The organism is Streptomyces sp. NPDC002619, from assembly GCF_042889305.1.
Taxonomy (GTDB): domain Bacteria; phylum Actinomycetota; class Actinomycetes; order Streptomycetales; family Streptomycetaceae; genus Streptomyces.
The window spans coordinates 1-52,550 of sequence record NZ_JBIAQV010000044.1; the positions used below are offsets into that span (position 1 = coordinate 1).

Here is a 52,550-nt window from a genome sequence, read left to right on the forward strand (position 1 = left end):
CAGCCCCAACGAATACGAACACCGACACCACACCGCTAAACTCACGCTCGCCGCGTGATCAATAACCGCGTGCCCACCTTCACGGGGGAAGGCCCTCGTACCTGTGGGGCACCGGGCCCAGCTCACCCGCCATGCCAGCGCGGCCCAGCACATGCCCCGCTCCGCGGGGCTATCGCCAGCGCATGTCGAGGACCGACGGCCACCCGCTCGGGTAAACGCGCCGGCATGGGGGCGCTGGTTGCTTGTCCAGGCGGTATGAGTCATGGGAGTGAATCGTGGCCTCTCACAATGAGCTCTTTCAGCGTGGCCACTGATCGGGTGACGGCATCGGTGCCCGCAACGCGCAACGCTCCCGCGCCGTTGCGGGAGGAGTGCGAAGTCTCAACCCACTGGCGCCGGAGCCTCGTTGGGCCCTATCGAGCCGCACTCGACCTGCCGCACGCCCTGGTCGAGTGGGTCAACTCGCCTGCTGCCTCATCACCCACCGCCAACTCGGCTCATTGCGTCAGGGCCTGTCTGGAGTTGTGATCACATGGCGGGGAAAAGGGTTGGAGGGATGATGATCGTTCTGATAGTTTTCAGTCGACCGTGACACCGCCCGAGGAGGTGAGACCCATGAACGCTGTATCCATGTGGGTGCTCCCCCTTGCCGTCACGGCTGGCGATTGACGTAGGTCTCGCCGGGAGCGCCTCGACAACAAGGCACTCCCGAAAGGCAACACCTATGCACTCTCTGCAGTTCACCGCCGAGTCGTCGTCGAACGGCATGCTCGAACGCGACTTCACCATGGGCGGCATCCCCGGCATCCTCTGGTCGCCGGCCTCCAATGCGGCCGATCGCGCGCCCCTGATCCTGATGGCCCACGGCGGCGGCAACCACAAGAAGCACCCGGCGATGTCCGGCCGCGCCCAGCGCCTCGTGACCGGCTGCGGCTTCCACGTCGCCGTCATCGACGCGCCCGGTCACGGCGACCGGCCGCGCACGGTGCACGACGAGGCGGAAATCGCCGCGCTGTTCCGGGCGAGGGCGGCGGGCGAGCCGGAAGGCCCGATCGTCGTGCGCTACAACGACCACTTGGCGGAGCTCGCCGTGCCCGAGTACCAGGCGACCCTGGATGCCCTCCAGGAACTCCCGGAGATCGGCACCGACGGGCTGGTCGGCTTCTGGGGCATCAACATGGGCACCGCGATCGGCGTACCGTTCGTGGCGATCGAACCCAGGATCACCGCCGCGGTCTTCGGTCAGCACTGGCCCGATGTCCTGGCCGAGAAGGCGAAGCAGATCACCATCCCGATCGAGTTCGACATGCAGTGGGACGACGAGCACATCTCGCGCGAGGAGGGTCTCGCGCTGTTCGACGCCTTCGCCTCGAAGGAGAAGTCGTTGCACGTGAACTCGGGCAAGCACAAGGAGCTGCCTCGGTTCGAGGTTGACAGCGCGGTCCGGTTCTTCGCCCGGCACCTCGGCGGAGCGGTCACCGCGTCGGCCTGACCTGAGCGGTCGTGGCGTCCGGCTTGCGAGCCGGGCGCCGCGACCGCGGCCCCGGGTTGAGGCTGCGTATCCAGATGATGGATCCGCGTAGTTGGAGCCCCGCCATGTAGCTCGCAGGCGTCTTGTCGTAGCGCGTGGCCAGGCCCCGCCATGCCCGGATCTTGTTGATGCAGCGTTCCACCGTGTTGCGCTCCTTGTACTGCTCAGCGTCATGGGCCACTGGTCGACCGCCGTCCCTGCCGCGCTTCTTGCGGTTCGCGGCCTGATCCGCCTTCTCCGGGATGACCGCCTTGATCCCGCGTCTGCGCAGGTAGGCGCGGTTCGCCCGCGAGGAGTACGCCTTATCGGCAGCTACCGCGTCCGGTCGGGTGCGAGGACGGCCCACGGGTCCGCGTACCTTGACCTCCTCCAACACCGCGACGAACCGCGGGCTGTCGGCGGCCTGCCCGGGCGTGAGCACGAACGCCAGCGCCGGTCTGCCGCGAGGTGGACCTTGCTGGTCAGCCCACCGCGTGAGCGACCCAGCGCCGCTGCCTTGAGCCGGGCCCGGCGGCGCCGACGCAGCCGTCGGCGCTGGGCCCGCTCGGACTCCCTGACCAGCGAGTCGACGGTCGCCGGGGCGATTTGCCCGGTTTCCGCGGCCCCTTTTCCTGCGGTGCGGCCTCTTCCAGCGCCGCTAGGACCTCCGGTTCCACCACCATCCCGGCCGCGTCGTGATGGGCGCGGACCGCGGAGTCCACGCTGACCAGGGACATGTGGGCCTGGCCGCGCCGCGCGGCCCGGGCGATCATCCCCTCCATCATCGCGGCGAACATGCCGACGTTGCGCCACTGGGTAAAGCGGTCGTAGACCGTCTGCCAGGCCCCGAACTCTTCGGGCATCTCTCGCCATTGGCCGCCAGTGCGGAACCGCCAGATAACGCCCTCGAACTGGGCGCGCAGGTGCTGCAGGAAAGGGCCGTACCGTCCGATCGGCAGGAACGGCTCTATCAGTTCCCACTCATCATCGCTCAGTTCACGTCGCGTCACCGGAGGGTTCTACCAGCTCGGCGTGACCGTCGGGTCCGAAACAGACCGTATTGATCACGACTCCGGACAGGCCCTAGCGGTCCTCGTTACATGGAGGCGGACGTTGTCCGACACCAACACGATCGGGCCACCGAGCTGGATACGGGCCCCGGACGATCAGGTCGCGGAGGTCCCGCCAGCCGAAGCCGTTCGCTTCGTCCTTGCGGCCCCGGTATTCACGGATCGCGTAGATCAACCTTGAGCGCTCACCCGGCTTGTAGCAGGTCATCCCAGTCATCGACACCCTCCCGGAGCCCCGGTCCCGCACCCGCACGACCGGGGTCCGGCCGATCCGGCCCCAGGTCCTGGCGCGCGGCGGACTCATCGACTGCCCGGCTTCATCGCTGAGTAGGCCCGGGACGACGGGGCCACCACACCGTCGGTGGTGATGAAGGTGAAGGCGATCGCCGCCGACACGACCAGGATGCCGACCGTCCACCAGATCGCGGTGAAGTAGCCGTGCACGGCAGCGGCGTTGATGAAGCCCTGCTTGCCGAGCGTGCGGGCCTCCGCGGTGTGCGCGGCTCCCCAGGCGGTGGTGGCGCTGGCGGCGATGGTGTTGAGCAGCGCGGTGCCGATGGCGCCACCGACCTGCGGCGAGGTGTTGACCATGGCGGAGGCGACACCCGCGTCACTCGGCTGCACACCGTACGTGGCCAGGCTCATGGCCGGCGTGAACGCCGTACCCATGCCGTGGCCGAGCAGGATCTGCGCCGGCAGGACGAGGCCCGCGTAGGAGCTGTCGACCTTGAGCTGGGTCAGTATCAGCATTCCGAGCGCCGCCACCAGGTAGCCCGAGGTCATCAGCAGGCGCGGACGGACGCGGGTGATCAGACGCGCACCGATCTGCGTCGAACCGGTGATCATGCCCGCGATCATCGGAAGGAAGGCGAAGCCGCTCTTCAGGGCGGAGAAGCCCTGGACGACCTGCAGGTAGTAGGTCAGGAAGAGGAACGGGCCGTACATCGAGATGATGGCCAGGCCGAGCGAGAGGTAGACGCCGCGCGGTTGCGGTCGGTCACCACGCGCAGCGGCAGCAGCGGGGCCTTCACGCGGGACTCGACGAACAGGAACGACACAGGCGCGACTCATGAAGTCAGAGAAGACGAAGGGGACTTACAGTCCATAACGGATGAATGGTCGGCTAATGAATCACCGGTCGGCCGGCCACGTTGTGCGGCCGCCGGCGGAGGCTCAGTCCCGCCCCCGAAGGTCTTCGAGCGTCACGGACGATCCGGGCAGCGCCGAACGTGCCGGCGCCTCCAGGCCGTCGACGAACAACTGCAGGTGCCGATGGACGAAACGGTCCATGTCGCAGTGCGTCCCCGGCAGCGGCCGGGTGAGCTGGCTGACGGCCACCATCAGATCGCCGACGTCGATGTCGTCGCGCAGCCGTCCGGACCGCCGGGCGGCGTCCATCAGATTCGCGACGGCGCCATGCAGGCGGAGGCGGCCCTCCTCCAGCCGCGGATCGCCCTGCGCGAAGGTCGCGGAGAACATGGGAGACAGCGCCCCCACCCGCTCCTCGGCGGCTTCGTGCACAAAGGTGCGCAGCGCCTCGAAGGGGTCGGATTCCTCGGCGAGCATCCGTTCGGCGCGGTACGCGATCCGGCTCATCACCGAGTGCGCCACCTGGCTCACGAGATCGTGGCGGTCGGCGAAGTGCCGGTAGACCGTCGCGTTGCCGACGCCCGCACGGCGGGCGACCTCGTCGAGGGGTGCGTCGGGGCCGTACTCCAGGAGGACTCCGCGGGCGGCGACCATGATGCGTTCACGGTTACGCGTCGCGTCCGCGCGCTGCTTGTCGGCGGCCTGGGCCATGACAGTTCCTCCACTCACACGGTGCCGGCGTGGTGCCGGGTATTGTGCCTGACGGTCCGACGGTGCCGCGCGATCTGAGGGCCATCCAGGGCCGCCCGTGGTGCTCCGCCACCCAGTAGCGGAAGTACCCGCGCTCCTCGGCCAGCCGGGCGAGCGCCGTCGAATGCTGGAGCGCGGCTGTGAGCGGGGCTCCGCTGGAGACCGGGCTGTGGTCGAGGACGGAGATTCGCGGGGTCTGGGTATCAGTCATGGGTGCGCTCCAACTGCCTGGCGGTGGGCTGCGGCGATGCCGCGTTGCACCGCGGCCCGGCAGCCCTCACGGGCGAGGAGCATGCTCGTCGCCGCGCCGACGCCGATCCCGTCGCCGGCTTCGGGCGGCGTGCGGCCGCCGCCGGCGACCAGTGCGACCTTTCCCTCGAATCGCCGGGACACCGGACCGGCTACCGCGTTGGGACCGTGCCGTTCGGGCACCGCTTACCTTCAATGGGTCGAGAACCTGGCGTTGGTCAGGACGGGGTGAGCTCGTGGTTGAGCGGGGTCCCGTCGGGCGCGTAGAAATCGGCGCGGTCCGCGCGGGGCGCGCACGTGGCGACGAACACCAGCGGCTCGTCGTGCTCGTTGCTGATCTCATGCACCGTCCCGGGTTTGATCACGACGAAGTCGCCGGGACGCACCTCGCGCGCGTCGTCGTTCAGCCGCATCCGCCCGACGCCGCGCATGATGACGTAGATCTCCTCGATGATCTTGTGCAGATGCGCGGTCGTCGAATCGCCCCGAGCGATCGACACCTCGGCCACGGTCAGTTTAAAGGGCGTTGGGTAGTAGAGCGCAGTCTCGGCTGGCTTATGCTGCGCCGACGCCTGGCCCGCGATTACGAGACCCTTCCCGCCAGCTCCGAAGCCATGATTCACATCGCCTCGATCGACAACCTCGCCAGGTGCATAACGGACGAGACCGCACCCACCTGGCGAGGCAGCTACTAGGGCATACGGGGCGATCTGCCTAGATCAGATGCCCTCCAAGGGTGACCAGGTGATCACGGTGCCCGACGCTGATGTGCTGTTCACCGGCGACCTGGCCGAGACCGGACAGTTCGCGGTCTTCCCCTGGTTCCCGCCGCACGACACCGACGTGAGCCGTCTGGGCTGGATCGAGGTCATGGCCCGGCCGGCGGCGCCCAAACCGCGGACCGTGGTCCCTGGCCACGGCGGCATCGGCGGAACGCAGGTGCTCGAGGACGTGCTCGGCTACCTGCGGGAGCTGCGCGATGAGACCTGGGCGCACCGTGACTCGGCGATGAGCCAGGAGACGATCGTCGAGGAGGTCCGAGCGGTGCTGATCGAGCGGCACCCCGAGTGGGCAGGCCGGGAGTGGATCGACTCCGCCGTCGCGTGCCTGTATAGCGAGCACGCGGCGTCAGGGATTCGGCGGGATCAGTATGCCGGTCAGGCAGGAGGCGATCACTCACCCGGCTGTTGGTCGAGCACGCGTCGGAGCAGCTTTTCGAAGGTGGTCAGCTGGGTGGGAGTGGCCGTGCTGATCGCGGTGAGGAGCCGGGCGGTGCCCTCGTTGAGCTGGTTGACGGTATCGACGCCCGCGGTGGTGAGTGAGATGCGCTTGGCGCGAAGGTCGTCGGGGTCGGGTTCGACAGCGATGAGGTCGCGTTCGCGCAGTCGCTGCACCACGCCCGTGAGGTTGGACGGGTCGCAGCCCATGCTCTGGGCCAGTTCACGGATGGAACCGGGCTGGGTGGCGGTTCCGAGAAGGATGGCCTGGGTCCGGGTGAGGCCGAGTTCGCCGGCCCGTGAGTCCATCTCGTGTGCGTAGGTTGCGACGAGCAGCCGCATCAGTTGCTGGACGGCCGCTAGCTGGGCGCCGGTGTCCCGTGGCTGCCTGGTTTCCATGGGTTGGCCGTCCTCACATCCCCTTGCTGGTCGAACGACCATGGTAACCGGGTGCCGGAAGGCGCAGAAGGGCGGTTCCACCCCTGCGGGGTTACATGAAGGAATCATGTATATCCAGGCCATTTTGCGTGAGGTCTTCATGTATGTAGCCTGCAGTCTCGCAGGCCCGCGGCACATCGCGTCGCCATCTGAACGAGGAGTACCTGTCATGCGCGTCATTTCTCTTCCCAGTTTCGGGTCACCCGACGTCCTTCGCGTCGAGGAGCGGCCCGTCCCCGAGCTGTCCCCGGGCGAGGTGCTCGTCGAGGTCAAGGCCGCCGGCATCAACCTCATGGACAGCTACATGCGTCGCGGCGTGATGAAGGGTGTCGAACTGCCGGCACGTCTGGGGGCCGACGGTGCCGGGGTGGTCACCGCCGTCGGCGCGGACGCCACAGCCAAGATCGGCGACCGGGTCGCCTGGCAGTATGTGATGGGCAGCTACGCCGACATGGTGGCGGTTCCGCACGAGCGCCTCGTCCCGATTCCCGACAACGTGACCTTCGAGGCCGCCGCGGGCGGGCTGATGCAGGGGCTGACGGCACACCACCTGTCCCACGACGCCGTTCCCGTTCCCAGTGGCACGGTGGCGCTGGTGCATTCCGCCGCCAGCGGCGTCGGCCGCATGCTGACGCAGCTGATCACCGCCCGCGGTGCGCGCGTCATCGCCACGGTCTCCCGCGCCCACAAGGCGCGCTCGGCTACCGAGGCGGGCGCCTGGAAGGTGCTGGTCCGTGACGAGACCGAGGACCTGGGTGCTGCCATCCGTGAGCTCACCAACGGTGAGGGCGTGGACTTCGTGTTCGACGGCACGGGCCAGAGCCTGTTCGACGTCAGCATCTCGTCGCTGCGCTTCAAGGGCGTCTTCGTCCACTACGGCCGCGCGGGGGGACCCATTCCGCCGCTGGACCTGTGGGTGCAGCCTGACGGGGTTCACCTGGTCCACGCCCGGGGCGACGCCCCTCACGAGTCGACCGACCAGTGGCGGCAGCGCGCATCCCAGGTGATGCAGTGGATCGGCGACGGCACACTCGATGTCCTGATCGACCGGACGTATTCCCTGGAGGACGCCGCCCAGGCGCACCGCGACCTCGAGTCCCAGGAGACCGTGGGCAAGCTGCTGCTCATTCCGTGACATGACGGCCGATGGCCGGGCTCCCCAGCCACCGTGTGCCGGCATGCTCGGGTGGGGCGGGGGCTGGGGCGCCACATACGACGACAGCCATGCGTACCTGCTGGACGTCACGAGCGGCGCCACGCTGCTGTCGATCCCCTTCGGTCACTCGGTCGACGCGCTGGCCATGGTGTTGGGGGAGTTGCGCGAGGTATCGGGTCACATCGAGAACCTGCGTCCGAAGGTCACCCACGTGACGAGCGGGGCGGTCGCGGCCAAGAGCGCCGAGGACCAGATCGCCGTGACCGGTGTGCTCGAGTCGGGAGCCGTGGCCGCGATGCACTTCCGTGGCGGCGAGTCCCGCGCCGCGGGTTCCACTGGGAGATCAACGAGACGGACGACGATCTCGTCGTCAAGGCCGACCAGGCTCAGTGGTGGTCGGGGCGGCTGTGGCTGTACGGCGCCCGGGGCAGCGACGGTGCCTTGACCGAACTTCCCGTTCCCGCCCGCTACCAGCGGTCGCTGACGCAATGGACCGGGCGATCCGCGGAGCCCGCCTACAACGTTGCCCACGAGTACGCGCTTCTGCGCGACCAGATCACCGGGAGGCTTGCACCCGACACGGACGGCGTTCCCGACTTTCGGCACGCCGTTCGGCGGCACGGCATGCTGGAGCAGATCCGAGAGGCGACACGGGCCGGCCAGAAGGTAGCGCTCGCGGAGCAGGGCTCGTAGGAGCGTGTCCTTACGTGGTGAGGTTGCGGAAGCGTTTGTAGCAGCAGAGCAGCCGCCAGTCCGAGGAAGGCCAGGTAGTTTCCCGGGTGCTGCTCGTAGCGGTGGTTGAGTCTGCGGTAGCCCGTCAGCCAGGAGACTGTATTGCGCCCGGCCGCGCGCCCACGCCGGGATCTGGCCGACAGTGTTGGTGCCGCAGCCGCCGACGCAGGTCCGCGACACGATCCGGTACTCGGTCACCTCGGGACGAGGAGGGGGTGGTGGAACATCGAAGACCTGGTGGCGGCGTTCGTCGAAGATTGGGGCGTCCGCCAGGGAGCCGCCACATCCGCAGCAGGTGTCCGGGTCGCTGATGAGCGTCTTGTCCGGGTCCTCGACCCGCTTGAGCGTCGTGCCGAGGGTGCCGTGCTGTTTGCCCGGACCACGCCCCGGATGCCTTTGCGCGGACCGCTTCGGTGCGGGCTTGGCGAACGGAACGTCCGAGGACGGCGGCTTCGAGGAGCGCGAGGAGTCCTTGCCCAGTTGCCGCTCCCCAACTGCGCAACCGGGCCGACCAGTTCCTCTACCCGCACCGCCTGCTGCGCCACCAGCGCCGCGATCGTGGCGTCCTTCGCCGGTAGCAGGAGCAGCAGCTCCTCTCGCGTCGGCTCGCTCAAGGACTCCGCACACACACCTTGTCGATCACGAGCCAGCGAGATCCAACAGCCCGTCACCTCTGCTGAACAGCTACCTCAGGACTGCCGCAGTCCGTGCGTCCCGCAACTCTCGTGTCGCCGTCCACCTGTGGCGGACGGGTGTATTCCTTGATCCCCCGACTGTGATGTTCATCAACCCAGATGCATGAAGACCTCAAGCACTTTGCTTGAATACCTCATGTATGTAGGGTGCGGTAGTCGGGCTTTCCACAGGCTGTTGGGCTGCTCAGCAACGTGAGCATCCGACATGTAAGCGACGGCGAGCCACTCCCGATCACGATTGACCATCATGAGGAGAACCACGTGCATCCGCTGACTTTGGTAGGTCGGCCATGGCGATGATCGACGTCGTCGATCGTTATCTCGGGTCCGACCCGGGTGGTGAGCGCGTTAGGACGGCGGCGAACGGGGCGATCGCTGTTCTGGCGGCGATCGGGGCCTCCGCGCTGCTCGATGCCAACTTCCACATGTTCGAAGTGGCCGCATCGGTCCCAGGGGCTGGGGTCATCAATCATTTGGCCCCGCTGCTTGTGTTGATACTTGGCGCGTCGGTTGCGCTGACGGCGTCTTTTGTCGTGGGTGAGCGAACCGTGCGTGCGCGTGCGGTGACGTCGCTGATCGCCTGTCTCGGCATGTGGGCGGGCCTGTCCCTGGCGATAGTCGTACATCCCCATCGGTTCGTTGGTCTGGTTCTGCTGGTCGTCGTTCCGGCCGTTGGCGCCTGGTTCCGACGCTACGGGGCACGTGCGTTCGCGACCGGGTTCCCGATCCACGTCGGCTATCTGGTCGGCTTCCTCGCCGGCGGTCAGATCAGCCGCGACCAGCTCGGGTGGCCCGGGGCCATCATCGGTGTGGCCGGCACGGCGACCTTCATCGTCGGTTTGGCGTTGTTGCCGGGCTACGCTCATGCGACGGCGCGAATGCAGCGTTCCTACCGCGCCCGTGCCCGTCGTGTTCTTACTGTGACCGGCGCGTTGATGGACGCTCCCGTGCACACCCCCGCCGATCATCGGCTCGCGCGACGGCTGCGGCGACTGGTCGTGCGTCTCAATGAGACCGCGCTGGTGCTCGACACTCAGTTGGCCACCGCGCCGACCGACGACAACGACACGGCGGCCAAGGACCGACGCCGCTCACTGTTCGAACACGAGCGCGCCGTGGTCACCCTGGCGCGGCTCGCGCAACGACATGCTCACCGCCAACTGAGTGGTGAGGCACGGGCTGACGCCCGAGCGGTCGTCACCGCCGCGCGTGAGTTCGATCTCGCCGCTCTCGAAAAGGTCGCCTTCCGTTTCCAGCGCTACCAGCCAGCCGACTCCGTGCCGCGCTCCGGGAGCCGCGAAGACGGCGGTATCGGCGCAGTCAGTGCGGTCGGGGGTGCCGGAGAGATCGCCGAGCGCTACCACGAGGCGGCCCGCGCGCTGGTGTCCGCCATCAGCAGCACCGACGCGGACCCTCATGTGCAGCAGGAACCTCGTCCCGCGGTGCACCTGATCGGCGGTTGGCTGCCGGGTTCGGGGATCGTGAACGCGATGGCATCGTCCAAACAGGGCACAGCACGGGTGGACCGGATCTCGCTGACCGTGAGCACCCGCGTCTCGCTGCAGCTGGCCATCGCGCTCAGTTTGGCGATCCTTTTCGGCGATTTGCTCAGTCCGTCGCATCTGCTGTGGGCCGTCGTCTCGGTATACGTGACGTTCCTCGGTTCCGCCAGTGACCGCGAACAGTTGCGCAAGTCCGTGTTTCGCGTCCTCGGCACGTTGGTCGGCGTGGTAGCCGGTGACGGGCTTGCCCGACTGACCGGGACGCAGCCGGTGGCATCGATAGCCGTGGTCGTCCTGGCGGCGTTCTTGATGTCGTACTTCGGCAGGATCAACTACGCCCTCGTCGTCGGCGCGGCCACCCTGGGTGTCGCGCAGTTCTACTCACAGGCCGGCGAACTGACTTCCTCGCTGCTGGCCACGCGTGTTGAGGAGACCGCTCTGGGGGCGGCGTGCGCGATCGTCGTCGGGCTGGCCGTTCTGCCGCTGCGCACGACACACGCGGCCCAGGTCGGGCTGGCCGGCTATCTGCGTGCGCTGGCGCAGGTACTCGACGGTCTTCTCGCGCCCGACAGCCCGACCACCGGGCACAGCGCGCGGACCGACACCCGCGCCCTCGACGCCAGTTTCCACGCCGCGACCGCGACGATCCGCCCGCTGGTCAGGACGCTCCTCGGCACCGCCAACCGCCGATGCCCGGAGACGCTGCGACTGGTGGATCTGTCGCACGAACTCGGTCGCACCATCGTGCACGACAGTTCGGTGCTGGCGCACCGCGGAAACGACCTGACGGAACTCGCCGGAATCACCCACCGGGCGGCATCGGCCGCCCGGGCTGTGGCGGACAACTTGGACGGTCAAGAGGTCAGCCCGCCCGCCCCTTCCGCCGCCGCTGCGCTGGAACCGGCGCGTTTCGAACGGCAGACGCCGGTCACCGGTAGCCTGCGCTCTGAGCTCGAGGACATCGAGGGTGTGCTCACCGAGCTGGCTCTGATGCGCGGGCTGGCGATCCCGGACGTCGCGGTGGCCGCACACGGGCATGTCCGCCCTCGACCCGGATGGGTCGCCGGCCCGTCCCATCCCGCCGGGAGAGCCGACGCACCAGCCGGCCGGCGAGCCACCGCCACGCCGAGCCTTTCCCCAAACCACGCCACGGCCACCGTCAGCGGCACGCTGCGCTGCCCGCTGCACCCCGACGGCTGCGAGGCGTGGATCACCGTGGTGGCCGACCGGGACAAGCGCTGGACGCAGGCCAGGGCGGAGAACGGCCTCTACCAGATCACCGGGCTGCCCCCGGGCGGATACACCCTGATCGCTTCCGCCTCACAGCACGCCCCGCATGCCGAATTCCTGCTCGTGGACCGGGTCGGCCGAGAAATCAGCCATGACATCGCACTCGAACCCGCCCGCTGATCGACGCGTCGGTAGCGACGGTCGTCGCCCGAGCGTGCCGCCTGGGACCAGACCGTGGCTACCGGATGCCGACGCACCATGACGCACGTGCGCACCGGCCTGGAACGAGGCCTGGCCATGGTGCGCAGCCACACCGAATCAGGCGCCGGATCACCAGTGTTCGGCGTTGCCCAGTCAGGATATACATGAAGACTTCAAGTATTTTGTCGGTAGTGAACACATCGAACAGCGACGTTCGCAACAGATGGAGGTGTATCCGATGAAGATTTCCATTGTCGACACGTCGCCGGTCCTTGCCGGCTCGACGGCCGCCGAGGCGTACAAGCTCACTTTGGACTTGGCCGCGCAGGCTGATCAGCTCGGCTATTCGCGGTACTGGATGGCCGAACTGCACGGGGTGCCGTCCAACGCCAGCACCTCACCGGAGATCGCCATCGCGGCCATCGCGTCACGGACGAGCAACCTGCGGGTGGGCTCTGGTGCCATGCTGTTCAACCAGCGCAGCCCGTACCGGGTCGCCGAGACGTTCGTCCAGTTGAACGCCATGTTCCCGGGGCGGATCGACCTCGGTCTCGGCCGGGCCACGGCCGGTCCGCTGCTCGACTTCGCGCTGCAAAGTTCCCGTCAGGCGGTCGCCACGCCCGAGCCCTACGACGACAAGGTCGTCGAACTACTGCACTGGTTCGACGGCTTCGAAGACGGTCACCCGTTCGCGCAGGTGCCGTTCTTCGACGGCGTCGCCGGTCGGCCGGAGACATGGATCCTCGGCTCCAGCCCCGCCAGTGCGGTCGTCGCCGCTCGCCTGGGCCTGCGGTACGCGTTCGCGGCAAACCTGAACCCCGGCGCGGCGCACACCGCCATGGCGACCTATCGCAAGGAGTTCCAGCCGTCGCCGTTCAGCACGGGGTTGCAGAGCCCGTATTCGATCCTGGGCGTGAGCGTCGTGTGCGGCGAAACCGAGGAAGACGCGCTGCGCGCCGATGCGGGCGGAGAGGTCGTCCGCCGGCTCGCGGCGACAGGCAGGCTGGCGCCCAACGGGGTGCCCACCACCGCTGATGCCCTTGATCAGCTCGGCGGCCTGCCGCAGCCCTACCACTACACCCCGGGCCGGTGGCCGATGAACATCGCCGCCGCGCCCGACCGTTTGCGCGACATTCTCCAGTCCATGGCAGCCGAGGTGGAAGCCGACGAAGTGATCATCCAAGACCTCATCGCCCAGCCGGAAGATCGGCTGACGTCGTACCGCCTGCTGGCGGAATCCTTCGAACTGCGGGGCAACCGCCAGGAGTCGATCAGCACCACCACGGGAGGTACCGCTCATGTCTGACGGACGTCTTCGCCTGTCCATCCTCGACCACACGCCGGTGTCGTCCGGTTCCCCTCTTGGTGACGCGTTCTGGCACTCCACGAAGCTGGCCCAGTTCGCCGAACGGACCGGCTACGAGCGCTACTGGGTGGCCGAGCACCACAGCATGCCGTGGCTGGCCAGCTCCACACCGGCGGTTCTGGCCGCACACGTCGCCGCCCAGACCTCAACCCTCCGGGTCGGCACCGGTGGTCTGATGCTGTCCAACTACTCGCCATTGTCGACCGTCGAGCAGATGGGCCTGCTCGAGGTGCTGCACCCCGGCCGGATCGACCTCGGCCTGGGTCGGTCGTCCGGGGCAGACCAGATCACAAGCCACGCGCTGCAGTCGGACCGCAAGGAATTCGGGCAATCGTTCGCCGAGCTGATGGCGTTCTTCCAGGGCAATTTCCCCGACGGTCATCCCTACAGCTCGATCATCGCCACCCCGGGCAGGGGCAACATGCCCGCGATATGGCTGCTCGGATCGGGCTCCTACAGCGCGCAGTTGGCCGGATCGCTTGGCCTTCCCTTCGCGCACGGCGGGCACTTCATGGGCTCGAACAGCGTGCAGGCGATCGAGACGTACCACCAGGCGTTCCGCCCGTCGGAGACCCTGGAGGAGCCGTACGCGATCGTCTCGGTGGGCGCCATCTGCATGGAAACCGACGAACTCGCCCAGCGGTACCACAACGCCGCCTGCATCAGCATGGTGCGGGCCATGTCCGGAGAGCCGGGTCCGCTGCTGTCACCGGAAGAGATCGAAGCCACACCGGACGGGCCGTGGGCCCCCGGGCAGGACGACTACGTCTCGGAGGTTCTCTCCCACCACGTCGTCGGTTCGCCGACCACCGTCAAGGCGGGGTTGGAAGATCTGGCCAAGCGCACGGGAGCCAACGAGATCATGATCGCTACCATCATGCACGGGTACGAGAACAGGCTGAGGTCATACGAGTTGACAGCGGATGCGTGTCTGACGGGGAACCCGGCGTAAGCCGGGGTCGGGGCCTGAGGAGCGTCCGCCGACCGACGGGCCGGCACCAACCGCTCTTGATGCCGTGCGCGGTGCGATCACCATGCTGGTGATTCCCAGGGCCTCGAGGAGTGTGGCGTTGGCCAGGCCGCCGGCTTCGCATGGTCTGAAGGCCCCACCTGGCCTGGGTGTCACGTAGGTGATGCACCAAGGTGGTCATGATCCTTGCGCCGCTTGCGCCCAGCGGGTGACCGAGTGCGATCGCACCGCCGAGGGGGTTCAGGCTCGATTCAGGAGCTTCCCGCCGCCCCCTGACGGCCGGGCTCCTGCCACGACGAGGGCCAGGAAGCAAAGCAACCCGCACTCTCCGGGCCCGTGGAACCCGGCGCAACCGCAGCGTCACGGGACGACCCGCCCTCCACCGGCAGAGGAGTAGGGGGCATTACGGGCAAACTGCCGGGCCGGTCAGCGACCAAGCCTCGCTGACGAATCGAAACTGACACGACAGGTCAATAAGTCCACCCCAAGGGGCATGTCATGAGTGAAAAGATCGACGCGCTGTTCACCTACCGGATCAAGCCCGGTATGGAGGAGCGCTTCCAGGCATACCTGGACAAGATGCTGCCGGTGATCGAGGCGGAGCCCTACGTCCTGGAATACGAGATCTTCCAGGGCGACGACGGCACCTACTACCAACACGAGCGCTTCGAGAACGAGGCCGCTATGTGGAGGCACATGGAGGTCATTGCGGAAGGCCAGGCCGACCGCCAGGCATCAACCGAAATGCTCTCCCTCACTGTGCTCGGCAAGATGAGCCAGAAGTACTGGGACACCTTCGGCGCCGCAGCCGGCAGCGTCGCCTACGAGCGATTCCGTCAGATCGCCCGGTAGGCGACCCTGAGTAGGGCCTGGGCGGCAGCGCGTGCCAGCGGCTGGTTCCCCTTCGAGATCGGGACGTAGCGGGCGTGCAGTTCGCCGGTGATCAACTCGACGGCGCCGCGCTGGCCCACATCGCCGCGCACGGCACGTTCCGGGCCGACAGCCCCCTGTTCTCCTCACTGCAGATGGCCGACAGCCCGCTCATCGCCCACGACTTCGAACGCCTGGACCGCAGCCCGTACCGGATCATCCTCTCCGGCGGCGACACCGTACGCCTCGCCTCGGTCGGCGCGGACGAACTCCTCGGCCTGGCCACCGCGCTGCTGCCACTGGGCACGGCGGGCATGGTGGCCAGCAGCGCGCCGGTCAACTACGCCGCCGTGGTGCCGCTGATACTGGCCCTGCACGAAGGCCTGGCCGCAGGCCGTCCCCTGGCCGAGGCGTTGCGTGACGCCCGCGTCGCCCTACTCCGGACTGTACTTCGAGGGACGTCCCACGTGGATCTTCACAGGGCCTCGAGGAGTGTGGCGTTGGCCAGGCCGCCGGCTTCGCACATGGTCTGTAGGCCCCACCTGGCCTGGGTGTCACGTAGGTGGTGCACCAAGGTGGTCATGATTCTTGCGCCGCTTGCGCCCAGCGGGTGACCGAGCGCGATCGCACCGCCGAGGGGGTTGAGGCTTGTTTCAGGTATCTGGAACTCACGCTGCCAGGCGAGAGGTACGGCCGCGAAGGCTTCGTTGACCTCGGCTGCCCCCACATCTTCGATTCTTAGCCCCGACTTGGCGAGCACTTTGTGTGTGGCTGGGACCGGAGCTTCAAGCATGGGCATGGGCGCGGTTCCGGCGAGTGCCACGTGGGCCACGCGGGCCAGTGGTGTCAGGCCCAGTTGTCGGGCCCGTTCCCGGGACATGATGAGGAGTCCGGCGGCGCCGTCGCTGATCTGTGACGCATTTCCTGCGGTGACCACTCCATGGTCCACGAAGGCGGGGGAGAGTTTCTCCAGAGCGGCCAGTGTCGTGTCTCGCCGCATGCCCTCATCGGTGGCCAGCACCGATCCGTCCGGCAGGACCACTGGAACCACCTGCTTTGCGAACCGCCCGGTGTCCCATGCGGCGGTCGCCCGTCGGTGTGACTCGAGGCTGAACTCGTCGAGTTCGCCCCTGGAGATGCGCAGCTCGGCAGCGATGGCCTCTGCGCCCAGGCCCTGGCTTGGGAAGGCCGAGCCGTAGCGCTCCGCGTAGGCGTGGCCGAGGGGAAAACTGTCGTCCGAGACAGCCGAGAACATCGGGATCCGTGACATCGACTCGACTCCTCCGGCCACTACCACGTCGTAGTGGCCGGCCGCGACGCCGGCAATCGCGAAGTGCACTGCTTGTTGTGATGACCCGCACTGTCGATCGACCGTGACGCCGGGCACGGACTCCGGCCAACCGGCCGACAGCACAGCAGTGCGTGCGATGTTGAAGGTCTGCTCCCCGGTCTGGCTCACACACCCCCACACCACGTCGTCCACAATTCCCGGGTCGATGCCTGTGGTATCGACGAGCGCGCGCAGCACGACGGCGGACAGATCTGCTGGGTGGATCGAAGCCAGGGCACCGTTGCGCTTCCCCAGGGGAGTTCTCAGCGCCTGAACTATCACTGGCTCGTTCACAAGCTACCTCCGATGCTCGTTGCAGCGTCGTGGGGTTGTTCGCTGCGTCGTCCGCGACTGTCATGCCGTCGCAACCAGGACGTGGCGAAGTCTGGCCAATTCCTCGGTGGACAGGCCCTGAGAGCGCAACCAGGCCGCGGCGCCACCATGCTCCTCGTGCAATGCGTGCAGGAAGGTCTCCATGGTGACCGCGTCGGCTCGAAAAAAGTCGGGGTCGACGGCAGGGATGTGCTGGTAGGACTCAAGACCCGCCAATCGCGCACGAATGCGTTCCATGCGGGAACTTGTCAACGCATAGTCGTCAGCGATGGCGTCCATGGGCACGCCGACCGCATCGAGGATGAGGCTGGCGAGCACGCCGGTTCTGTCTTTTCCTGCAGCGCAGTGGAAGAGGGTGGGCCGACGCCGGGAGACGGCGGCGATGCGCACTGCCGCCACGAGCGAGTCAGCGCTCTCGGCCAGGAACTGGGAGTAGATGCTTGCGAGATCGACCCGGCGGCCGTCCGGTACGAGTTCGCTGACCGAGTGATGGGGGTCACCCACCGGCAGGTTGACATAGGTGACGGCCGTCGACGCGACGTGCCCCAAGCCTTCCCGCCGCGCCTCTCCTGGCCGACGCAAGTCGATCAAGGTTCGGATCCCCAGGTAGCCGACCAACAGGTCGGCATCCGCGGGACTCGCATCTTGCAGGGTGCTCGCCCGGTAGAGCACCCCACGCCGCGTGACCCGTCCCCCCTGGACGGGAAGTCCTCCGAGGTCACGGATGTTGTCGATGCCCGTGCAGTCGATCCATCTCGTGCGTGCCACGCCCCCGTTTCCTGCCGTCCTCATCAGTGGCCGGTGGTGAGCAGCATTGAGCAGGCCGAAGCACCGCCGCCGACCCCGACCGCCACGACCTCCGCACCAGGAACCTGGCGATCGGCAGCCCGGCCCCAAAGTTGTTGGAGGCTCTCGACGAGGAAGCCCCAACCGTGAAGTCGTCCGCCCGACAGCTGTCCACCCCAGGTGTTGGTCGGGAGTTCGCCGCCCGGGCCGATGCGGCTCCCGTCGCCCACGAACGGTCCGCTCTCCCCGACGCCGCAGAAGCCCATGGCTTCCAGCCAGAACAACACAAAGGGGCTGAACGCGTCGTAGATCTGCGCCACGTCGACATCGCCCGGCCGGAGATCGGTCTGGCTCCACATATGGGCCGCCGCGTCGTGCGGTGCCATGGTGGTCAGGTCGGGCCAGTGTTCCCAGTAAGGCCGGTGACGCATCGCCGTACCGATTGCTTCGATGGTGGCGTGGTGGTCGAGGTCTGGAACCGTCTCCGGTGCTGAAACGACGAGTGCCATCGATCCGTCGACCGGAATGTCGCAGTCGAACAACGACAGTGGTGACGAGATGGTCCGGCTCTGGAGGTAGTCGTCCAAGGACATCGGCGCCCGCAGGACCGCGTTCGGGTTCAACTGGGCATAGGCACGCTCAACCACGGCGATGGCGCCCAGCTGTTCCTTGGTCGTCCCGTACTCGAACATGTGCCGCTGCGTGTAGAAAGCGGCCCAGTTGGCAGCCGAAACCGCTCCTGAGGCCAGCAGCCACGACAGCACTCCCTCGATTTCGAAGGGGGAGTCTCCCAGACCGCGACGGCCGCCGGCGCCTTGCGCGCTGGCCTCCGTGGTGGTCCGGAAGACGACCGCGTGCCGGCAGAGGCCGGCCGCGACAGCATTGGCCGCGGCCGCGACGGACATGAACTGCGCGGGTCCCTGGGACGTTGCGAGGTGCCAGTTGAGTTGCAGACCGAGCCCGTCCTGGATCTCGTAGAGATCCGGGCCGTTGAAGCCTGGGTTGAGCGGGACGGCGTTTCCGGGGTAGGTCGCGAGCCCGTCGATCTCGGCGGGTGTCAGCCCGGCGTCGGCGATCGCCTCCAGGATCGCGTCGAGCGAGAGCTGGTAGGCCGACCTGCCGAGCCGCCGACCGACAGCCGACTGGCCCACGCCGGAGATCACTGGTTTGCGTAGAGTTGAGGTGGTCACGGGCGATCCCACCGACTGAAGTACAGCCGGTGGATCCCGGCCTTGGAGCGGGCGAAGCCGAACGTGAGCGGGTCACCGATCTTCGGCTCGTCCTCGAAGCCGTGCATCAGACCGACGAGCCGGACGCCGTCGTGTTCCGGCAGCTCGGCAAGTCCGATCAGATAGGGCTTGATTCCTGGAACCCACGCCTGATGGTTGACCGTGTACGCGTGCAGAACCGCGGGTGGCTCCACCTCGACCCATGTCGTGCTCCTGCTCAGGCAACGCCTGCAGATGCCGCGCGGCGGGAAGAGGTGAAGTCCGCAGTCCTGACAGCGTTCCACAAGGAGCGTGCCCTTTTCGGCAGCGTCCCAGTAGGGCTTGCACTCTGGCGTGATCGCGGGCCTGACGCCCAATTCCGCGACGTCGTCCATGGACGCCCAGAATGACGTGTCGACGGGTGGAGCTGCCTGGTCAGGAGCGGGTGCACGGTTCACTGACATACCGGCACAGCTTCCTCGCCAGGCGGGAGGGACCCCGGGAAGATAACATTTTTCGCGTTGCCGTAGACGAAGCGCTCTTTCACCCCTGCGTCCGCGAACGTCATGCGATCGATCGTCTGCCGGCACCACTCGAACTCAAGAATGGGGTAGTCGCTCGCCCACATCACCTTGTGAGAGCCCTGGGTGTTCAGGTAGTCGAGGACCGGTTGAGGGATCCGGCGCGGCGAATAGGCCGAGCTCATGTAGTGCAAGTTGTCCCACTTACGCATCAGTTTGACGCAGACCTCCGCCCACGGGTCGCCCCCATGAGCCATGATGACCTTCAGCTCTGGGAAGAAGTAGCAGACCTCGTCCAGCGCTATCGGGTCCTGGCTGCGGCCTGGCACACGTGGTCCGGGAATCCCGACGTTCACGCTGATCGGCACACCCAGCTCCACGCATTTCGCATAGATCGGGAAGTACGACGCGTGGTCGTAGGGGAGTTGTGTCTCCAGGGCCATCACGCGGGCCATGACGAATCCGTGATCCCGGACGGCCCGTTCCAGCGCACGCACGGCGTCCATACCCAGGCGCGGATCGACGACCAGCGATCCGGCGAAGCGATCCGGGTGGCTCTCGACGGCGTCCTGCACCCAACCGATACTGTCCGCACCGCGGTATCCAGCGCACAGCACAACACGCTCGACGCCGGCCGCGTCCATCTGCTCGATCAGTTCGGAGAGCGATGTGCCTTTGCGGCGCCGCTCCTCCAGCCCGGGGAACAACCGTGCGACCGTCGGGTCGACCCGATCGGTCGCGAAGTTCGGATTCACCCAGGCGTCGATCATCGGGTACAGCCGATCCATGGCGATGCACCCCCTTCCGGTACACACTCCGCAAGATCGCGATCGATCTCTGACGACTGACATCTTCTGTTAATCTGTAACGTACCAATGGAGGGCGGACAGAGTCAAGGCCACGCTTGCGGCGATGCGTCACGGCCCGGGCGGGCGCGAGATGGACGGGGGCAGCAGCACCTATGGCCGAGAACGCGCGCGTCGCGAAGGACACTCATGAGGCAGGCAGGGGCGGGGTGATCAAGGCCGCCGAGCGCTGCATACGGCGGCACGGCATCGTGAAGACGACGATGGACGACATCGCGCGCGAGGCCGGCATGTCGCGGCCGAGCATCTATCGGTACTTCACCGATCGCGAGGAGCTCCTCGTCGCGCTCACGACGAAGCACTCACGCGCGCTGACGAAGAGGGCGCACAGGTTCATCGCGCGTCAGCACTCGTTCGCGGAGCAGCTGGTCGAGGGTCTCATCTACATCGCCGACCACGGGCACCGTGATGAGTTCACGCGCTCCCTGCTGACGCGAGACGGCTCCGACTTCCGCCGGCTCCTGCGCTCGACGGACGCCTTCACGGTCCTGACCGCCGAGTTCTGGGACCTGTTCCTCGACGCGGCGGAGCGCAATGGCGAGCTGAAGAAAGACATCGACCGCCGCGACATGCACGTATGGCTGGGCAGCGTCGGCCTCATGCTGATGAGTTTTTTCGAGCAGAGCCCACGTCAGCCCCGGGACTACCGCACCTTCCTCCGCACCTTCGTCGTGCCCGGGTTCGTTGCCGCGGCTGCACAGGGGAGCTGACGCCCACACCCAGGGTTGACGTCCTGACATAATTTGTTACCTTGTCTCAAGGGCGCCGCTGTAGCAAGCACAACAAGGTCTGTGGAGGCAGCACATGCACGGTTTTCCTCACGGCTATGCGAGCGGCTGGTACCAGGTGGGCTGGAGCAGTGAATTCGCGCCCGGAGCCGACGCCGTACCCATGCGATATTTCGAACAGGATCTCGTCTGCTACCGGACCGAGAGTGGCCAGCTGCGCATCAGTGACGCGTTCTGCCCTCACCTTGGCGCGCACCTGGGCTACGGCGGCAGCGTCGAGGGCGATTGCCTCGTGTGCCCCTTCCATGGCTGGAAGTGGGACTCCGAGGGCCGCAACGTCGGCATCCCCTACAGCGATCCGGACCGGATGAAGCTGCGCCTGGGCCAGCAGGAGGTCCGCGAAGTCGATGGCCTCGTTCTCATGTGGTATGGGGCCGACAATGAGCCGCCTTCGTGGGAGGCGCCTCGCCTGCTGCCGGAGGGCAGCGACCACGAGCGGGACTACTGGGCGATCTGGCCGGACACGAGCAAGCTCTGGGCCGGTCTGAAGTTCCCGCCCCAGGTCGCGACCGAGAACAGCGGGGACGCGGCCCACTTCCACTATGTGCACGGCGCGGCCGAGGTACCTCTCGTCGAGGAGTGGGACTCGGGCGAGCACTGGTTCCGCACCTCGTTCGAGGCGACGTTCGGCGGGCATAGGCCGACGACTTGGGCCACGCCGCAAGGCCCGGTCAAGGGCCGCATCGTCACCACATGCCATGGCATGGGTATTGCCGCCGGCCTGATCGAGTCCTTCGACACGGTGTACACGCTGGCTGCGACCACGCCGGTGGACCGGGAGACCTCTGATCACCGGGCCACCATCTGGGTGCCGCGCAAGCGAGGCGACGGGTCGGACATGAGTGAGAACTTCCGCGACCGGTGGGCCAAGCAGCAGATCTCCCAGCACGAGGCGGACTTCCCGGTGTGGGAGAACATGACCTACATCGCCAAGCCGGCGTTCACCGCCACGGAGGTGCGGTCCTTCCACGCACTCCGGCGGTGGATCGAGGGCCAGTACAGCCCCGAGGCCGGATGATGCAGACGACCGACCCGGTGGGCTTCGGCCTGCTCGTGCCGACTCTGATGGAGTTCGAGCCCTGCGGAATCGACCGTCTGCGGGAAGCGGCCCGCATCGGAGACCAGTCCGACTTCGATGTTCTCTGGGTCGGCGATCACCTGCTCTTCGACTCGCCGATCCTCGAGTCGACCGTGTCCTTGGCGGTCCTCGGAACAATGACCGAGCACGTGAAGGTCGGCACCAACGTCCTGCAGCTTCCTCTGCGCCGCCCCATCGACGTCGCCAAGACCTTCGCGACGATCAGTCACCTGACCCAGGGACGCCTCATCCTGGGCGTGGGAGTCGGCGGCCACTTCCCGACCGAGTGGGAAGCCGCCGGTATCGACACGCGCGAGCGCGGTGCACGGTGCGACGAGGCCATCGACATGCTCGGCTGGCTCTGGGAGGGGAAAGCCGCGCAGGGCAAGTTCGGGATGAGCCCCGGGCTCGCGGTGAGTCCGCCACCCGTCGGCGGACGGGTCCCCATCTGGGTGGGCGGCCGTGTCGACGCAGCCATACGGCGGGCTGCTCGCTGCGACGGCAGCCTCAACATGTGGGTGAGCCCGAGGCGGTGCACGGAGATCAGGGAACGCGTGATCGAACTGCGGCCCCAGGGCACAGAGGGATTCACCTTCGGCCTGGAGCTGCTCGCTCATGTCGACAACGATGTGGAGCGTGCAAGGGCCCACGTTCGCGACTGCCTGAGCAGGCTGTCCCTCGACCCCGACGCCATCGAGAAGTACACCGCCTTCGGCACCCCGGAGATGGTGGCGGAGAAGGTGAGCGCCTATGTGGACGCGGGCGTGCAGCACATCAGCTTCTACCTGCCGGGCGTGGGCTGGTCGGAACAGGCTCACCGCCTAGCTGAAGAAGTACTTCCCTTGATCAGAGCTTCACATCAGTCAGCCGCCGGAGCGACCCCGTGAGCAACTACCGATTCATCACCTACGAGGAGATCGACGACCGGTCGATCGTCAAGATCCTGCTCAACCGGCCGGACTCCCGCAACGCCCAGAACCGGGGGCTGCTGGTCGAGCTTCACGACGCGTTCCTGCGTGCCGAGGCCGATGACGCGGTTCGCGTGGTCGTGCTCGGAGGTGTCGGCCCGATGTTCTCGGCAGGGCACGATCTCGGGACCGCCGAGCACATCGAGGAGACGACCCCCGGACCGGGCCTGCATCCCAGCCGCACCGTCAACGGCGGCTCCCGCTCGGGTACGGAGCAGCGCATGCTCCAGGAGTGGCACCACTTCTTCGAGAACACCCGGCGGTGGCGCAACCTCAGAAAAATCACCATCGCCCAGGTGCAAGGCAATGTGATGGCTGCCGGTCTGATGCTCGCCTGGGCCTGTGACCTCATCGTCGCCGCAGACGACGTTCTCTTCACCGACGTGGTCGGAAGCCGGCTGGGAATGTGCGGTGTGGAGTATTTCGCGCACCCCTGGGAGATCGGTCCCCGCCGGGCGAAAGAGCTGCTCCTCACCGGCGATTCCCTCGGGGTCGATGAGGCGTACCAGATCGGCATGGTGAACAAGGTCTTCCCGCAACCCGAGCTGGAGGACCAGACTCTGGCGTTCGCGCGGCGCATCGCCGGCCTGCCGACCATGACCGCGCTCCTGATCAAGGAGTCTGTCAACCAGTCCGTGGACAACATGGGCTTCTACAACGCCCTCAACGCCAGCTTCACCCTGCATGAGCTGAACCACGCTCATTGGGCCGAGCTCAGCGGCGGAAAGGTCGCCCTGGGCACGCCTGAGTACGGACTCCCGAACTGGCGTGAAGCCGGACGTCCGAAGGTCCGTGCGCGGGACGTCTCATGACGGCCGATCCGGGGGCCGCCGTGACCCGCCTCATCGCACTGCGGGACACCCTGGAAACCGGCGCGTTTCTTGAGGCCCAGTTCGACCTGGGCCTGGCCTGGCCCCACTTCCGCCCCGGTTGCGGCGGACTAGGTCTCGAGATCGAGGAGGCACGGGCAGCGCGTCAACAGCTCGAGGACGTCGGCGTACCCCAGAGCCCGGCCAGTTTCGTCGGCCGGTACCAGGCGTCGGCGGTGCTGCACGAGGCGGGAACGCAGGCGCAGCGTGAGCAGTACCTGCGCCGGATCTTCACCGGCGCCGATCAGTGGTGTCAGCTGTTCAGCGAACCGGGCGCCGGCTCCGATCTCGCCAACGTCGCCACGCAGGCCGTCCGGGTTGACGGTGGCTGGCGCATCGATGGACAAAAGGTCTGGACGAGCAACGCCAGGCACGCGAACGTGGGCCTACTCTTGGCGCGCACCGACCCTTCACTGCCCAAGCATCGCGGGATGACGCTGTTCATCATCGACATGCAGGCCCAAGGTGTGGACGTGCGGCCGCTGCGCCAGGCCGATGGGGGCGCCCGGTTCAGTGAGGTCTTCCTCGACGATGTCCGGATCGACGACGACCGGCGGCTGGGCCCTGAGGGTGCCGGCTGGGTGCTGAGCATGAACACCCTCAGCGCCGAGCGTGCGGGCGCGAGCGACGTCTTCTCGGTCCCTCCCGACTCCCTCATCAACTGGTGGCGCGAGGTGGGGGACCTGCGCGAACCGTCTCTGCGGGACGCCGTCGTGGCCGTCTGGATCGAGGCGGCTCTCCTGGAGGTCTCACACGCCCGTCAGCGTCAGACATCCGACCCCGGAGAGCAGAAGCGGCTGGCATCCATCGCCAAGATCGCAGCCAGTGAGCACCTCCAGCGAATGAGCTCGATCCTCGCAGAGGTCATCGGCCCCGACGCGCTGGTGTCCGCGGACTACGACGCCGCCCTGGCCGAGGACCTGGAACCCGATTCGGTGAAGGCGAAGGACTTCTCGAAGCTGTCTCCGCACCGCTTGGTCATCCGCTCGCGCGCCATGTCGATCGAGGGGGGAACGAACCAGATCGCCCGCAACATCGTCGGCGAGCGCGTACTCGGGCTGCCCAGCGACATCCGCGTGGACAAAGACAGGCCGTGGAAGGAGATCGCGCACTCGTGAGAAGCCTGACCTTTCATCTGGCGGATCTGTGGGAAACGGTCGCAGACACGGTCCCCGACCGGACCGCGGCGGTGTGCGGCGACCGTCGCCTGACGTTCCGCGAGCTCGATGAACGCGCGTCGCGACTGGCCGGCTGGATGAGCGAACAGGGAGTCGGGCAGGGCTCGTTCGTCGGGCTCCAGATGAGCAACGCAGTGGAGTACGTCGAGAGCATGCTTGCGGCGTTCAAGCTGCGGGCGGCCCCCGTCAACGTCAACTACCGGTTCACCGAGCCCGAGCTCCGCCACCTCTTTGAGGACGCGGGACTCCAAGGCGTGGTCCACGATGCCGACCTTGCCCAGGCCGTGGCGAACGCGGCCCGCGGCACCGGCGTCGGCTGGACACTCGCGCGCGGTCCCCAGTACGAGCTGATCGCCGAAGGCCACGCGCCACTGCCCCGTATGCCGAGGTCCGACGACGACCTCTACGTGCTCTACACCGGCGGCACGACCGGGCACCCCAAAGGCGTCGTGTGGCGGATCGAGGACGCCTTCTTCGCGTGCATCGGCGGCGGAGATCCGCGGGGTGACCGCGGCCCCATCGAGCGGCCCGATGAGATCGCCGGTCGTGCCATGGACGGCGCGGCATTCCTGCCCGCCGCCCCGCTGATCCACGCCGCCGGCATGTGGACCACGCTGCGCTGGCTTCTCGCCGGTGCCAAGGTCGTCCTGCTGCCCGCGTTCGACGCCCGGTTGGTCGTCCACGCCATCGCCGCCGAAGGCGTCACCACGATGAACATCGTCGGCGACGCGATGGCGATGCGGCTGGCCGAAGCCCTCGAAGCGGAGCCCGACCTCGATCTTCCGACGTTGTCCGTGATCGCTTCGGGTGGCGCGCGACTGGCCCCGGCACTTCGCGCACGGCTGCTCGCCGTGCTCCCCCACGTCACCCTCAAGGACAGCTACGGTTCGTCGGAGACCGGTGTGCACGGATGGTCCGTGCACACTCTCGACGACTCCGGCCAACCCGCATTCCGCACAGTGGACACGGTGGTGCTGGATCCGGAGCTGTTGACACCCATGCCACCGCAGGGCACGGCCACCGGGCTCGTGGCCAGAGCCAACCGGGTTCCGCTGCGCTATCACAACGATCCCAAGGCGTCCGCCGCCACCTTCGTGACGATCAACGGCGTGCGACACGCGGTCACCGGAGACATGGGCATCCTCGCTCCCGACGGGACGCTGACGCTCCTCGGACGTGGGTCACAGTGCATCAACTCAGGCGGGGAGAAGATCTTCCCGGAGGAGGTCGAGGCCACGCTCTGCGAGCACCCGGACGTCCGAGATGCCTTGGTCGTGGGTCTGCCCGACCCCGTGTGGGGCCAGCGAGTGACCGCCGTCGTGGAGATGATGCCGGGCCGTCAGCTCGACCCCGACGGCCTGCGTGCGCATTCCCGCGCAACCCTGGCCGGCTTCAAGGTCCCCAAATCGCTGATCGCCGTGCCGAGCGTGCACAGGACACCGGCCGGCAAGCCCGACTACCGCTGGGCGACGAGCGTCGCCGCCGAGCAGCTACAAGAGGCAAAGCCGTGACGGACACACCGACGACGCACACGTCTGCACCGAACATTGACACAGTCCGAGAGCTCGGCCAGCGCATCTCGAACTGGCGACGCTGGGGCGAGCACGATCAGCTGGGCACCCTGAATCATCTGCGACCCGAACACCGCGTCGCGGCTTCCCGACTCGTGTCATCGGGCGAGGTGATCTCGCTGTCGCTCCCGCTGGACAGCCAGGGACCACAGCATCGCGACAGCGGTCGCATCAACCCCGTACACCTGATGGCCGTGACAGGACGGGACTTCACCAGTCCCGGGTCGGCCGACCGCGACGTGCAGCGTCGCTACCTCCAGAACGCAGACGACATGCTGTTCCTGCCGACCCAGAGCGGAACGCAGTGGGACGGGCTTGCCCATGTCTTCTTCGAGCAGCAGATGTACAACGGGTACTCGGCGGCGCACGTCTCCAGCAACGGGGCACGGCGCAATGCGATCACCAGTGCCGCGGACCGCATGGTCGCTCGAGGCGTCCTCCTCGACCTGCCCGCGGCGCTGGGGTGCGATGCCCTGGAGCCCGGGCACGCCATCACCGGGGCTGACCTCGACCGCGCGTGCGGCGAATCCGGCGTGGAAGTCGGCCCTGGGGACGTTGTCCTCGTGCGGACCGGCGCTCTGGCGCGCGTCCGCAAGCGGGGCCAGTGGGCGGACTACGCGGGCGGACCCGCGCCCGGCCTGGGACTGGACAGCGTCTCGTGGATCGCCGAGCACGAGATCGCGGCGCTCGCGACGGACACCTGGGACGTAGAGGTCCGGCCGGCGCAGACGCCCGATGTCGCACAGCCCGTGCACATCCTCCTGATCGTCATGATGGGCCTGTGGATCGGGGAGATGTTCGACCTTGAGCAACTCGCGGAGACCTGCGCCCGCCTTGGCCGCTACGAATTCCTCTTCACCGCGCCCCCTCTAGTCATCACCGGCGGCATCGGATCGCCGATCAACCCCCTGGCGGTCCTGTGAGCGACTCTCGACCCACAGATCTGTCCGGCTTTGTCGCCGATTGCGAGCGCTGGCTGTCCGATCGCCTGCCTCCGGCAGACGCAACCGGTGAACCCGACAGCGACGTGGCGGTGTTCCACTCGCTCTCGCATGAGGCAGAAGCCGCCCTGATCCGTGCGGCCGCCGACTGGCAGGCCGAGAAGTTCGCCGCCGGCTATGGGGCACTGACGTGGCCCAAGGAGCTCGGTGGATCGGGACTGAGCCCGCAGCACGAGCGCGCGTTCGCCGCAGTGGAGAAACGTTATGCCGTGCCCGCCGACCACGAGCTCCGGCGGATCACGACCAACCTCGTGGCTCCTACACTCCGGGACCACGGGTCCGCACTTCTGCAGGAGCGATACCTGCGCTGTTTCCTTGGCTGCCGGGCTTTGGTCTGCCAGTTGTTCTCGGAGCCCGGTGCCGGATCGGATCTCGCCTCCGTGGCCACCCAGGCCCGGCGTGTGGGCGATGGCTGGGTCATCAACGGCTCCAAGGTCTGGGTGTCCGGTGCCCAGTTCGCCGACTATGGTCTGCTGCTTACCAGGAGCGACCCGCGACAGCCCAAACACCTGGGCATCACCGCGTTCCTCCTGCCCATGGCGACGACAGGTGTCAGCGTCCGGCCGATCCGTCAGATGTCCGGAGGGACGTCGTTCAACGAAGTGTTCCTGGACGACGTCGAGCTCGACGACGAGATGCGCATCGGTGATGTCGATGGCGGCTGGACCGTCGCCTTGGCCATGCTCACCTACGAGCGCAACCAGTCCGGATCGAAGACAGGGGTGGGCGGATCGTGGGACCAGTTGCGCGATCTCGCCTTAAGCCGGCCGCACATGATGGACCCCGTCACACGCGATTGCCTGGTCCAGGCTTACATAGGTGAACAGCTGCGCGATGTGACCCGGCGACGTGCGGAGGCGGCTCGGCAGCGAGGAGAGACGCCCGGCCCGGAGGGGTCGCTCGGCAAGCTCTTGTGGGCCACGAGTCTGGCCACCATCGGACGGGTGGCATCCATGCTCGCGGGGCCCGACCTGGTGGCCGAGGCTGATGGTTCTGGCCCGTACTTCTGGAACGCGCACGTGCTGGGCGCCCCTGGGTTTCGCATCGCGGGCGGTTCCGACGAGATCCAGCGGAACATCATCGGCGACCGCATTCTGGGGCTTCCCAAGGAACCCGACCCGTACCGGACCGCCGCCTGGAGCGATCTTCCGCGTTGACCCGCAGCGCGGAAGATGCCACGGCCGGTGAGACGGTCGTGACGCCATGAGATGTGCGGTGCGGGTTCGCCGCAACCACGCGTTCGCCGTGGAAGACCTGGCAGTGACAGAGAATCGCGCGTACCGGACCGGCCGAGAGTACGCATGATGCGGGCTGGTCCCCGTTCGTGAACACGCTCGCCTGCACAGGCCGCCCGGTACGGGCGCACCCGCACCAGAGCTCGCCCGATGCCCGTGCCGCTGAGCGGCACGGGCATCGGCACGGTCAGGGCACGGCCGCGTCTCCTTCAGGAGAAGGAGACGCGGCCCTTCGGTCCGGCACCAGGGAACCCATCGGGTGGGTCAGAGAATGGTGCGCAGCCAGCGTTCGGTGGCGTTGTCCACGTCGCGATCGGCTTCCAGCGGGGTGAGGCTGGCGTAGCCATCCTCGACCGTGCGGACGTCAGTGCCTTGGGGCGCGCGCGTCTGCGACAGCTTGGGCACGACGGAGTAGATGCCCGGGCCGCTCGTCTGCCCCGAAACCGGCTGGTAGTCGAAGTTGATGGCCAGACCGGTGTCCAGCGTGGTCGCCTTCGCCCCCTTCGGCGGCAGCACGGAGCCGGGTTTGCCGGTTGCGGGGTCGATCGGCCCCGGCCGCACGGGCAGATTGACGTTGAGGCCGACGCCCTGCGGCATCAGCTTGCCGTCCCGGGTACGGTTCTGCAGACGGCTGATCAAATCGGCGACGTAATCGGCGGAGCCCTTGGCCGCTGCGGTTGTCCCTTCGCGCCAGGTGGCCGGCGCTTCGAGGCTGACCGCCATCGCGGGCACGCCGAACTCGAGCGCGGTGGTGGCGGCGTTGACCGTTCCGGAGTGGCTGATCGCCTGGCCGGCGTTGACGCCCGGGTTCATTCCCGACACCACCAGATCGGGCTTGGAGCCAGGGAAGATCTCGTCGAAGGCGAAGTACACGCTGTCGGAGGGAGAGCCGGGCGTGACCGTCCACACGTCCGGCTCGGGGTTGGCGACGGTCAACTGCTGTGACGAGCGGGTGACACGGCCGCCCTGGCCGCTCTGGTCCGTACCCGGCGCGACGACCACCACGTGGTGGCCGGCCGCACGCAGCGCATCGCGCAGTGCCACGATCAGCGGTGTGCTCGATCCGCCGGCTCCGAGCCAGCCGTCGTCGTTGGTGAGCAGGATGTTCAGCGGGCGCGCCGAACCGGGAACGTCCTTGGCCGGCTTCGCGACTGCGGCGCTGGAGTGGACCCCGACGCCGACCGCTCCGAGCACGGCCACCGCGAGAGCGGACGAGGCGACACGTTTCCTTGAAGTCTTCATGCAATGACGCTATGCAGCAACCATGGGGCCGAATCCTTCTGGTGGTTGCACGCGAGTGAACGGGTCGGCGAACATTCGGCTCCGCGCGGGGTCGAGAAGCGCCAGCGCTCCGAGTGAGCCCGGCCTCGGGCTGTCTGCCGGGTTCCCGAAGCCGCTCCCACAACGATCCGACATCTGACATCATCGGTCCAATGTAACGTCGCCTCACCCGCGCGCGACGTCAGCGAGCCGCAGTCGCTGCCCATTCGGTCATCAAAATTCCCCGTGATCCACGGTGGCGAATGCATTGGTCTTGACGCAAGACGCCGCGCCGCGCACACTGACGTTATGACAGAAAGTGTCAGCATGACAGCTTCCCGGGTCGGGCGCTGGGACTCATACGACCAGCTCACGACGTTCCGCTCGAGCCCTGTGAGCGCGCTTCGATGACCGAAACAGCGCGCCTCGCCCCATCCTCTCTCGACGTGCCGCTCCTGCTCACCGATGAGCAGACCGAGCTTCGCGCCGTGCTCCGCTCATTTCTGGCCGACAGCTCGCCGGAGTCGGTGGTCCGCCGGCATATGGATACGGTCGATGGCCTCGATCTCGGCACGTGGAAGGGACTGTCCGCGGACCTCGGGGTGTGCGGGCTGGCCGTCCCCGAAGAGCTGGGGGGATCGGGAGGCTCCTTCGGGGACGTGGCCGTGGTGACGGAGGAGCTCGGACGCACGCTCAGTTGTGTGCCGTGGCTGTCGAACGTCGTGCTGGCGCAGTCGTTGCTGTTGGGGCTGACCGGCCACCCACTGGCCGACGAGTGTCTGGCAACTGTGGCCGAGGGACGCGCGAGGGCCACCGTCGCCTTCGCCGAGCAGGGGCGCCTGTGGTCACCCATGGGCGTCGCCATCACCGCGGAGCGATCTGCCACCGGGTGGCGGCTGTCCGGCGCCAAGGACTACGTCGTGGACGGCCATACCGCGGACTTGGTCCTCGTGCTGGCGCGCACCGGAGCCGGACTCACGGCGTTCGTCGTCGAGAGCGACGCACCGGGCCTCAACCGCGTCCCCGTTCCCACGATGGACCTCACTCGCAAGCAGGCGAGGCTGGAGTTTGCCGACGTGCCCGCCCAGGTGCTGGGCGAAGAAGGCGGCGCCGAGGAGGCTTTCGTGCGGATGCTGGACCTCGCGGCGATCGCCATCGCTCAGGAATGTGTCGGGGGCGCTCAGTTCGTGCTCGACTCCGCGGTGGACTATGCCAAGACCCGCTACCAGTTCGGGCGGGCGATCGGGAGCTTCCAGGCGATCAAGCACAAGTGCGCCGACATGCTCCTGGCCGTGGAGCCGGCCAAGTCCGCCGCCTACTACGCGCGGGGCGTGGTCTCGTCCGGCGCGGACGCCGGCATTCCCCTCGCCGCGGCCCTGGCCAAGTCGGCATGCCAGGACGCCTACCTGAACTGCGCGTCCGAGAACATCCAGGTACACGGAGGCATCGGGTTTACCTGGGAACACTCCGCGCACCTGTACTTCAAGCGCGCGCAGGCCAACAGCCTGATGTTCGGTTCGTCGCGGTATCACCGCGCCCGGCTGGGCGATCTGCTCGGGATCTGACCCCCTCCGGCCGGGTCGCAACCAGACAGGCAAGACAAGGCGCAAGAACAAGCACGGGTTCGATGGCCCAGATGCCCCAGCCCGGGACACGGCGCGAGGCGCACGCCCCAGGCGCGACGCGCTCACGGGCCGCGGTTCGGAACCGGGGCCCCCTCCCGTGCAGCACACATCCCGTAAGGAGACCCAGTGACGCCCAAGGCTGAGAGCGGCGCGGACGAGCGGACCGGTTCCAGTGAGACAGACCTGCACGCCGGTACCGGCTCGGGTCCCGTCCCGGATGGGTCAACCAGCTGGGACGAGACCATCCGTGACGCCGTCGCGGTCGCCAACATCCCCACCCTTCTCATGGTCTTGGTGCAGTTGACCGGTGACCTGAGCTGGATCGCCGAACCCTATGCGGTGAGCCGCACGAGGGGCATGGCCGACAACGACACCGGCGGACTCGATCCCGAGCTGCAGGCGGCGGTGCGCGAGGCCGCCGCGCAAGCCATCGTGCGATGGCACGCCGGCTCGGATGCGGCGATCGCGAACCCTTCGCCTGAGCTCGTCACGCGCATGCTCGCCTGGTCCATGGGGGATGACGTACCGCTGGAGTACGGCGAGTTCCTGCAGGACGAGCTGGCCGTCGGCGCGGGAGTACGCGCAGCCTCGCCGCCGGTCCAGGCTCCTCCTGGGTTCCGGGCGGTGGTCATCGGTGCCGGCATATCGGGAATCGCGGCGTGTGTACGGCTCCAGGGGCTCGGCCTCGACGTCACGGTGCTCGAGAAGAGCGACGACCTCGGTGGGGTCTGGCGCGACAACCGCTACCCGGGTGCAGGTGTCGACACCCCCAGCCATCTCTACTCCTTCTCCTTCGCGCCGCACGACTGGTCGCAGTACTTCGCCGGGCGCGGCGAGATTCACGCCTATATCCAACGTGTCGCCGACGACTACCGGGTTCGTGAACGCGTGAGGTTCGGACGTGAGGTGGTCCGCGTCGTCTATGACGAGGCGGAAACCCGCTGGCACCTTCACACCAGGGACGCCGACGGCACCACGGGCGTCGAGCACGCCGACCTCGTGATCAGCTGCGTGGGTGCCTTCAACCCTCCTGTCGTGCCTGCCCTCCCCGGTCTCGGGGACTTCGAAGGTCCGGCGTTTCACACCGCGCAGTGGCCGCAGGACCTTTCCCTGACAGGCAAGCGGGTCGCTCTGGTAGGAAACGGCGCGACCGCGATGCAGGTCGCGCCGGCCATCGCGGACCAGGTCGAGAAGCTGACGATCTTCCAGCGTTCGCCCCAATGGGTCCAGCCGTTCGAGAAGTTCCAGCAGAAAGTCCCGGATGCCGTCCGGCTGCTCTTCCGCAAGGTGCCGCTCTACCGCGCGTGGTACCGCCTGCGCCTTGAATGGATCTTCCACGACAAACTGTACAAGTCGCTCCAGCGCGATCCCGACTGGGCGGACTGCCGCACAGCGATCAACAGCATCAATGCGGGTCATCGGGACTACTTCACTTCGTACATCCGCGAGCAGGTCGGCGATCGGACCGACCTCCTCGAAAAGGTGATCCCAGACTATCCGCCGTTCGGCAAGCGGATGCTGATGGACAACGGCTGGTTCCGCACGCTGAGGCGCCCGAACGTCGATCTCGTCACCGACGGGATCGCCTCCGTGCTGCCGCTGGGCGTCGTGACCACGCAGGGGGAAACCGTCGACGTGGACGTGCTCGTCTTCGCGACCGGGTTCGACGTCGTGCGTTTCATCTCAAGCTACGAGGTCATCGGGCGCGGCGGCCGCCGGCTGCGGGAAGTCTGGGACGACACCGACGGTCGCGCCTACCTGGGGCTGTCCATCCCCGGGTTCCCCAATTTCTTCACGCTGTACGGCCCTAACACGCAGACCGGTCACGGCGGCAGCCTCATCCACACCGTCGAGGCTCAGCTCGACTACGTGGAGAGCCTGCTCCGTCAGTTGTTCGCCCGCGGTCTCACCTCCGTCGAGTGCAAGCAGGACGTCTACGAAGACTTCGCGCGACAAGTCGACGACATGCACGCGGGCATGGTGTGGTCGCACCCGGCGATGAGTACCTACTATCGCAACGAGAAGGGCCGCGTGGTTGTGATCAGCCCCTTCAGGAATCTGGACTACTGGCACCTCACCCGTCGGGCGGAGCTCGACGACTACCTCCTCGGTAGCCGCGAGGTTGATGTCACTGCAGCAGCGCCGACCTCCGACGGATCATCGCGCTGAGGCGGCCATGGAAGCCAAGGAATCTGTCATAGAGAGAACATATGCGGCGATGGGAGCATTGTCGTGACGTATGTCATCACCCGCGCGTGCTGTAACGATGCCTCGTGCGTGCCGACGTGTCCTGTCAACTGCATTCATCCGGCGCCGGGTGAGCCCGGCTTCGGCACGTCCGAGATGCTCTACATCGACCCCGAGACGTGCATCGAGTGCAAGGCCTGTGTCACGGTCTGTCCGGTGGGCGCCATCCACCACGAAGATGATCTCACTGATGCCTCCCTTCCGTTCCTTGAGATCGGCACAGCCTTCTATCGCGAGCACCCGGTGGACTCGTTCGGTGCGCAGCCTCCGGAGATCCGGTGGCCGCGCGCCCTGGACGGCCTGCGTGTGGCCATCGTCGGCTCGGGGCCTGCCGGCAGTTACGCCGCGGCAGACCTGCTCCGGATCGCAGGTGTGGAAGTCGACGTGTACGAACGGCTGCTCACGCCTTTGGGCCTGGTCCGGTACGGCGTGGCGCCGGACCACCAGGACACCAAGTCGGTGAGCCAGGTCTTCCCGTACCGGACCCCCCATCCGCGGTTGAGGGTCCACCTGGGCATCGAGGTCGGCGTTCACATCAGCCACGAGGAACTGCTCCAGCATCATCACGCGGTCATCTACGCGGTGGGGGCGAGCTCCGACCGTCGCCTCGACATCCCCGGCGAGGACCTCGCCGGAAGCCACTCGGCGACGGACTTCATCGCCTGGTACAACGGTCATCCCGATGCCGCGCAGCTCACGTTCGACTTGTCGAGCGAACGAGCCGTCGTGATCGGCAACGGCAACGTCGCCTTGGACGTCGCCCGTATCCTCACGTCCGACCCGGAAGACCTGGCGATCAGCGACATCGCGGACCACGCCCTGGCCGCGTTGCGGGAGTCCCGTATCCGCGAGGTGGTGGTGGTCGGCCGGCGCGGACCGGCACAGGCGGCGTACAGCCTGCCTGAGCTGCTGGACCTCACCTCGCGTCCGGACCTGAACGTTCTCGCACTTGAGGACGAGGTCGGGCAGCTTGACCCGGAGTCCAGCGGCGAGGTCTCCGCCTTCGAGGAGATCAAGCTGCGACGGGTTCGAGAGATCGTGCACAACGCATCGGCTCCGGATGCCCGGCGCATCACGTTGCGCTACTACCACTCTCCTGTGGAGCTGACAGGCACCGACCGGGTCACCGCGGTTCGCCTCCGCCGCAACGAACTCGCGGAGGACACCTCCGTGATCCGGCCCACCGGCGACGAGACGGTACTGGAGACGGGTCTGGTACTGCGCGCAGTCGGCTATCGGGGCAAGGCGATCCCGTCCCTGCCGTTCGACGACTCGACCGGGACTGTGCCGAACGAGGGCGGCCGCGTGACCGGCCTCAGCGACGATGCGCGTGGCGTCTACGTCACGGGCTGGATCAAACGTGGCCCCAAGGGTGTCATCGGGACGAACAAGTACTGTGCCGCGGAGACCGTGTCGAATCTGGTCGACGACTTCGCCGCGGGTCGGCTCCCCGCGCCCTCGCGGAGCAGCGCGGAGCTGGACGAGCTGCTCAACTCACGGAACCCCAAACGCCTCGGGCTGGAAGCGTGGTTGCGGATCGATGCCATGGAGAAGGAGACGGGCCGCCAGGCCGGCCGAACGCGCGTGAAGTTCACCGACCCGGCGACCATGCTCGCCTTCACAGGGGCCGCCGTCACCCACGCCCAGTCCCAGGCCGACCGATAGGGAGATTGAGATGGACCTTGAGACTCCCCTTCCACGGCTGATCGCCGAGGCAGCGGACAGCCGGCCCGATCGGATCTTCGTCGAGGTTGCCGGGACCGACACCGTGCTCACCTACGGCGAGTTCCATGCCGACGTGCTGCGATGGTCCGGTGCGTTCAACGCCCTCGGTGTGGGCGAGGGCGACTACGTCGCGACGATGCTGCCCAACTGCGTCGAGTCGTATCACTGCTGGCTAGGACTGACTTGGCTGCGTGCGATCGAGGCGCCGGTCAATCCACTGTTCGTGGGCAACACCCTCGCCTACCCGCTCAACAATGCCCAGGCCGAGGTGCTCGTGATCGACGCTGCGTTCGTCGACCGGCTGGTCCCCATCGCCGATGCGCTGCCGCACCTGCGCACAGTCGTGGTCCTCGACACGACCCAACCACCCCCTCCCTTGCCCTGGAACGTCATGACGAGCGAGGTGTTCCTCGAGCAGGCGTCAGCGACGCCGCGGCTGCGGACGCCCCGCTACCACGACCCGTTGGCGGTCATCTACACGTCCGGGACGACGGGTCCTTCCAAGGGTGTCTTGCAACCCTGGGTGAACCTGCACGGCATGGTCCAGGGAATCTTCCCGGAAGAGGAGGCGGGAGCACACCCCGAGGGCGCAACGTTCTCCTGCTGGCCGACGTTCCACAGCAGCGGCAAGTTCGGAATGGCGATCGCATCTCAGTTGGGGCTCCGGATGGTCTTCCGACCCCAGTTCAGCCTCTCTGATTTCTGGGATGACGTGCGTCGTCACCACATCACCCACGCGCCTCTCCTTGTCGTCAGCGCAATGCTCATGCAGCAGCCCCATCGGCCCGACGACGCGAACAACCCGCTGCAGTACGTCGGGATGTACCCGCTCATACCCCAGTACCGCGAGTTCGAGAAGCGCTTCGGCGTCACGGTGAGCGCCGGCTACGGCAACACCGAGGTCGGCTGGCCCACCACCACCACGGCGCCGGCGGACCACCTGTCGAACGGCAAGGTGATGCCTGGCTACCAGGTCAAGATCGTAAACGAGACGGGCGAGGAGCTTCCCACTGGCGAGGTCGGTGAGATCGTGGTCCGCCATGACCTTCCGTGGCGCCTCAACAAGGGCTACCTCGCGATGCCCGAGGCAACCGCCGAGGCATGGCGAGACGGCTGGTTCCACACAGGTGACGCGGGCCGGTTCGACGAAGACGGGAACCTGAGCTTCGTCGACAGGATCAAGGACAGCCTTCGCCGTCGGGGCCACAACATCTCCTCGTTCGAGGTGGAAGCGGAGGTCCTCGCCCATCCCGACGTCGCCGAGTGCGCGTGCGTCGGCGTTCCCTCCGCACTCGCCCGCGCCGACGACGCGGTCAAGGACGACGACGTCAAGGTTTTCATCGTGCGCCACCCCGGTGCCTCACTCACCGAGCAGGAACTCGTCGACTTCCTGACGTCACGCGTTCCTCGATTCATGATCCCGCGCTACGTGGAGTTCATCGACGCCCTGCCGAAGACCCCCACTGGGAAGGTCAGGAAGGTGGAACTTCGCTCCATCTCGAACGACGGAGTCTGGGACCGTGAGCACACCAGCCCTGGCGGTGGCAGGGAGGAGCAGCTCTCCGCGGACCGGGCAGTACCGCGGCGATCCACCGCTGAGCAAGGCGGGACGTGCGCGCCCGGAGGTGTCCGTACCGTTTTTGAGGACTGAGCGGGAGCAAGTCGTGCTGCCAGGCCCCGGGCCCGGTCGACGTGGGTGTTCTGGCCGACCGGGCCGCTGCCGCGTCCTGCGCGCACGGATCGTGTCCGTGGTTTTGGTACGCGGGGGCGGTGCTCCTCGCGCCCTCGGGTACCGGATGGGGGCTTGGGGGGTCCGATGCCCGCCGGCATCGCTGGGTGCCGACGGGCAGGTGCTGCCCGCCCCCGTGACCCGGCCATCCACAGGAATTGAATGCTCCCCTCCCTGAAGGGAGAGGATTCTCTTCTTCAGGGCTGAGCGGGGATTCCTAGCTCACGCAGCCAGACGAGGCGGCGCCCCGTCTGGTCTTCCACGATCAACGCTAGCCGGGTCCAGACCTGCCCGGACGAGCATCACGCGTGCGGAATTCTTGTCGCGTGGGGACATGGTTCCGCATGCGTTGCAGGTGTAGGTGCGCTCTCCCAGCGGCAGTGCGCGCTTGGTTCTCGCTCCGCAGTGTGCGCAGTCCATCGTGGTGTGCGCGGGATGTACCAGGTGCACGATGCGTCCGTGCTTGCGGGCCATCTCAAGGAGGGCAGTTTTGGTGGCGCCGATGGCGGCGTGAGCGGCTTTGCCGGCCATGGTGGTCTTCGCGAGGAACTTCGGCCTGAAGTCCTCGACCGCAAGGTGGTCGTGGTCGCTCACGACGGACTTGGCCCACTTGCGGCCGGTGTCCTGCCTCTGTCGGGTGACCTTCTTGTACGCCTTGGCCCGCAGCCGTTTGGCTTCGAGGTACCCCTTCGAGCTGGCCTGCCCCTTTGCAGGCTTGCGGCGGGCCATCATGCGGTCGTACCGGGTCAGCTTGGCCTTGGCCTTCCTGCCATGTTCGGCGTGGGGAAGGTCGTGGGCATCGGATGTAGTGGTCGCGGTCTCCCTGACGCCCCAGTCCACACCGATCACCGCGCCCGTTTCGGGAAGCGGCTCGATGGTGGCGGGGACGAAGAACGACGCGTACCACGCCCCGCTGCTGTCCTGGTGCACGCGGACGCTGGACGGATCGGCCGGAAGTTCCCGCGACCACACCACCCGCACCACGATCCCGCCCGCCAGATGCAACCGGCCCTCCCTCAGCCGGAAGCCGCGCCGGGTGTAGTTCAGGCTCGGCCGTGCCTCACGCTTCTTCTTCCAGCGCGGCATGCCTGCCCGGCGTTGCTGCGGAATCCGGTCCCTGATGTCCTTCTGGGCCTTGGCGCGGGACTTGCCGAAATCGCGGATGAGCTGCTGCTGCGGAACGCTGGATCCCTCGCGCAGCCACGGCGTTAGGCGGCGTGCCTCTGTCAGCATCCTGTCGAGCTGCGCCGGTCCGCAGGTCTGCTTGCCGCCGGTGGCCTTGTTGTGCAGGTACACGGCCTTGGACTTGGCCACGTACTCGTTCCACACCCAGCGGCACCGGTCCCACTCCGCTTCGAGAGCACGTCGAGCCATGTTCGACAGGCGCACACGGAATGTGTACCGGGCATGCCCGGCGTCCTCCGTGATCGCTGCTGTCGTCATGATCAGCAAACTACCAAGGAAGACTGACAGTTGAGAACTCCCGATCTTTGTGGGCTCCGTCATCGCCGCGCGGGGTGAACGCCGGATCGCCCGGGAAGCGATCCGGGTGTCCCTGCCCTGCTCCGCAGGAGTCCGATTCCTCCCCGGCCTGAAGGCCGGGGCATCCTCGGAGAAATCAGGTGACCATCGCTCTGCGGCCGTTCCTCTGCCGGGCCTTGGAGTCAGTGAGGTCGAGATCTTCGACCGCGGTGGCCTGCACGCCCGTGGCCTTGGCCCGGCGCGACAGGCGGGTGAGGGCGTGGCGGAGCTGCGCGTCGCGGCGGGTGGCGGCGCTGGTGGGGTCGTAGCCGAAGCGGCGCGGTGTCCCGACCGGGTCGCCGTGCCCGTCCAGCCGCCACGCGGCTGGACGGCGTCGGTGTCCACGGCGGCCACGCCATCGCCCCGCGGGGCGAGGAGGGGGAGGACCGGCAGGTTCTTCCGCGTCCGGAAAGCGTCCCGGTACCAGCGGCCTTCGGCCACGTCCAGGCGGAGGGGTGGGCCGCCGGCTGGAGTCAGCCCGACGGGGTCTCTTGGCGTCCACCTCGCTGTCGGTCGGCCCCGGGACATCGCGGCGGGGTGCGGCCACCTGTCGCCGCCGGCGCCCTTGCAGACCCCGATCGCCGTGCCATCCCAAGCGCCCCGTCGCCGTCCCCGGCGTGCGACGAGAGCAATGCTCATTCCTGAAGGGGCGGGGTTCGTCAAGGGCGGCGTTTCTGCCGGTTGTTGATGGTTCTGGGCAGGCCTGACCGTCTCGCGGCCGGTGGCGTGACGAGGGCGAGTCTGTGTGCTCACGCGCGCGGTGTGCGGTTGTGGGTGTCGGTGTTCTCCAACCCGTGATGTGGGAGGGCAGGGCCGTATTCGGCTGCCGCTCATTCCTTCGCGACGGGGGTCGTCGCATGGAGCAATACGACGTGCGGTAGGCGGGGTCAATCAGGACTGCGACCGTGCCGTGCGGGGGCCAGAGCATTGCCCGACCGCGCGCCTGCCGCGTCCGAGCTGCTCACGTTGGTCTACTACGGGCTGCGCGACGGAGAAATCCGTGCCCTGGGCCGCCAGGCCGCGTGAGTGCCTCGGATGCGGCGGGCGCGCGGTCGGGCAATTGTCCGACCCCATGCACGGCGCGGTCGCGGTTTTGATCGACCCCGCCTGCCGCACGTCGCACTGCTCCATGCGGCCTCGCGCCGCGAAGGAATGACCGGCAGCCGAGCACGGCCCTGCCGTCACCCCATCAAGGGCTGGAGAGCAGCGACCCCCACAACCGCATGCCCGACGAGCAGCACCACCCACCCGCCGCCACCATCCCACCGACGGCGAGGCGATCAACGCTGCCCAGAAGCACCAACAACCAGCGAAAACACCCCGCTTGACATACCCCACCCCTTCAGGAATGACAATTACTCTGCGACGACCGGCAGCGCCACGTCGGCGGACCGCTTCGCGGCAGCGTGAGCCCACGCAACCACAATTACTGGACACGTGACGTATCATGTATCATCGATGTATGAGGACACCGCGAACGCAGACAGCAAACAGTACGACGGGCGAGGTGCCGCGTGACCACGTGCTGGCCGCCGCGGGACGCTGCATTGAGCGGTACGGCATCGACAAGACGACGATGGGCGACATCGCGCGTGAGGCCGGGATGTCGCGTCCCAGTGTGTACCGGTACTTCGCCGATCGCGACGATCTGCTGGTCGCCCTGATCTCGCAACGATCCCGGGCCTTGCGGGAGAAGGCGCACAAGTTCATCGGCCGCCAGGACACTCTGCCCGACCAGATCGTCGAAGGACTCCTGTACCTCGCCGACCACGGGCGGCGCGACCCGTTCACGCGTCACCTGCTGAACCTGGACGGGACCAGTCTTGGGCAGCGGATGGCAGCGTCTCGGACGTCCGAGACGCTCACCGCCGAGTTCTGGGACCCCTTCCTCGACGCTGCCATCGCCGACAAGCAGTTGCCGCTGGGGATCTCGCGGCCGGACATCCACTTGTGGCTGGCCAACCTCGGGCTAATGCTGATGAGGGGCCTCGAGGAAGGCGACGCCGACATACAGCGCTACCGATCCATCCTGCGTCGTTTCGTTGCACCGGCGTTCACGGTCTGAGGGAGTGCGCGCGTCAAGAAGACGCGCGCTCGTTCTCGTCCGCGACGATCGAGATCGCCTGTGAAGGGCACTCGTACTGGGCTGCGGAGAGCTCGTCGTACGTGTGCCCCCCACCGGTGTCGTCCAACAGTTGCACCAGCCCCTCATCGCTGTCCTGATCGAACACCTTGGGTAGTCTGAGGGCGCAAGAGCCGGCGCCGATGCACCGACTCCGATCGGCGATGAGGTGCATGCGGGCCGATACCTTTCAGTTCAGTTGCGGTGCTCGGGTCCGAGCTTGACCGGAAGCGCTGCCACGCCGCGCAGCAGCATGTTGGCGTTGTAGGTCACGGGCTCTGGACGTGCGAGCTCTATCGAGGGGAACCTCTGCGTCAAGGTAGTCAGGACCGCGATCGCCTCCATGCGGGCCAGAGCTGCGCCCAGGCAGTGATGGGGACCGAACCCGAAGCCAAGGTGCGGCTTGCCAACACGAGTGACGTCGAGGGAGTCGGGGTCGTCGTAGACGGCCTCATCGCGATTCGCAGCGCCGATGAAGACCGACACCGTACTCATCCCGGGGATCTCCACCCCAGCGATCTCCGTGACTCTCTCGCCGGAGAGCTTATCGAGGTATTGAGCCGGGCCGCAGAAGCGCAGGAGTTCTTCGACCGCACCCGGGATACGCTCCGGCTGATCACGAAGGATCTCCCACTGGCCGCGGTGGTCGCGCAGGAGAGTAGCGATGCTGTTGGTCACGAGATGTGTGGTGGTCTCGTGGCCGGCGACAACCATCTGGGTCAGGACGGCGATCAGGTCGTCCTGCACGTAGTTGTCCTCGTCGTCTCCTTCCGCTTCCAGCAAGGCGCGCAGCAGCGGTGTGGTCTCGGAGCCACGCTTCTGCCGGAAGAAGTCCAACAGGTACTTCCGCAAGTCGAAGACACCCTTGTGGATTTCGCGGACCGTGGCGGAGTCCGTCAGGTCTGCGCCGATGAGGCGCCCGACGCTGCTTGCCCAGTCCCGGATCTGTGCCCGGTCCTCCCTTGGCAGGTCGTACATCTCCAGCAAGACGATCAGTGGGACGTGGTACATGAACTGGCCGATGAACTCGATCTCGTCCTGGTCCCGGAGCGGTTCGAGCATCTCGTCCACGATGGACTGAACGTGCGACTGCATCTCGTTTACGAAGCGCGGCGTGAAGGCGCGCTGCGACAAGCGGCGCAACCGCTTGTGCTGCTCGCCGTCGACGCCACTGATCCGCTTCTCGAACGCGTCGAAGAGATCCGACAGCCGCCCGCCGTCCTCCTCGGAAAGCACGTCGATCGCCTTGCGATACCGCGGACCGCGTGCCCCCAGGCCCTGCAACGTCGTCGGGACATTGAGGACGTGGCGGCTCGGTTCGTAGTGCGTGACCAGGATCCGGTCCTGCCAGTGATAGACAGGCCCGGACGCGCGCAGCTCCCGGTACAGCTCGAACGGGTCCGCGATCAGGCTCTGGTCGGCTCGGAAGAAGGCGGCGAGCCGTTCGTCGATGCCGGCGGACACGGTCAGCTGCCGCTCACGGAACCGCCGGTGGGCGGAAGGTTGCGGAAGAACCGACGACCCATGTCCTGCGGCAGCACCTCGGCCAGCTGCCCCCAGCAGTGCTCGCCGCTGTCGAAGGTCCACTCGACCAGGGAGCAGGTGGCGAAGACGCCGGGCGGGCTGGAGCGCTTGAGGTAGTTCCGGGCGAAACCCTGGGCGCTGAAGTCCCGGCCAAGTTCATCCGTGCCCTGCATCCGCACCTCGGAGGGCAGGCCGTCCGAGCGACGCTTGAGGATGTCGTAGCTGCCGCTGACGACACGCGACACGGCCCCGTCGCGGTGCAGGAAGCCGTTGAGCACGCGCTCCTCACCGAAGTGGACTTCCGGGGTCTTGAAGGGCGCACCGGCGACGATGGGCTGCTCCTCGGCCGGGAGCGTCTCGGCGACCGTGTAGAGGTTGGCTGCGAACCCCACCCCGTCGGTTGCCCACGGCCACTGGTGGCGCGGGAAGTCCTTGGACGAGTGGTTGAAGTTCCGCGGGCCCCACGACCGGTCCCGGTGAGCAGGGCCGTCGACGGTCAGCTCCGTGCCGTCCATGCGGATCGTCCCCCGCATGCGCCCGGCCTGCTGGTAGTTGTTGATGCCCCAACCGCGGGCCTTGCCACTGTACGGCGTGCTGAAGACATCCATGATCGCCTCGAACTCCAGGTCCAGGACGAGGTCGTTCCGCTCATAGCGGATGCCGTAGCGCTTCCACTTGTCAATCGTGCGCGGGCTCAGGCCCATGACCGAGCTGAAGTCGAACGGAGATTCGACATTGGCCAGGGACCGGGGCTGAATCTCGAACGCGTCGTAGTAGACGCAGTCGTAGACCTGCTCTCCACGGCCGTCGTTGCCGTCCCAGAGAAGGACCTTCTGCCACAGCAGGTTCATGTTCGGCCGGTGATGGAAGTGGATGCCACCCATGAGGTTGGCCTCAGGGATCATGAAGCCGAACCAGGCGCTCTCGTTCCACATGGGATCGTCGCTGCCTTCGTGGATCCGATCGTCGTCGGGCGTGAGGGCCTCGTGCCCCGCCGGCCAGCCGTACTCGTCGATCTCGCCGAGTTTCGCGTTGGGGCCAAATGAACTGGTCACTCCGACTCCTGACGTAGTTTGTATACTGTCAGGCTCAAGGTATGCGCGGGTCCGGGTGAAGTCAAGAGAGATCGCCGCAGCTGTTCAGTAGGGGTGATGGGTCTTCAGGCTGCTGCTGGCGCGGTGCGGTTGGGTGCGAGGGCGGGGGGCCGGTTGCAGAGGGGTTCCGGTGCGTTGGGTTTGTCCAGTCCGCCCCACGTGCCGGCGGTGGACAGGCAGGACCGGACGGCCGGGAAGTCGATCAGTTGCCGCAGGGTTCTCCAGCAGTCCGAGGTTCACCTCTGCTGTGACGGGACGTTGATTGCGAGGAGTCCTTGCCCAGCCGCCGCTCCGGGGTGCCGACGTAATCGCCGCGCCGTGCCGACTGATCTTGATCAGAGCACCGCTGGTCAACATGACGGCCATCAAACGGTGTTGACAGAATCTGGAGTTCGATCTCCGTTAGCGTGGAATCGCCTCTCGCAGTCTCCCCGTTTCTGCTGGTCAGCGGATTACGTCGGCACCCCGCTCCAACTGCCCAATCCGACCGGCCGGTTCCTGCACCTGCACCGCCTGCTGCTCCACCGGCGCCGTCAGCGCCGCGATCGTGGCGTCCTTCGCCGCCGGCAGCAGCGGCGGCGGCTCCTGCCGCGTCGGCTCACTCGAGGACTGCGCACGCAGAGCTTGTCGATCACGAACCAGCGCAGTCCAGCAGCCCGTCACCCTTGCCGGACCTGCGGATCGCCTCGTGTGTGTTCGTCTGTTCCCGGTTCTTGACGGCGCCGTAGCCGCGCCGACACACTCGACCTGACGCAGAACAGATGGCGTTTTTTGTTACGTCCGGCCTGGTTCTCGCGTCGATCGGAGGGTGACTGCCAATGGCTGAACGACTGGGAGTCGGCATCGTCGGGCTGAGCGCTCAGGGTGGATGGGCCGCTCGCTCCCACCTGCCGGCGCTGCGGGGGTTGGAGCAGTTCGAGGTGCGCGGTTTCACGGGCAGCAGTCCCGAGTCGGTCCGCGTCACGGCCGACCACTACGGGATCGATCGCGGTTTCACCGATCCAGGCGAGCTCGCCCACCAGGAGGACATAGACCTGGTGGTCGTGACCGTCAAGGCGAGGGCTCACGCCGAGCAGCTGAAATCGATTCTGCCGGCCGGAAAGCCGGTGTTCTGCGAGTGGCCGTTCTGCCGCGACGTCACCGAGGCGAGGGGCATCCTCGCGCTCTTTGAGGCCGCGGGCGCCAGGACCGCCATCGGCCTCCAGGCCAGACACTCCCCTCAGGTGCGATTCGTGCGTGACCTGGTCGCCGAGGGGGAAATCGGCGGCATCCTCTCCACGACACTGGTGGCGTCGATTCCATACTGGGGCTCGACAGCCGGCAGCCGGGACGCCTATCTGCTGGACGGCGCGAACGGCTCGACCATGGTGTCCATACCCGTTGGGCACACGCTCGACGGGTTGGAGTTCGCGCTGGGAGAGATCACGCAGCTTTCGGCGACAACAGCAGTCCGGCAGCCGCACGTGCTGCACCGGGAAACCCATGAGACTCTGCTGAAGACGACCCCAGACCAGGTCGCCATCCATGGGCTGCTGCGCGGCGGCATTGTCTTCAGCTTCCACTGCCGCGGCGGAGTCAACAGTCGGACCAGCGCGTTCTTCTGGGAGATCAACGGCACCAGAGGTGACATCACGCTCCGCAGCCCGTGCGGTGAGCTTCAGTACAACGAACCCGAGATCCTGCTCACCCGTGCGGACGGCGCACCGAAGCCCGTGGCCGCACCCGCCCGCTATCGCGGCGCCGTACCGGACGCGCTCGGTCCAGAGCCCCGCAGTGTCGCTCACACCTATCTGCGCGTCTTCGACGACCTCACAACCGGCTCATGTCTCGTACCCGACTTCTCCCGCGCCGTCCGGCACCGCGAACTGATCGACACGATTGAACGTGCGGGACGCACCGGTGCGTGCCAGTCGGTGTGAGGCGGCGGGCGTCTGGGAGCCACGCCGCCTGCCGCGGCCGCTTGCTCTTGATCAAGAGTGACACTCCACTATCCTGACAAAGAACAGCAGGTGTCATATGTTCCATCCTGAGGCTCTGGGCGAGGCGAAGCGGGAGGACCGCGGCGTGAGTTTCGTGAGGTGGCTGCACGAGTGTGCAGGAGTGCCGACGACGGAGATCGGCGGCAAGGCGACCGGACTTGGGGACCTGGTGAGCCGTGGTTACCCCGTTCCTGACGGGTTCGTCGTCCCGACGAGCGCCTACACCCGCGTGATCGCGGAGAGCGGCCTGCAGGGACGCATCTCACAGATCATGGAGGAGACCGACGGGGAGGCCGCCTCCGGCAGCGCATCGCAGGCACTGCGCGCGCTCTTCGATGACCTCGTGCTCCCGTCCGACATTGCCGACGCTATCGCGAGGGCGTACGGCGACCTCGTGGCCGGGGAGTCTGAGTACGTAGCGGTGCGCTCCAGCGCCACTGCTGAGGATCTGGCCGAGGCGTCGTTCGCCGGCCAGCAGGAGACCTATCTCTGGATCGCGGGCGCCGAGAACGTCCAGCGCCACGTCGTGCAGTGCTGGGCCAGCCTTTTCACGCCCCAGGCCATTGGGTACCGTGCGCGCCTGGGGATGGGCGTCGATGACCTGGCCATGGGCGTCGTGGTGCAGCGCATGGTGCCGGCCAGGAGCGCCGGGGTGCTCATGACGCTGGACCCCCTCAACGGCGACCGCAGCACCATCTACATCGAGTCGGCCTTCGGACTGGGTGAAGGCGTGGTGCGCGGTGACGTCGCCGTCGACCGATTCTGGGTCGACAAGGCCTCGACGTCGGTGCGCTCGTCGATCGCCGAGAAGCTGAACGCGCATCAGTTCGATCGAGAGACGCAGAGCGTCCGGCTCGTCGCAGTGGACCCCGACAGCGCCACACGCCCGAGCATCTCGGAGCAGGAGGCCGTGTCCCTTGCCGGCCTCGCCAAGCGCGTCGAGGCCGACCAGGAGCGTCCCATGGACATCGAATGGGCAGTCGACGACGAGGACACGCTGTTTCTGCTTCAGGCTCGAGCTGAAACCGTGTGGAGCCGGCGCACCGGCAACGCGACAGGTTCAACGGCCGACGAGAGCGAACCCAGTGCAACGAACCCGCCGACGCTCGATGACGACTGGGATCCCCTTCACAGCACGGGGGCACCGGACCTCCACTGGTCCACAGACAACATCGGGGAAGGAATGCCGGGAGTCTTGACCCCTCTCGGCTTCACCTGGTGGCCCGAAGCGATCGAGGCTTCGGCACGCGCCGCGGGATACCGGATGGGTGTCCTGAGTCGCGGGGAGCGGCGGAGGTCACCAGACGACCGACTTGTCGTGCGGCCCTTCTTCGGACGGGCCGCCATGCAGGCGGAGTTCTTCGCCCTCATGGGTGACCGGACTCCGGGCGCGTCGGGTGTCGACACGGTGCGAGGCGTCCTCGGTCACGTCCCGGACGATTTCACGTTTGCCCCCACCCGTCGGCGCTACCCCCTCATTGCGATTCGGCTCCCCCTCATGCGCATGGTCGTGGAGCGCGAGGCACGTACGCTCGCAGCCACTATCGACGCATGGTGGAAGGAGAGCGTGCGGAAGGTCCCCGAACTCGGCCTGCGCGAGTGCCTGGAGCTGCATCAGGATGCCTATCGGCGATTCAAGGAAAACCACTGCGCCCAGGGCGCGACACACTTCGCCGTGGTCAGCCCGTTGTTCCAGCAGCTGGGACAGCTGATCAAGCAAGCAGGCACCGGTGACATTGCGACGCTCAGTGGCGGCGGCGGAGCTGAGCTGGCGATCATCTCCGATGTGTGGCGGGCATCGCGCGGAGAGATGACCGTGGAGGAGGTCGTCGCCAACCACGGAAGCCATGGCCCTGCCGAAGGCGAGATCTCAAGCCCGGTGTGGCGTGAGGACTCGGAGCCACTGCGGCGTCTGGTCAAGGGGTACGCGGAGCGCCCCGACGACGAGAGCCCCATTGAGCGTATGGCCGCAGCTGAAGAACGGCTTCCGCAGGCGCGGGCCGCGGTGCTGGCCGCACTCCCGATCTGGCGTCGCCCGATGGCCGCCAGGCTTTTGGCCCGGGCGGCGCGAGGCATCCCCATGCGAGGAGTGAGCAAGCGAGGCTTCCTCCAGTGCCTGGATGTCGGCCGAGCGACCGCGCGCCGGGCCGGCGCCCTGCTGGCCGAGGCAGGCACACTCGCGGACCCCGAGGACATCTTCTACCTCACGGTCGACGAGTTGGGACGTCCGCTGCCGGACGACGTGCAGTCGCTGGTCGACCGTCGCAGGGCGCGGCGGACGTACTACCAGTCACTGGAACTACCTGCCATGTGGAAGGGCAGTCCGACTCCGCGGCCAGCCGGCGCCATGAACTACGACCACATGAACCACGTAGAGGGGATCGGGGTGAGTCCAGGTGTCGTCGAAGGCGTTGCCCGCGTCGTGCACGACCCTACCTTCCTAGAGGTCCAGCCAGATGAGATCTTGATCGCACCCACGACCGATCCGAGCTGGTCAGCCATCTTGCTGATCTCGAGAGCACTGGTCGTCGACATCGGCGGCGCTCTGAGTCATGCGGCCGTCGTGGCTCGAGAGCTTGGCGTGCCCTGTGTCGTCGGAACCCGAAACGGGACCGAGACCATACGCACGGGGGATCGGGTGCGAGTCGACGGAGATTCCGGGACGGTCACGATCCTCAAGCGAGCAGAGTGAACGACTCGTCGACGAACACCGTTGAAAAAACTGAGAAGGACAGTCACATGGCACAGGACACCACGTCCTCGCAAGTGCAAGACCTCGTCAGACGGCTGCAGCTCCTCGAGGACAAAGAGCAGATCCGCGAAGTGCTCTACCGGAATGCGCGAGGCGTCGACCGGGCCGACCCCGCGCTTCTCAAGGAGACCTATCACCCCGACGGGTATGAGGTGCACTGGGAGACGTTCACCGGAAACGGGCACGAGTTCTCGGACTTCATCACCACCGAGACGGCAACAGCCCGCTCCGTGTATCACTCGGTCACGAACCCGCTGATTGACATCCAAGACCATCGAGCGTTCTCAGAGACGGCATACACCGCACGTACTCTGGTCGATCGATCACCCGAGCTCGGTGGTTGGGTCGAGGTCGTCGTGTGGGGCAGGTGCCTGGATGTGCTCGAAAAGCGCGACGGAGTCTGGCGCATCGCCTACCGCCAACTGGCTCGCGACGGCGCCAAACGAACTGTCGTTCCCGATCCCTTGGTGCCCCCGGCTCTCACGTGTGGACGCCCAGATCGGACAGACCCGTCGTACCTCGGCATGGCGATCGCTGAGCGGCGTCCGCCACAACAGGCGGGGAAAAACGGGATGTTCGTCGCTCAACGCCACCTCACATAGGTGACCTCACACTCGGTCGATGGCACGTTTCGTTGACGCTCGGCCCAGGCCGACATCGGGCACCCGAGTGACCAATTGCTGATTCGGCCGATCGGGAAAGGCTGCTGCTCGCCGTGGCTACCTGCCAAGTTCCGTCCCTACGACAGCGTCAGGGCTACTACGAGACAACGGTCAACCAGATCGCCGAGGGGGCCGAGGCCTTGCCCAGCACGTTCTTCCGTTACTTCCCGACCAAGCAGGACGTCGTCTTCCAAGGCGACGCCGAGGCGCAGCTGTCGGAGACGTTCCGCAACGTGCCGGCCAACCTGGGACCGGTGCAGGCCGTCTTCCAGGGACCGCTGCGCGCTATGGCGTCCACGGCCGGTCAGGACGGCGTACGGCAGCAGGTCCTGCTCTGCCTGTCGGTGCCCGAACTGCGGGCCGTGCTATTCGACAATGGGACCCAGCTGATGAACGAGATCGCCGAGCTGATCGCGACCCGCGTCGGCCGCCGCCCGGACGACTTCGACATCCGCGTGCTCTCGGCAGCCGCGCAGGACGTGTGGTACTCGGTGCTCTTCGACTGGGCCGAGAACCAGAGCGTCGACCTCGAGCCGGCGATGATGCGGGCAGCCGACCAGCTCGAGAAGGGCCTGCCGCTGTGAGCGCCGTCGTCGGGCTGTCCTACGAGGATGGTGTTGCCCGGATCGTGCTGCGCCGGCCGGAGCGGGGCAACGCGCTGGACGAACCGACCGCGGCCGCGCTGCGGGCCGCCGTCGGTGAGGCGGCGGCGCTTCCGGGCCTGCGGGCGGTGCTGCTGCGCGGCAAGGGCCCGCGGTTCTGTGTCGGCGGGGACGTGCGCGCGTTCGCCGCGCAGGGCGACGGCACGGAGGCGTACATCGGCCGGGTCGTCGACGACCTGCACGCCGCGATCCGCGCGCTCACCGCGATGCCGGCGCCGACCGTGGCCGCCGTCCAGGGCAGCGCCGCCGGCGCCGGCCTCAGCCTCGCGCTGGCATGCGACGTCGTCGTGGCCGCCGAATCCGCGCGGTTCGCCTTCGCCTACCCCGCGCTCGGCTTCACGCCCGACGGCGGGGCCAGCTGGTCGCTGCCCCGCCAGGTCGGCGAGCGGCGGGCGCTCGACATCGCGCTGCTCAACCGACCCGTCCCGGCGCCCGAGGCCGTCCACATCGGACTGGTTACCCGCTGCGTGCCGGACGACCGGCTCGACGCTGAGGCCGACGCGCTGGTCGCCGCGCTCGGGGCCGGCCCGACCTCCGCCCTCGTGCGCACCCGGGCGCTCGTCCGCGGATCGGTCGACCGCGACCTCGACAACCATCTCGACGCCGAGCGCGCGGAGCTGCTGGCCAGCGTGCGCTCGGCCGACGGCAGGGCCGGGCTCGCCGCATTCGGATCGGGTGCGCCGGCGGTCTTCACCGGATTCCTCCGAGGATGCCCCGGCCTTCAGGCCGGGGAGGAATCGGATTCCTGCGGAGCAGGGCCGGAATAGCCGAATCGCTGCCGGGGCGATTCGGCGTCCACCCCGTGCGGTGGCGGGGTAGGCCACAACGGTCATCGGCGCTCGACTGTCATACCTGCCGGGTAGGTTGAGGATCGTGACGAGAGGACCGCAGGCGGGTGGGGATGCCGGGCACGCCCGGTACACCTTCCGTGTGCGGGCGTAGTCCACCGCGCGTACGGCCCTGCTGGGGGAGTGGGCACAGTGTCGGGTGGATCTGGAACGAGTGTGTCGCCCGGTCGAAGAAGGCATACGCCGACGGTGAGAGGTGCGGTCCGGCAGCTGTGGACCGGATGCTCACGGAGGCCCGTCGGACCATCCCGTGGCTGCGGGAGGGTGGCAGCGTCCCGCAGCGGCAGGTGATACGCGATTTTGGGAAGTCCCGCGCGAAGGCGTTGAAGGACATCAAGGACCGGCTGCCGATGCACCGGCGGGCCGGGATGCCCAGGTGGAAGAAGAAGCGCGAGGCGCTGCCGAGTCTGGGCGGTGAACCTTCCCCTTGATCGTGGACACCTGGAGACCGGGACGTGAGGTTCCAGAGGAAGTAGCACCGGGTGGGGAGCAAGCACACGAAGCGATACACCGTGGAGTTCGAACGGGACGCGTTCGCGCTCGTCGACTCCACGGGGAAGACGGTCACCGCGGTCGCCCGGGAGCTCGGCATCAGTCCGGAGTCCCTGCGCGGCTGGTACCGCCGGGCCAGGACCGACCAGGGCGAAGGCCGGCCCGGCGAGCTCACCACGGCGGAACGCGAGGAGCTCAAGCGGCTGCGCAGGCAGAACGCCGAACAGGCCAAGACGGTCGAGGTACTGCGAAAAGCCGCGGTCTTCTTCGCGAAGGAGAGCGATCGGTGAACGACACGTACGCGTTCATCGAGGCGGAGAAGACCACCCACGGCGTCGCTTTCCTGTGCCGGCTGCTGAAGGTGGCCCGTTCCTCCTTCTAGGCCTGGCTCGCCTCGGCAGAGACCCGGGTCGCGCGCCGGGCCGCCGATGAGGCCCTGGCCCACGAGATCACCGTCATCCACGTCGCCTTCCGCCAGAGTTACGGCGTCCCGCGCGTCCATGGCGAACTGCGGCGCCTGGGCCGGCTGGTGAACCGCAAACGCGTCGCCCGCGTCATGCGCGAGCGTGACATGCAAGGTGTCATCCGTCGCAGACGGCGCTCGCTGACGCAGCCGGGCAAGACGGCACGGCCGGCCGCGGACCTGCTCGGCCGGGACTTCGACGCCGACCGTCCCGGCACCGAGCTGGTCGGCGACATCACCGCCCTGCCCACGGGCGAGGTCGTCGGCTACTCGATGGCCGACCACCACCGCGCCACCCTCGTCGTTGATGCGCTGAAGATGGCCGACGGCCGGGGCCGGCTCCAGCCCGGCTGGATAGCGCATTCAGACCGCGGCAGCGAATACACCAGCAGCCAATTCCGGCATGAAATACGTAAGTTGGACCTCCGGCAAAGCTTCTGGGCTCTACTCAAAGAAGAGATCGGCACGCGTGTCCGGCCTGGCCGGGCCACCGCCCGCGCGGAGGTTTTCGACTTCATCGAGACGTTCTATAACCGCCGCCGTCTGCGCAGGCACAAGGTCTTCGGCTACCTCACCCCAGCCGAGACTCGGCAACGGCACCAACGCGGCCTCGCAGCATAGAGATCGAGTGTCCAAGATCACGGGGAAGCTTCAGTGCCGTCGCCATGCTGTTGTTTCCTCAACTCGGGAAAGGACCTGAGCCGAGTGTCTGGCCGTGGGTGGGGTCAGTGGTGGGGGAGTGGTGGACGTCACTTATCTAGTTCATTGTTCAACTTCTTGCTTGGAATTATCTTCTGTGGAAGATTGCTCGGTGTGAGCGTCCTGCCCGGGACGGACGACCCGTCCCGGTGTGACACCCAAGGAGGCCGTGATGCCGGCATCCAAGAACCGACTGCAGGGACTGCTCGCACGGGTCGGCCGCCTCTTCGGTCGGCCCGCCGCTAGGCACGCCAGGCGTGTGTCCCTGCCTGTAGAAGAAATGAAGGAACCTGTCATGTTTAACGTCGCCAATGTCAAGGCCGCTGCCAGCCCGGACCTGCTGACGCCCGACAACGCGGTGATGCTGTT

At 67.2% G+C, this 52,550-nt stretch carries 43 protein-coding genes and 9 pseudogenes; 33 read left to right on the forward strand and 19 right to left on the reverse strand.

Features of this window, described 5'->3' with window-relative positions; all coding sequences use genetic code 11:
• Window positions 1–724: 724 nt before the first annotated feature.
• A complete protein-coding gene (locus ACFYXB_RS37565; RefSeq protein ID WP_389589489.1) occupies window positions 725–1,492 on the forward strand; it encodes an alpha/beta hydrolase in 768 nt (255 codons plus the stop codon).
• Window positions 1,493–1,550: 58 nt separating this feature from the next.
• On the opposite strand, the pseudogene ACFYXB_RS37570 reads toward ACFYXB_RS37565, so the two are convergent.
• The 5 genes and pseudogenes from ACFYXB_RS37570 to ACFYXB_RS37590 all read right to left on the reverse strand — a co-directional run.
• A pseudogene (locus ACFYXB_RS37570) lies at window positions 1,551–2,520 on the reverse strand (IS5 family transposase); the annotation flags it as partial.
• A gap of 360 nt (window positions 2,521–2,880) precedes the next feature.
• Window positions 2,881–3,635, reverse strand: a pseudogene (locus tag ACFYXB_RS37575) (MFS transporter); the annotation flags it as partial.
• Window positions 3,636–3,753: 118 nt separating this feature from the next.
• Window positions 3,754–4,380 carry a TetR/AcrR family transcriptional regulator gene (locus ACFYXB_RS37580; protein WP_389589490.1) on the reverse strand — a complete coding sequence of 209 codons (627 nt, stop codon included), beginning with the start codon at window positions 4,378–4,380 and terminating at the stop codon, window positions 3,754–3,756.
• A 246-nt stretch (window positions 4,381–4,626) separates the two neighbouring features.
• Complete coding sequence (locus ACFYXB_RS37585; RefSeq protein ID WP_389589491.1) at window positions 4,627–4,851, reverse strand: hypothetical protein; 225 nt, start codon at window positions 4,849–4,851, stop codon at window positions 4,627–4,629.
• 35 nt (window positions 4,852–4,886) lie between these two features.
• Entirely contained in the window at window positions 4,887–5,168 is a 282-nt protein-coding gene (locus tag ACFYXB_RS37590; protein ID WP_389589492.1) for a cupin domain-containing protein, read from the reverse strand.
• A gap of 18 nt (window positions 5,169–5,186) precedes the next feature.
• On the opposite strand from ACFYXB_RS37590, the pseudogene ACFYXB_RS37595 reads away from it, so the two are divergent.
• Both ACFYXB_RS37595 and ACFYXB_RS37600 read left to right on the forward strand, forming a co-directional pair.
• A pseudogene (locus tag ACFYXB_RS37595) lies at window positions 5,187–5,363 on the forward strand (transposase); the annotation flags it as partial.
• Between the two features lie 28 nt (window positions 5,364–5,391).
• A pseudogene (locus ACFYXB_RS37600) lies at window positions 5,392–5,526 on the forward strand (hypothetical protein); the annotation flags it as partial.
• Between the two features lie 314 nt (window positions 5,527–5,840).
• On the opposite strand, the gene ACFYXB_RS37605 reads toward ACFYXB_RS37600, so the two are convergent.
• Window positions 5,841–6,284, reverse strand: coding sequence for a MarR family winged helix-turn-helix transcriptional regulator (locus ACFYXB_RS37605; RefSeq protein ID WP_389589493.1), 444 nt, complete (start codon window positions 6,282–6,284; stop codon window positions 5,841–5,843).
• Window positions 6,285–6,492: 208 nt separating this feature from the next.
• Between ACFYXB_RS37605 and ACFYXB_RS37610 the strand changes: the two genes are divergently transcribed.
• From ACFYXB_RS37610 to ACFYXB_RS37620, 3 genes are read left to right on the forward strand one after another with little or no spacing between them, the layout of a single operon-like run.
• The gene (locus tag ACFYXB_RS37610) at window positions 6,493–7,458 is read left to right on the forward strand and encodes a quinone oxidoreductase family protein (RefSeq protein WP_389589494.1); all 966 of its coding nucleotides are present in this window, start codon (window positions 6,493–6,495) and stop codon (window positions 7,456–7,458) included.
• 43 nt (window positions 7,459–7,501) lie between these two features.
• Window positions 7,502–7,924: a hypothetical protein gene (locus ACFYXB_RS37615; RefSeq protein WP_389589495.1), complete on the forward strand. Its 423-nt coding sequence runs from the start codon at window positions 7,502–7,504 to the stop codon at window positions 7,922–7,924.
• Window positions 7,921–8,172 (forward strand): hypothetical protein, encoded by a 252-nt coding sequence (locus ACFYXB_RS37620; RefSeq protein WP_389589496.1) that lies wholly within the window; start codon window positions 7,921–7,923, stop codon window positions 8,170–8,172. The genes ACFYXB_RS37615 and ACFYXB_RS37620 overlap by 4 nt, the downstream gene beginning before the upstream one ends.
• A gap of 10 nt (window positions 8,173–8,182) precedes the next feature.
• Here the strand turns inward: ACFYXB_RS37620 and ACFYXB_RS37625 are convergent.
• Window positions 8,183–8,312 (reverse strand): annotated as a pseudogene (locus tag ACFYXB_RS37625) (IS5/IS1182 family transposase); the annotation flags it as partial.
• A gap of 884 nt (window positions 8,313–9,196) precedes the next feature.
• Between ACFYXB_RS37625 and ACFYXB_RS37630 the strand changes: the two are divergent.
• The 4 genes and pseudogenes from ACFYXB_RS37630 to ACFYXB_RS37645 all read left to right on the forward strand — a co-directional run bounded on the left by ACFYXB_RS37630 (window position 9,197) and on the right by ACFYXB_RS37645 (window position 14,157).
• Window positions 9,197–11,818, forward strand: a complete 2,622-nt coding sequence (locus ACFYXB_RS37630; RefSeq protein WP_389589497.1) for an FUSC family protein — start codon at window positions 9,197–9,199, stop codon at window positions 11,816–11,818.
• A 21-nt stretch (window positions 11,819–11,839) separates the two neighbouring features.
• Window positions 11,840–11,992 (forward strand): annotated as a pseudogene (locus tag ACFYXB_RS37635) (DNA primase); the annotation flags it as partial.
• Window positions 11,985–13,145, forward strand: coding sequence for an MsnO8 family LLM class oxidoreductase (locus ACFYXB_RS37640; RefSeq protein WP_389589498.1), 1,161 nt, complete (start codon window positions 11,985–11,987; stop codon window positions 13,143–13,145). The pseudogene ACFYXB_RS37635 and the gene ACFYXB_RS37640, both read left to right, overlap by 8 nt.
• Window positions 13,138–14,157, forward strand: a complete 1,020-nt coding sequence (locus tag ACFYXB_RS37645) for an LLM class flavin-dependent oxidoreductase (RefSeq protein ID WP_389589499.1) — start codon at window positions 13,138–13,140, stop codon at window positions 14,155–14,157. The genes ACFYXB_RS37640 and ACFYXB_RS37645 overlap by 8 nt, the downstream gene beginning before the upstream one ends.
• 96 nt (window positions 14,158–14,253) lie before the next feature.
• On the opposite strand, the pseudogene ACFYXB_RS37650 reads toward ACFYXB_RS37645, so the two are convergent.
• Window positions 14,254–14,434, reverse strand: a pseudogene (locus tag ACFYXB_RS37650) (acetyl-CoA C-acetyltransferase); the annotation flags it as partial.
• A gap of 239 nt (window positions 14,435–14,673) precedes the next feature.
• Here ACFYXB_RS37650 and ACFYXB_RS37655 point away from each other — a divergent pair.
• Complete coding sequence (locus tag ACFYXB_RS37655) at window positions 14,674–15,027, forward strand: antibiotic biosynthesis monooxygenase family protein (protein ID WP_351361117.1); 354 nt, start codon at window positions 14,674–14,676, stop codon at window positions 15,025–15,027.
• Here the strand turns inward: ACFYXB_RS37655 and ACFYXB_RS37660 are convergent.
• Window positions 15,012–15,158 (reverse strand): hypothetical protein, encoded by a 147-nt coding sequence (locus tag ACFYXB_RS37660; RefSeq protein WP_389589529.1) that lies wholly within the window; start codon window positions 15,156–15,158, stop codon window positions 15,012–15,014. The two genes, ACFYXB_RS37655 and ACFYXB_RS37660, sit on opposite strands and share 16 nt — an antisense overlap.
• On the opposite strand from ACFYXB_RS37660, the pseudogene ACFYXB_RS37665 reads away from it, so the two are divergent.
• Window positions 15,120–15,482: pseudogene (locus tag ACFYXB_RS37665) on the forward strand (CHAT domain-containing protein); the annotation flags it as partial. The gene ACFYXB_RS37660 and the pseudogene ACFYXB_RS37665 overlap by 39 nt on opposite strands.
• Window positions 15,483–15,520: 38 nt before the next feature.
• On the opposite strand, the gene ACFYXB_RS37670 reads toward ACFYXB_RS37665, so the two are convergent.
• The 5 genes from ACFYXB_RS37670 to ACFYXB_RS37690 are packed head-to-tail and all read right to left on the reverse strand — an operon-like array spanning window position 15,521 to window position 20,011.
• Window positions 15,521–16,669 (reverse strand): thiolase family protein, encoded by a 1,149-nt coding sequence (locus ACFYXB_RS37670; RefSeq protein WP_389589500.1) that lies wholly within the window; start codon window positions 16,667–16,669, stop codon window positions 15,521–15,523.
• 60 nt (window positions 16,670–16,729) lie between these two features.
• Window positions 16,730–17,476: a tyrosine-protein phosphatase gene (locus tag ACFYXB_RS37675; RefSeq protein WP_389589501.1), complete on the reverse strand. Its 747-nt coding sequence runs from the start codon at window positions 17,474–17,476 to the stop codon at window positions 16,730–16,732.
• 23 nt (window positions 17,477–17,499) lie between these two features.
• Window positions 17,500–18,684, reverse strand: coding sequence for a thiolase family protein (locus tag ACFYXB_RS37680; RefSeq protein ID WP_389589502.1), 1,185 nt, complete (start codon window positions 18,682–18,684; stop codon window positions 17,500–17,502).
• Window positions 18,681–19,097 (reverse strand): Zn-ribbon domain-containing OB-fold protein, encoded by a 417-nt coding sequence (locus ACFYXB_RS37685; RefSeq protein ID WP_389589503.1) that lies wholly within the window; start codon window positions 19,095–19,097, stop codon window positions 18,681–18,683. Before ACFYXB_RS37685 ends, ACFYXB_RS37680 begins: the two co-directional genes overlap by 4 nt.
• A gap of 59 nt (window positions 19,098–19,156) precedes the next feature.
• Window positions 19,157–20,011, reverse strand: coding sequence for an amidohydrolase family protein (locus ACFYXB_RS37690; RefSeq protein ID WP_389589504.1), 855 nt, complete (start codon window positions 20,009–20,011; stop codon window positions 19,157–19,159).
• 173 nt (window positions 20,012–20,184) lie between these two features.
• On the opposite strand from ACFYXB_RS37690, the gene ACFYXB_RS37695 reads away from it, so the two are divergent.
• From ACFYXB_RS37695 to ACFYXB_RS37730, 8 genes are all read left to right on the forward strand, one after another.
• Window positions 20,185–20,799 carry a TetR/AcrR family transcriptional regulator gene (locus ACFYXB_RS37695; RefSeq protein ID WP_389589505.1) on the forward strand — a complete coding sequence of 205 codons (615 nt, stop codon included), beginning with the start codon at window positions 20,185–20,187 and terminating at the stop codon, window positions 20,797–20,799.
• 94 nt (window positions 20,800–20,893) lie between these two features.
• Window positions 20,894–21,895, forward strand: coding sequence for a Rieske 2Fe-2S domain-containing protein (locus ACFYXB_RS37700; RefSeq protein WP_389589506.1), 1,002 nt, complete (start codon window positions 20,894–20,896; stop codon window positions 21,893–21,895).
• Window positions 21,892–22,842, forward strand: coding sequence for an LLM class flavin-dependent oxidoreductase (locus ACFYXB_RS37705; protein WP_389589507.1), 951 nt, complete (start codon window positions 21,892–21,894; stop codon window positions 22,840–22,842). Before ACFYXB_RS37700 ends, ACFYXB_RS37705 begins: the two co-directional genes overlap by 4 nt.
• On the forward strand, window positions 22,839–23,735 hold the full coding sequence (locus ACFYXB_RS37710) for an enoyl-CoA hydratase (protein WP_389589508.1): 897 nt from the start codon (window positions 22,839–22,841) through the stop codon (window positions 23,733–23,735). Before ACFYXB_RS37705 ends, ACFYXB_RS37710 begins: the two co-directional genes overlap by 4 nt.
• Window positions 23,732–24,910 (forward strand): acyl-CoA dehydrogenase family protein, encoded by a 1,179-nt coding sequence (locus ACFYXB_RS37715; RefSeq protein ID WP_389589509.1) that lies wholly within the window; start codon window positions 23,732–23,734, stop codon window positions 24,908–24,910. Before ACFYXB_RS37710 ends, ACFYXB_RS37715 begins: the two co-directional genes overlap by 4 nt.
• Window positions 24,907–26,481, forward strand: a complete 1,575-nt coding sequence (locus ACFYXB_RS37720; protein WP_389589510.1) for an AMP-binding protein — start codon at window positions 24,907–24,909, stop codon at window positions 26,479–26,481. Before ACFYXB_RS37715 ends, ACFYXB_RS37720 begins: the two co-directional genes overlap by 4 nt.
• Before the next feature lie 170 nt (window positions 26,482–26,651).
• A complete protein-coding gene (locus tag ACFYXB_RS37725; RefSeq protein ID WP_389589511.1) occupies window positions 26,652–27,464 on the forward strand; it encodes a cyclase family protein in 813 nt (270 codons plus the stop codon).
• Complete coding sequence (locus tag ACFYXB_RS37730; RefSeq protein WP_389589512.1) at window positions 27,461–28,699, forward strand: acyl-CoA dehydrogenase family protein; 1,239 nt, start codon at window positions 27,461–27,463, stop codon at window positions 28,697–28,699. Before ACFYXB_RS37725 ends, ACFYXB_RS37730 begins: the two co-directional genes overlap by 4 nt.
• Window positions 28,700–29,041: 342 nt before the next feature.
• Here the strand turns inward: ACFYXB_RS37730 and surE are convergent, their stop codons facing one another.
• Window positions 29,042–30,019, reverse strand: coding sequence for a 5'/3'-nucleotidase SurE (gene surE / locus ACFYXB_RS37735; RefSeq protein WP_389589513.1), 978 nt, complete (start codon window positions 30,017–30,019; stop codon window positions 29,042–29,044).
• Between the two features lie 425 nt (window positions 30,020–30,444).
• On the opposite strand from surE, the gene ACFYXB_RS37740 reads away from it, so the two are divergent.
• The 4 genes from ACFYXB_RS37740 (at window position 30,445) to ACFYXB_RS37755 (ending at window position 37,285) form a co-directional block, all read left to right on the forward strand.
• Window positions 30,445–31,602 carry an acyl-CoA dehydrogenase family protein gene (locus tag ACFYXB_RS37740; protein ID WP_389589514.1) on the forward strand — a complete coding sequence of 386 codons (1,158 nt, stop codon included), beginning with the start codon at window positions 30,445–30,447 and terminating at the stop codon, window positions 31,600–31,602.
• A 345-nt stretch (window positions 31,603–31,947) separates the two neighbouring features.
• The gene (locus tag ACFYXB_RS37745) at window positions 31,948–33,831 is read left to right on the forward strand and encodes a flavin-containing monooxygenase (RefSeq protein ID WP_389589515.1); all 1,884 of its coding nucleotides are present in this window, start codon (window positions 31,948–31,950) and stop codon (window positions 33,829–33,831) included.
• A gap of 108 nt (window positions 33,832–33,939) precedes the next feature.
• Entirely contained in the window at window positions 33,940–35,574 is a 1,635-nt protein-coding gene (locus tag ACFYXB_RS37750; protein ID WP_389589516.1) for an FAD-dependent oxidoreductase, read from the forward strand.
• Between the two features lie 10 nt (window positions 35,575–35,584).
• Window positions 35,585–37,285: an AMP-binding protein gene (locus tag ACFYXB_RS37755; protein WP_389589517.1), complete on the forward strand. Its 1,701-nt coding sequence runs from the start codon at window positions 35,585–35,587 to the stop codon at window positions 37,283–37,285.
• Between the two features lie 300 nt (window positions 37,286–37,585).
• On the opposite strand, the gene ACFYXB_RS37760 is transcribed toward ACFYXB_RS37755, so the two are convergent.
• Complete coding sequence (locus ACFYXB_RS37760; RefSeq protein ID WP_389589518.1) at window positions 37,586–38,806, reverse strand: RNA-guided endonuclease InsQ/TnpB family protein; 1,221 nt, start codon at window positions 38,804–38,806, stop codon at window positions 37,586–37,588.
• A gap of 1,600 nt (window positions 38,807–40,406) precedes the next feature.
• Here ACFYXB_RS37760 and ACFYXB_RS37765 point away from each other — a divergent pair.
• Window positions 40,407–40,949, forward strand: coding sequence for a TetR/AcrR family transcriptional regulator (locus ACFYXB_RS37765; protein WP_389589519.1), 543 nt, complete (start codon window positions 40,407–40,409; stop codon window positions 40,947–40,949).
• Between the two features lie 13 nt (window positions 40,950–40,962).
• On the opposite strand, the gene ACFYXB_RS37770 is transcribed toward ACFYXB_RS37765, so the two are convergent.
• The 3 genes from ACFYXB_RS37770 to ACFYXB_RS37780 are packed head-to-tail and all read right to left on the reverse strand — an operon-like array spanning window position 40,963 to window position 43,585.
• Window positions 40,963–41,181, reverse strand: coding sequence for a ferredoxin (locus tag ACFYXB_RS37770; protein WP_351363550.1), 219 nt, complete (start codon window positions 41,179–41,181; stop codon window positions 40,963–40,965).
• 20 nt (window positions 41,182–41,201) lie between these two features.
• Window positions 41,202–42,470 (reverse strand): cytochrome P450, encoded by a 1,269-nt coding sequence (locus ACFYXB_RS37775; protein WP_389589520.1) that lies wholly within the window; start codon window positions 42,468–42,470, stop codon window positions 41,202–41,204.
• Window positions 42,471–42,472: 2 nt separating this feature from the next.
• A complete protein-coding gene (locus ACFYXB_RS37780; protein WP_389589521.1) occupies window positions 42,473–43,585 on the reverse strand; it encodes a hypothetical protein in 1,113 nt (370 codons plus the stop codon).
• Between the two features lie 857 nt (window positions 43,586–44,442).
• On the opposite strand from ACFYXB_RS37780, the gene ACFYXB_RS37785 reads away from it, so the two are divergent.
• The 8 genes and pseudogenes from ACFYXB_RS37785 to ACFYXB_RS37820 all read left to right on the forward strand — a co-directional run bounded on the left by ACFYXB_RS37785 (window position 44,443) and on the right by ACFYXB_RS37820 (window position 52,103).
• A complete protein-coding gene (locus ACFYXB_RS37785) occupies window positions 44,443–45,543 on the forward strand; it encodes a Gfo/Idh/MocA family protein (protein WP_389589522.1) in 1,101 nt (366 codons plus the stop codon).
• 181 nt (window positions 45,544–45,724) lie between these two features.
• Window positions 45,725–48,295 carry a PEP/pyruvate-binding domain-containing protein gene (locus ACFYXB_RS37790; RefSeq protein WP_389589523.1) on the forward strand — a complete coding sequence of 857 codons (2,571 nt, stop codon included), beginning with the start codon at window positions 45,725–45,727 and terminating at the stop codon, window positions 48,293–48,295.
• 47 nt (window positions 48,296–48,342) lie between these two features.
• Window positions 48,343–48,957, forward strand: a complete 615-nt coding sequence (locus ACFYXB_RS37795; protein ID WP_389589524.1) for a nuclear transport factor 2 family protein — start codon at window positions 48,343–48,345, stop codon at window positions 48,955–48,957.
• Window positions 48,958–49,070: 113 nt separating this feature from the next.
• Window positions 49,071–49,601: a TetR family transcriptional regulator gene (locus tag ACFYXB_RS37800; RefSeq protein WP_389589525.1), complete on the forward strand. Its 531-nt coding sequence runs from the start codon at window positions 49,071–49,073 to the stop codon at window positions 49,599–49,601.
• Window positions 49,598–50,446 carry an enoyl-CoA hydratase/isomerase family protein gene (locus ACFYXB_RS37805; protein ID WP_389589526.1) on the forward strand — a complete coding sequence of 283 codons (849 nt, stop codon included), beginning with the start codon at window positions 49,598–49,600 and terminating at the stop codon, window positions 50,444–50,446. Before ACFYXB_RS37800 ends, ACFYXB_RS37805 begins: the two co-directional genes overlap by 4 nt.
• 193 nt (window positions 50,447–50,639) lie before the next feature.
• Window positions 50,640–50,937 (forward strand): annotated as a pseudogene (locus ACFYXB_RS37810) (RNA-guided endonuclease TnpB family protein); the annotation flags it as partial.
• Window positions 50,938–51,009: 72 nt separating this feature from the next.
• Complete coding sequence (locus ACFYXB_RS37815; RefSeq protein ID WP_389589527.1) at window positions 51,010–51,309, forward strand: transposase; 300 nt, start codon at window positions 51,010–51,012, stop codon at window positions 51,307–51,309.
• A gap of 146 nt (window positions 51,310–51,455) precedes the next feature.
• Window positions 51,456–52,103: an IS3 family transposase gene (locus tag ACFYXB_RS37820; protein ID WP_389589528.1), complete on the forward strand. Its 648-nt coding sequence runs from the start codon at window positions 51,456–51,458 to the stop codon at window positions 52,101–52,103.
• Window positions 52,104–52,550 lie beyond the last annotated feature (447 nt).

What these genes read in the sequence shown, in the direction of transcription:
- ACFYXB_RS37565 (WP_389589489.1), top strand. Translation starts at nt 725, where the DNA reads ATGCACTCTCTGCAGTTCACCGCCGAGTCGTCGTCGAACGGCATGCTC.
- ACFYXB_RS37580 (WP_389589490.1), bottom strand. Translation starts at nt 4,380, where the DNA reads ATGGCCCAGGCCGCCGACAAGCAGCGCGCGGACGCGACGCGTAACCGT.
- ACFYXB_RS37605 (WP_389589493.1), bottom strand. Translation starts at nt 6,284, where the DNA reads ATGGAAACCAGGCAGCCACGGGACACCGGCGCCCAGCTAGCGGCCGTC.
- ACFYXB_RS37610 (WP_389589494.1), top strand. Translation starts at nt 6,493, where the DNA reads ATGCGCGTCATTTCTCTTCCCAGTTTCGGGTCACCCGACGTCCTTCGC.
- ACFYXB_RS37615 (WP_389589495.1), top strand. Translation starts at nt 7,502, where the DNA reads ATGCTCGGGTGGGGCGGGGGCTGGGGCGCCACATACGACGACAGCCAT.
- ACFYXB_RS37630 (WP_389589497.1), top strand. Translation starts at nt 9,197, where the DNA reads ATGGCGATGATCGACGTCGTCGATCGTTATCTCGGGTCCGACCCGGGT.
- ACFYXB_RS37645 (WP_389589499.1), top strand. Translation starts at nt 13,138, where the DNA reads ATGTCTGACGGACGTCTTCGCCTGTCCATCCTCGACCACACGCCGGTG.
- ACFYXB_RS37655 (WP_351361117.1), top strand. Translation starts at nt 14,674, where the DNA reads ATGAGTGAAAAGATCGACGCGCTGTTCACCTACCGGATCAAGCCCGGT.
- ACFYXB_RS37685 (WP_389589503.1), bottom strand. Translation starts at nt 19,097, where the DNA reads ATGGACGACGTCGCGGAATTGGGCGTCAGGCCCGCGATCACGCCAGAG.
- ACFYXB_RS37690 (WP_389589504.1), bottom strand. Translation starts at nt 20,011, where the DNA reads ATGGATCGGCTGTACCCGATGATCGACGCCTGGGTGAATCCGAACTTC.
- ACFYXB_RS37695 (WP_389589505.1), top strand. Translation starts at nt 20,185, where the DNA reads ATGGCCGAGAACGCGCGCGTCGCGAAGGACACTCATGAGGCAGGCAGG.
- ACFYXB_RS37700 (WP_389589506.1), top strand. Translation starts at nt 20,894, where the DNA reads ATGCACGGTTTTCCTCACGGCTATGCGAGCGGCTGGTACCAGGTGGGC.
- ACFYXB_RS37705 (WP_389589507.1), top strand. Translation starts at nt 21,892, where the DNA reads ATGATGCAGACGACCGACCCGGTGGGCTTCGGCCTGCTCGTGCCGACT.
- ACFYXB_RS37715 (WP_389589509.1), top strand. Translation starts at nt 23,732, where the DNA reads ATGACGGCCGATCCGGGGGCCGCCGTGACCCGCCTCATCGCACTGCGG.
- surE (WP_389589513.1), bottom strand. Translation starts at nt 30,019, where the DNA reads ATGAAGACTTCAAGGAAACGTGTCGCCTCGTCCGCTCTCGCGGTGGCC.
- ACFYXB_RS37740 (WP_389589514.1), top strand. Translation starts at nt 30,445, where the DNA reads ATGACCGAAACAGCGCGCCTCGCCCCATCCTCTCTCGACGTGCCGCTC.
- ACFYXB_RS37745 (WP_389589515.1), top strand. Translation starts at nt 31,948, where the DNA reads ATGGTCTTGGTGCAGTTGACCGGTGACCTGAGCTGGATCGCCGAACCC.
- ACFYXB_RS37755 (WP_389589517.1), top strand. Translation starts at nt 35,585, where the DNA reads ATGGACCTTGAGACTCCCCTTCCACGGCTGATCGCCGAGGCAGCGGAC.
- ACFYXB_RS37760 (WP_389589518.1), bottom strand. Translation starts at nt 38,806, where the DNA reads ATGACGACAGCAGCGATCACGGAGGACGCCGGGCATGCCCGGTACACA.
- ACFYXB_RS37770 (WP_351363550.1), bottom strand. Translation starts at nt 41,181, where the DNA reads ATGCACCTCATCGCCGATCGGAGTCGGTGCATCGGCGCCGGCTCTTGC.
- ACFYXB_RS37785 (WP_389589522.1), top strand. Translation starts at nt 44,443, where the DNA reads ATGGCTGAACGACTGGGAGTCGGCATCGTCGGGCTGAGCGCTCAGGGT.
- ACFYXB_RS37795 (WP_389589524.1), top strand. Translation starts at nt 48,343, where the DNA reads ATGGCACAGGACACCACGTCCTCGCAAGTGCAAGACCTCGTCAGACGG.